Annotated in this window: 56 protein-coding genes (2 of these 56 running past the window's edge); 33 read left to right on the top strand and 23 right to left on the bottom strand. The window is 58.6% G+C overall.

Annotated elements, in window-relative coordinates; genetic code table 11:
• The 3 genes from OHL21_RS09635 to mutM form a co-directional block, all read right to left on the bottom strand.
• Positions 1–1,018, bottom strand: the 5' portion of a protein-coding gene (locus OHL21_RS09635) for a GGDEF domain-containing protein (RefSeq protein ID WP_263417047.1). 134 nt of this gene lie to the left of the window's left edge; 1,018 of the gene's 1,152 nt are visible here — the first part of the coding sequence; it begins with the start codon at positions 1,016–1,018; its stop codon lies beyond the left edge, outside the window.
• Positions 1,019–1,347: 329 nt separating this feature from the next.
• A complete protein-coding gene (locus OHL21_RS09630; RefSeq protein WP_263417046.1) occupies positions 1,348–2,385 on the bottom strand; it encodes a response regulator in 1,038 nt (345 codons plus the stop codon).
• A 718-nt stretch (positions 2,386–3,103) separates the two neighbouring features.
• On the bottom strand, positions 3,104–3,898 hold the full coding sequence (gene mutM, locus OHL21_RS09625) for a bifunctional DNA-formamidopyrimidine glycosylase/DNA-(apurinic or apyrimidinic site) lyase (RefSeq protein WP_263417074.1): 795 nt from the start codon (positions 3,896–3,898) through the stop codon (positions 3,104–3,106).
• Between the two features lie 104 nt (positions 3,899–4,002).
• On the opposite strand from mutM, the gene OHL21_RS09620 reads away from it, so the two are divergent.
• The 3 genes from OHL21_RS09620 (at position 4,003) to OHL21_RS09610 (ending at position 6,292) form a co-directional block, all read left to right on the top strand.
• A complete protein-coding gene (locus OHL21_RS09620; protein WP_263417045.1) occupies positions 4,003–4,386 on the top strand; it encodes a hypothetical protein in 384 nt (127 codons plus the stop codon).
• A 12-nt stretch (positions 4,387–4,398) separates the two neighbouring features.
• Positions 4,399–4,833, top strand: coding sequence for a hypothetical protein (locus tag OHL21_RS09615; RefSeq protein WP_263417044.1), 435 nt, complete (start codon positions 4,399–4,401; stop codon positions 4,831–4,833).
• 478 nt (positions 4,834–5,311) lie between these two features.
• A complete protein-coding gene (locus OHL21_RS09610) occupies positions 5,312–6,292 on the top strand; it encodes a hypothetical protein (RefSeq protein ID WP_263417043.1) in 981 nt (326 codons plus the stop codon).
• Between the two features lie 359 nt (positions 6,293–6,651).
• Here OHL21_RS09610 and dnaA read toward each other — a convergent pair whose 3' ends face one another.
• The gene (gene dnaA, locus OHL21_RS09605; RefSeq protein ID WP_263417042.1) at positions 6,652–8,067 is read right to left on the bottom strand and encodes a chromosomal replication initiator protein DnaA; all 1,416 of its coding nucleotides are present in this window, start codon (positions 8,065–8,067) and stop codon (positions 6,652–6,654) included.
• A gap of 435 nt (positions 8,068–8,502) precedes the next feature.
• Between dnaA and rpmH the strand changes: the two genes are divergently transcribed.
• The 7 genes from rpmH to OHL21_RS09570 all read left to right on the top strand — a co-directional run bounded on the left by rpmH (position 8,503) and on the right by OHL21_RS09570 (position 13,780).
• A complete protein-coding gene (gene rpmH / locus OHL21_RS09600; protein WP_263417041.1) occupies positions 8,503–8,658 on the top strand; it encodes a 50S ribosomal protein L34 in 156 nt (51 codons plus the stop codon).
• A gap of 18 nt (positions 8,659–8,676) precedes the next feature.
• On the top strand, positions 8,677–9,060 hold the full coding sequence (locus OHL21_RS09595; RefSeq protein ID WP_263417040.1) for a cupin domain-containing protein: 384 nt from the start codon (positions 8,677–8,679) through the stop codon (positions 9,058–9,060).
• 129 nt (positions 9,061–9,189) lie between these two features.
• Positions 9,190–9,546 (top strand): ribonuclease P protein component, encoded by a 357-nt coding sequence (gene rnpA, locus OHL21_RS09590; protein ID WP_263417073.1) that lies wholly within the window; start codon positions 9,190–9,192, stop codon positions 9,544–9,546.
• Complete coding sequence (gene yidD, locus OHL21_RS09585; RefSeq protein ID WP_263417039.1) at positions 9,543–9,782, top strand: membrane protein insertion efficiency factor YidD; 240 nt, start codon at positions 9,543–9,545, stop codon at positions 9,780–9,782. Before rnpA ends, yidD begins: the two co-directional genes overlap by 4 nt.
• Before the next feature lie 161 nt (positions 9,783–9,943).
• A complete protein-coding gene (yidC, locus tag OHL21_RS09580; protein WP_263417038.1) occupies positions 9,944–11,680 on the top strand; it encodes a membrane protein insertase YidC in 1,737 nt (578 codons plus the stop codon).
• Between the two features lie 24 nt (positions 11,681–11,704).
• On the top strand, positions 11,705–12,316 hold the full coding sequence (locus OHL21_RS09575; protein ID WP_263417037.1) for a Jag family protein: 612 nt from the start codon (positions 11,705–11,707) through the stop codon (positions 12,314–12,316).
• Positions 12,317–12,736: 420 nt separating this feature from the next.
• Positions 12,737–13,780 (top strand): metallophosphoesterase, encoded by a 1,044-nt coding sequence (locus OHL21_RS09570; RefSeq protein ID WP_263417036.1) that lies wholly within the window; start codon positions 12,737–12,739, stop codon positions 13,778–13,780.
• A 12-nt stretch (positions 13,781–13,792) separates the two neighbouring features.
• Here OHL21_RS09570 and OHL21_RS09565 read toward each other — a convergent pair whose 3' ends face one another.
• Both OHL21_RS09565 and thrS read right to left on the bottom strand, forming a co-directional pair.
• Positions 13,793–14,491, bottom strand: a complete 699-nt coding sequence (locus OHL21_RS09565; protein WP_263417072.1) for a phytanoyl-CoA dioxygenase family protein — start codon at positions 14,489–14,491, stop codon at positions 13,793–13,795.
• Entirely contained in the window at positions 14,491–16,521 is a 2,031-nt protein-coding gene (thrS, locus tag OHL21_RS09560; protein ID WP_263417035.1) for a threonine--tRNA ligase, read from the bottom strand. Before thrS ends, OHL21_RS09565 begins: the two co-directional genes overlap by 1 nt.
• 678 nt (positions 16,522–17,199) lie before the next feature.
• On the opposite strand from thrS, the gene OHL21_RS09555 reads away from it, so the two are divergent.
• On the top strand, positions 17,200–17,475 hold the full coding sequence (locus OHL21_RS09555) for a hypothetical protein (RefSeq protein ID WP_263417034.1): 276 nt from the start codon (positions 17,200–17,202) through the stop codon (positions 17,473–17,475).
• A gap of 107 nt (positions 17,476–17,582) precedes the next feature.
• On the opposite strand, the gene OHL21_RS09550 is transcribed toward OHL21_RS09555, so the two are convergent.
• Positions 17,583–19,355 (bottom strand): M20/M25/M40 family metallo-hydrolase, encoded by a 1,773-nt coding sequence (locus OHL21_RS09550; RefSeq protein ID WP_263417033.1) that lies wholly within the window; start codon positions 19,353–19,355, stop codon positions 17,583–17,585.
• 379 nt (positions 19,356–19,734) lie between these two features.
• On the bottom strand, positions 19,735–20,037 hold the full coding sequence (locus OHL21_RS09545; RefSeq protein ID WP_263417032.1) for a hypothetical protein: 303 nt from the start codon (positions 20,035–20,037) through the stop codon (positions 19,735–19,737).
• A 22-nt stretch (positions 20,038–20,059) separates the two neighbouring features.
• Here OHL21_RS09545 and OHL21_RS09540 point away from each other — a divergent pair, with 22 nt between their 5' ends.
• The 5 genes from OHL21_RS09540 (at position 20,060) to OHL21_RS09520 (ending at position 25,009) form a co-directional block, all read left to right on the top strand.
• The gene (locus OHL21_RS09540) at positions 20,060–20,821 is read left to right on the top strand and encodes a hypothetical protein (protein ID WP_263417031.1); all 762 of its coding nucleotides are present in this window, start codon (positions 20,060–20,062) and stop codon (positions 20,819–20,821) included.
• A gap of 5 nt (positions 20,822–20,826) precedes the next feature.
• Positions 20,827–21,099: a DUF4407 domain-containing protein gene (locus OHL21_RS09535; RefSeq protein WP_263417030.1), complete on the top strand. Its 273-nt coding sequence runs from the start codon at positions 20,827–20,829 to the stop codon at positions 21,097–21,099.
• A gap of 22 nt (positions 21,100–21,121) precedes the next feature.
• Positions 21,122–21,718: a Holliday junction branch migration protein RuvA gene (gene ruvA / locus OHL21_RS09530; RefSeq protein WP_263417029.1), complete on the top strand. Its 597-nt coding sequence runs from the start codon at positions 21,122–21,124 to the stop codon at positions 21,716–21,718.
• A 278-nt stretch (positions 21,719–21,996) separates the two neighbouring features.
• Entirely contained in the window at positions 21,997–22,362 is a 366-nt protein-coding gene (locus tag OHL21_RS09525; protein ID WP_263417028.1) for a PadR family transcriptional regulator, read from the top strand.
• A gap of 1 nt (position 22,363) precedes the next feature.
• Positions 22,364–25,009, top strand: coding sequence for an ABC transporter permease (locus OHL21_RS09520; protein ID WP_263417027.1), 2,646 nt, complete (start codon positions 22,364–22,366; stop codon positions 25,007–25,009).
• A 208-nt stretch (positions 25,010–25,217) separates the two neighbouring features.
• Here OHL21_RS09520 and OHL21_RS09515 read toward each other — a convergent pair whose 3' ends face one another.
• Together OHL21_RS09515 and OHL21_RS09510 are read right to left on the bottom strand one after the other, a co-directional pair.
• Positions 25,218–26,609 carry an ATP-binding protein gene (locus OHL21_RS09515; protein WP_263417026.1) on the bottom strand — a complete coding sequence of 464 codons (1,392 nt, stop codon included), beginning with the start codon at positions 26,607–26,609 and terminating at the stop codon, positions 25,218–25,220.
• Complete coding sequence (locus tag OHL21_RS09510; RefSeq protein ID WP_263417025.1) at positions 26,581–27,306, bottom strand: response regulator transcription factor; 726 nt, start codon at positions 27,304–27,306, stop codon at positions 26,581–26,583. The genes OHL21_RS09515 and OHL21_RS09510 overlap by 29 nt, the downstream gene beginning before the upstream one ends.
• Positions 27,307–27,484: 178 nt before the next feature.
• On the opposite strand from OHL21_RS09510, the gene OHL21_RS09505 reads away from it, so the two are divergent.
• Together OHL21_RS09505 and OHL21_RS09500 are read left to right on the top strand one after the other, a co-directional pair.
• Positions 27,485–27,916, top strand: a complete 432-nt coding sequence (locus tag OHL21_RS09505; RefSeq protein ID WP_263417024.1) for a hypothetical protein — start codon at positions 27,485–27,487, stop codon at positions 27,914–27,916.
• Positions 27,917–28,103: 187 nt separating this feature from the next.
• Positions 28,104–28,592 carry a Spy/CpxP family protein refolding chaperone gene (locus OHL21_RS09500; protein ID WP_263417023.1) on the top strand — a complete coding sequence of 163 codons (489 nt, stop codon included), beginning with the start codon at positions 28,104–28,106 and terminating at the stop codon, positions 28,590–28,592.
• A 572-nt stretch (positions 28,593–29,164) separates the two neighbouring features.
• Here the strand turns inward: OHL21_RS09500 and mnmE are convergent.
• From mnmE to trxC, 4 genes are all read right to left on the bottom strand, one after another.
• Positions 29,165–30,493 (bottom strand): tRNA uridine-5-carboxymethylaminomethyl(34) synthesis GTPase MnmE, encoded by a 1,329-nt coding sequence (gene mnmE, locus OHL21_RS09495; RefSeq protein ID WP_263417022.1) that lies wholly within the window; start codon positions 30,491–30,493, stop codon positions 29,165–29,167.
• Positions 30,494–30,500: 7 nt separating this feature from the next.
• Positions 30,501–31,448 (bottom strand): SPFH domain-containing protein, encoded by a 948-nt coding sequence (locus OHL21_RS09490; protein WP_263417021.1) that lies wholly within the window; start codon positions 31,446–31,448, stop codon positions 30,501–30,503.
• A gap of 156 nt (positions 31,449–31,604) precedes the next feature.
• Positions 31,605–32,093 (bottom strand): hypothetical protein, encoded by a 489-nt coding sequence (locus tag OHL21_RS09485; protein WP_263417020.1) that lies wholly within the window; start codon positions 32,091–32,093, stop codon positions 31,605–31,607.
• A 160-nt stretch (positions 32,094–32,253) separates the two neighbouring features.
• The gene (gene trxC / locus OHL21_RS09480) at positions 32,254–32,685 is read right to left on the bottom strand and encodes a thioredoxin TrxC (protein WP_263417019.1); all 432 of its coding nucleotides are present in this window, start codon (positions 32,683–32,685) and stop codon (positions 32,254–32,256) included.
• 68 nt (positions 32,686–32,753) lie between these two features.
• Here trxC and OHL21_RS09475 point away from each other — a divergent pair, with 68 nt between their 5' ends.
• Both OHL21_RS09475 and OHL21_RS09470 read left to right on the top strand, forming a co-directional pair.
• Entirely contained in the window at positions 32,754–33,755 is a 1,002-nt protein-coding gene (locus OHL21_RS09475) for a zinc-binding alcohol dehydrogenase family protein (RefSeq protein WP_263417018.1), read from the top strand.
• 15 nt (positions 33,756–33,770) lie between these two features.
• Positions 33,771–34,469, top strand: coding sequence for a DUF2461 domain-containing protein (locus OHL21_RS09470; RefSeq protein ID WP_263417017.1), 699 nt, complete (start codon positions 33,771–33,773; stop codon positions 34,467–34,469).
• A gap of 146 nt (positions 34,470–34,615) precedes the next feature.
• Here the strand turns inward: OHL21_RS09470 and OHL21_RS09465 are convergent, their stop codons facing one another.
• Both OHL21_RS09465 and OHL21_RS09460 read right to left on the bottom strand, forming a co-directional pair.
• A complete protein-coding gene (locus tag OHL21_RS09465) occupies positions 34,616–35,380 on the bottom strand; it encodes a heme-binding domain-containing protein (protein ID WP_263417016.1) in 765 nt (254 codons plus the stop codon).
• A complete protein-coding gene (locus tag OHL21_RS09460; RefSeq protein ID WP_263417015.1) occupies positions 35,377–36,339 on the bottom strand; it encodes a metallophosphoesterase family protein in 963 nt (320 codons plus the stop codon). The genes OHL21_RS09465 and OHL21_RS09460 overlap by 4 nt, the downstream gene beginning before the upstream one ends.
• Positions 36,340–36,435: 96 nt before the next feature.
• Between OHL21_RS09460 and OHL21_RS09455 the strand changes: the two genes are divergently transcribed.
• The 3 genes from OHL21_RS09455 to OHL21_RS09445 all read left to right on the top strand — a co-directional run bounded on the left by OHL21_RS09455 (position 36,436) and on the right by OHL21_RS09445 (position 38,438).
• Positions 36,436–37,071, top strand: a complete 636-nt coding sequence (locus OHL21_RS09455; protein WP_263417014.1) for a sigma-70 family RNA polymerase sigma factor — start codon at positions 36,436–36,438, stop codon at positions 37,069–37,071.
• Positions 37,068–37,829, top strand: coding sequence for an anti-sigma factor (locus OHL21_RS09450; RefSeq protein WP_263417013.1), 762 nt, complete (start codon positions 37,068–37,070; stop codon positions 37,827–37,829). Before OHL21_RS09455 ends, OHL21_RS09450 begins: the two co-directional genes overlap by 4 nt.
• A 312-nt stretch (positions 37,830–38,141) precedes the next feature.
• On the top strand, positions 38,142–38,438 hold the full coding sequence (locus tag OHL21_RS09445) for an HU family DNA-binding protein (RefSeq protein WP_263417012.1): 297 nt from the start codon (positions 38,142–38,144) through the stop codon (positions 38,436–38,438).
• Between the two features lie 645 nt (positions 38,439–39,083).
• Here the strand turns inward: OHL21_RS09445 and OHL21_RS09440 are convergent.
• A complete protein-coding gene (locus tag OHL21_RS09440) occupies positions 39,084–40,001 on the bottom strand; it encodes a LysR family transcriptional regulator (RefSeq protein ID WP_263417011.1) in 918 nt (305 codons plus the stop codon).
• 90 nt (positions 40,002–40,091) lie between these two features.
• Here OHL21_RS09440 and OHL21_RS09435 point away from each other — a divergent pair, with 90 nt between their 5' ends.
• The 3 genes from OHL21_RS09435 (at position 40,092) to OHL21_RS09425 (ending at position 44,178) form a co-directional block, all read left to right on the top strand.
• Entirely contained in the window at positions 40,092–40,949 is an 858-nt protein-coding gene (locus tag OHL21_RS09435) for an NmrA family NAD(P)-binding protein (RefSeq protein WP_263417010.1), read from the top strand.
• Positions 40,950–41,189: 240 nt separating this feature from the next.
• Complete coding sequence (locus OHL21_RS09430) at positions 41,190–42,128, top strand: hypothetical protein (protein WP_263417009.1); 939 nt, start codon at positions 41,190–41,192, stop codon at positions 42,126–42,128.
• Positions 42,129–42,411: 283 nt separating this feature from the next.
• A complete protein-coding gene (locus tag OHL21_RS09425; protein WP_263417071.1) occupies positions 42,412–44,178 on the top strand; it encodes an LssY C-terminal domain-containing protein in 1,767 nt (588 codons plus the stop codon).
• Positions 44,179–44,281: 103 nt separating this feature from the next.
• On the opposite strand, the gene OHL21_RS09420 is transcribed toward OHL21_RS09425, so the two are convergent.
• Positions 44,282–45,100, bottom strand: coding sequence for an SDR family NAD(P)-dependent oxidoreductase (locus OHL21_RS09420; protein WP_263417008.1), 819 nt, complete (start codon positions 45,098–45,100; stop codon positions 44,282–44,284).
• A gap of 138 nt (positions 45,101–45,238) precedes the next feature.
• Positions 45,239–45,754: a trimeric intracellular cation channel family protein gene (locus OHL21_RS09415; RefSeq protein ID WP_263417007.1), complete on the bottom strand. Its 516-nt coding sequence runs from the start codon at positions 45,752–45,754 to the stop codon at positions 45,239–45,241.
• A 99-nt stretch (positions 45,755–45,853) separates the two neighbouring features.
• Between OHL21_RS09415 and OHL21_RS09410 the strand changes: the two genes are divergently transcribed.
• The gene (locus OHL21_RS09410) at positions 45,854–46,102 is read left to right on the top strand and encodes a hypothetical protein (protein ID WP_263417006.1); all 249 of its coding nucleotides are present in this window, start codon (positions 45,854–45,856) and stop codon (positions 46,100–46,102) included.
• Positions 46,103–46,390: 288 nt separating this feature from the next.
• Here the strand turns inward: OHL21_RS09410 and OHL21_RS09405 are convergent, their stop codons facing one another.
• The 4 genes from OHL21_RS09405 to rsmG form a co-directional block, all read right to left on the bottom strand.
• Positions 46,391–47,113 (bottom strand): methyltransferase family protein, encoded by a 723-nt coding sequence (locus tag OHL21_RS09405; protein WP_263417005.1) that lies wholly within the window; start codon positions 47,111–47,113, stop codon positions 46,391–46,393.
• Entirely contained in the window at positions 47,110–48,024 is a 915-nt protein-coding gene (locus OHL21_RS09400; RefSeq protein WP_263417004.1) for a ParB/RepB/Spo0J family partition protein, read from the bottom strand. Before OHL21_RS09400 ends, OHL21_RS09405 begins: the two co-directional genes overlap by 4 nt.
• Before the next feature lie 80 nt (positions 48,025–48,104).
• Positions 48,105–48,947, bottom strand: a complete 843-nt coding sequence (locus OHL21_RS09395; protein WP_263417003.1) for a ParA family protein — start codon at positions 48,945–48,947, stop codon at positions 48,105–48,107.
• Positions 48,948–49,896: 949 nt separating this feature from the next.
• Positions 49,897–50,511: a 16S rRNA (guanine(527)-N(7))-methyltransferase RsmG gene (gene rsmG, locus OHL21_RS09390; protein WP_263417002.1), complete on the bottom strand. Its 615-nt coding sequence runs from the start codon at positions 50,509–50,511 to the stop codon at positions 49,897–49,899.
• A 346-nt stretch (positions 50,512–50,857) separates the two neighbouring features.
• On the opposite strand from rsmG, the gene lpxC reads away from it, so the two are divergent.
• The 6 genes from lpxC to secD form a co-directional block, all read left to right on the top strand.
• The gene (gene lpxC / locus OHL21_RS09385) at positions 50,858–51,772 is read left to right on the top strand and encodes a UDP-3-O-acyl-N-acetylglucosamine deacetylase (RefSeq protein ID WP_263417001.1); all 915 of its coding nucleotides are present in this window, start codon (positions 50,858–50,860) and stop codon (positions 51,770–51,772) included.
• Entirely contained in the window at positions 51,765–52,223 is a 459-nt protein-coding gene (gene folK / locus OHL21_RS09380; protein WP_263417000.1) for a 2-amino-4-hydroxy-6-hydroxymethyldihydropteridine diphosphokinase, read from the top strand. Before lpxC ends, folK begins: the two co-directional genes overlap by 8 nt.
• A 53-nt stretch (positions 52,224–52,276) precedes the next feature.
• Positions 52,277–53,392: a tRNA guanosine(34) transglycosylase Tgt gene (gene tgt / locus OHL21_RS09375; protein WP_263416999.1), complete on the top strand. Its 1,116-nt coding sequence runs from the start codon at positions 52,277–52,279 to the stop codon at positions 53,390–53,392.
• A 315-nt stretch (positions 53,393–53,707) separates the two neighbouring features.
• Positions 53,708–54,919, top strand: a complete 1,212-nt coding sequence (locus OHL21_RS09370; protein WP_263416998.1) for an EAL domain-containing protein — start codon at positions 53,708–53,710, stop codon at positions 54,917–54,919.
• A 248-nt stretch (positions 54,920–55,167) separates the two neighbouring features.
• Complete coding sequence (gene yajC, locus OHL21_RS09365; RefSeq protein ID WP_317889967.1) at positions 55,168–55,491, top strand: preprotein translocase subunit YajC; 324 nt, start codon at positions 55,168–55,170, stop codon at positions 55,489–55,491.
• A 2-nt stretch (positions 55,492–55,493) separates the two neighbouring features.
• A protein-coding gene (gene secD, locus OHL21_RS09360; protein ID WP_263416997.1) for a protein translocase subunit SecD crosses the window boundary here: on the top strand, positions 55,494–56,523 show its 5' portion. Its footprint extends 584 nt past the window's final position; 1,030 of the gene's 1,614 nt are visible here — the first part of the coding sequence; the start codon lies at positions 55,494–55,496; its stop codon lies beyond the right edge, outside the window.

Raw genomic sequence — 56,523 nt, 5'->3', positions numbered from 1 at the left:
TGATCGCCTCTTCGGCAAATGGAATACTCCTGGTTTCGAGCGCCGCGCGCAGCCGCTCCGCAATCTCATGCGCGCCGTTCTGTGGACAGTTCGGCAGCAGAATCACGAACTCATCGCCGCCCATCCTCGCTATGGCGTCCGCCTCTCTCAGCCCTTCGCGGAGGCATTGCGCCGCAGCCATCAATGCCTTGTCGCCGGCACGATGTCCGAAGGTATCGTTGATTCCCTTGAAATCGTCCAGGTCCATCATCACTACAGACAATGGCTGGCGGGTCTCGCGGCTGCGGATCACCGCATTGGTCAAAGCCTCTTCAAAGGCACGACGATTCATCACTCCTGTCAGCGGATCCGTCATCGCCTGCATTTGCAGCTCATCGCGCAGCGAGGTTGCCATCATCCAGAGAAACGCAAGATCGATCGACACGAAGATCGTCGTGTTCAACATTACGGTCGTTGTCTGGATCTCGTCAGCCTTCAGGTAAGTCTGCGTAGTTCCCCACACCAGCGTCAGCAGAATGCGCAGCAGGTTCAGCGCCGCGGAGAAGAACAGGACCGCGCTCATCGTGAGGGCCGGAGCGCGCATGCGCGTATACCAGCCATGCGCTGCTACCAGTCCGGCAAAGGCGAACTGAAAACCTGTCGCCAGGCCGATACCCGCCAGCCGCAGCCGTATATTCGGATATCCATAGGTAAACGTCAGGCACAACAGCAGTGAGAGTGCTGCTATGACGCACTGCCCTCGCCAGTACCAGCGCCGTTCTCCAAAGAACGCCGCCAGACAACGGTGCAGCAATACATATCCCATGCTGTATAGGAAGTTCGAAAGCACGACCGCTGCCCATACCGGCAGATGCTCACGGCTTGCAATCAGGATTCCGCCGACCAGATACCCAACATTGCTCGCCGCAAATGCAAGCAGGCCGCGCATGGCGCGATGCTGACGCAGATTAACCAGAACCAGCAGCGTGCAGAAGCTCAGCAGGCAAACCCGCTCCAGCAGCAGCGTCCGCATATCCATCCCGGTCTGGACCTCCCCGTCTGCTTCCGAAAGACACGTAGCAACATAAGGCAGACCGGGGGAAGGGCTTGCGTCATACTCTCATCGACACGTCCCGACTGCCAATCTTTTTTATTGTCCCCTGGTGACGAAAGAAACCATCGTCCCTCTCTATGAGGAAGAAAAAAGGGGACGGCATCAGGCCGTCCCCTTTTCAGCATGTCCACCACCTGGACGTTAGAGCACTTTCCCTGTTGCTGGTACCCCGGAAGGGGCGTGAAGCGGCGTTTTCATTGCGGAAAACGCCCATAATCCGAATGCTCTGGACTACACCTACAGGGAAAATGCTTCTACTGATTGAAGTTTGGTTCTTCCTCGTCCTCTGCGCCGTAGCGGCGTAGCAGGTTCGGTAGATTCTGGCTGAACGCCGCCTTCGGCATGACCGTATCACATCCCGCCTCAGTGGCTTTGGCCTTAAGGTCACCCTGCAGCACCGACAGGAAGCCAAGAATCGAGACCGTACGCTTGAGCTTGGTGCGGATCTTCGGCACCAGCGTCAGCGGCTTCACACTCGTGCTATTCAAGTCGAAGACGATCAGCGATGGCTTGGTGCGCTCCTCGCCGGAGAACAATTGCGCCAACTGCTCGGGATCGTTCTTCAGGAAGCAGACCTTCACGCCCAGCTTGCGCGCGGCCTCGTTGATCTTCGCCGTCAGGAACAGGTCGTCCACGAAGAAGTAGATGTGTGTGGGAGCATCTTCGCGGATCACCGCGTTACTGACCGGGGCACGCAGCTCGGGCGGCAGACGATCGACATTGCCACCTTCGAAGTCATAGTTACGGCGCTGCTTGCTGTGTCCGCCATGCCCGCCGCGGACGTTGCCGTTCATCTCCATCGTCGACGGCGAGACTTCGGCGTAGTTACCGTTTGCCTCGCGATAGCTGTGGTCCATCGGTCCCACAAAGCTGCGCGGACCCTTTGTCTTCTGCTTGCGGCGGCCGAATCCGCCACCGTTGACGCTGTTTCCGGGCTCGATCTGGTTACCGGGGCTGTAGCCACCACCGTCGGTACGCTGGCGTTCGCGGCGACGTTGCTTCTTCTTCCAGCGTTTGGCGCTGGCACTATTCTGTTGTCCCTGCTGTGGCTGGGTGCCGGCCTGCTGCGTCTTGGGCTGGGGCACAAAGTCGCTGTCTTCCCCGCTCTGGATCACAATCTGACCCTCAGGGGAAGCCGCGGCATCGGTAGGCTTGTTTTTACGGCGGCGGCGGCGGCGACGGCTGCTACGCGATGTGCCCTGACCCGGTGCAGTGGCTTGTCCGTTTTCGGAACTTACAGGTGGAGGGCCCTGAGGCGTCGTTGCCTCGGGCAGGTTCTGCTCTGAATTCATGCTTCCACTTCCTGGTTCACTTACATTTCTTCGGATCGAAAAGCCCTTCGGCTGCCCTCAGGCGCAGCCGCATCGCAGCCGCGTCCTGCGCAACCTTGGCTTCTAAAACCGGAATATCTTTCTCGGAGAAAACAGTCTCAAGTTCTACTCGAAAGGAACTTCGTCTCGTCTTATCTCGGCTGCGTTCGCCGGCAGTTCATGCAGGCGCTTCCCCACAACCCTTTGGCACACCAGTGTCTTGGTGAAACCTTTGTCTATCTGCCTGTAAGAATTTGGAACCTGGCGGGCCGTTCAAATCGCTCCCCTAGGAGTAAAGAGTCGATCACGGCCTCAGCCTTCTCAGCCTTCCGATAGGCAACACCATACTACCCGAGGGGGAGGTGCTTGGCAAGTCACTCCCCTTAACGACGAAAGGCTACCGCCCCGGTAGCCTTTCGTAATGGCCATCACTGGCCTCCCATAAAGTGGTTCCTAACCAGGAACCAGAACCGATCCGGGGTTCACAAAGCCTCTTTGGGCTGTGATATCTCTCCGGCTCGTTCGGTGCGTGCGTCTCGCGCATCTGCGAACCACCCTTCCTATAAGCACGGCCCGTGCCAAACTGTTATTCCTTATAAATTCAATAACTTAGAGATAATCCTGGGAACCCGTTCTATTTGCTTTGGAATGTCATAGATGCTATTTCTACGGTTTTCCATAGAACTACCCTCGGAGTGAGCTATTTCTGACACAGCGGACAGTAATGGGTTCCCCGTCCCGCCAACAACAGACGCTTGATCGGCGTCTTGCACGTCCGGCAAGGTTCGCCGGTACGAAGGTACACCCGGTGCTCCAACTGGAAGAATCCCCGCATCCCGTCCGCGTCCACGTAGTCTGAAACAGACGATCCGCCCAGCTTGATCGCATGCTGCAGTACCGCCTTCACAGCCTTGTGCAGGCGCTCCAACTCTACCCGCTTCAGCCGCCCTGCCTGACGAGTCGGCCGAATCCCGGCACGGTGCAGGCTTTCATCGGCATAGATATTCCCGACGCCGTGCAGCAGCTTCTGGTTCAACAACGCACTCTTGATCGGCGTCTTGCGGCCTTTGAAGAGCTCTACAAACTCGTCGATGCCGATCTTCAACGGTTCCTTGCCAGGCCCGGTATAGCCGCGCGTCACGCTCATGCGGCCAAACCGCCGCGGATCGATAAAGCGAATCTCACGGCCCGATTTCAGGTGCAGCACACCATGCGTATGCGGAGGTAACGGAACATCGCTGTCATTCACCAGCAGCCGGCCTGTCATCCCCAGGTGCACCAGGAACTGGGCTCCTCCGGCAAGCTCGAAGACCACAGTCTTACCGATCCGGTGAACCTGCTCGATCTTCTTTCCCTTCAGGGTCTCCGCGATCTCGTCGGCCGGCGACTTGAGAGGCTCCGGCTTCTCTCCCAGCCACACGCTGACTACCGTGTCTCCAGAGACACGTTCGTGTAGCCCATTCGCAACAGTTTCGACTTCGGGAAGCTCAGGCACCTCTCGATTAGACAGCATTTCTCCCTGACGTGGCATCTCACGCTCTCTGAACCGGGGACGACCAGATCTTCTGGCGCCCTCACGGTTCAAAAGGAGAGAAAGCGATGCGCAGACTCGCAACCCTGATACTTTGCTCGGCGATGTTGGCCCCTGTGGCCGCACCGGCATTTTCCCAGCAGTACGACCGCCACGGCCGCTTCTATGACGGAGCACGCCGCAGTTACTCCCGCAACGGCTACGACGACCGCTACGACCGCCGCTACTATGAGCAGCGCAAAGATCACGGCATCGGCCCCGGAAAGGGCGCTTTGATCGGGGGAGCCGGTGGGGCTGCTCTTGGAGCTGTCTTCGGCGGCGGCATGAAAGGTGCACTCATCGGCGGTGCCGCCGGTGCGGGTGTCGGCGCCCTTGCCGGCAAAGCCGCCCAGAACAAGCGCCGCAGCGACCGTTCCCGCGACTATCGCGACTACCGCTACGGCTACCGGTAAAGGAGACCCACGATGAAGACGATGGTGTTGGCAGCATTCCTGATGACGATTCCTGCGGCCGTAGTAGCCCAAGGAGTCAGCGGAACGCAGCGGATGAACGGCGAGGAGCCGAAGCCCTCCGTAACCTCTCAAAACCCGAATATGAGCCATCCCGGGGAATACACCACCGGATTGACCAACGAACAGTTGCTCCCCTTGACCGTGCACGAGGCCTGGGTGCAGAGCGGACGCAACGAAGACCGCTTCTTCGACATGGTCAAACAGCTCGCAGAGCTAAGCGCACAGAAGCGCGGACTCACTCTGCCGGAAAACGAAGCCGCCGGTCAGAAAGCAGGCGAGTGGATCAAGAAGGAAGCCAGAAAGGATCCAGACCAGTTGCTCTACGTGGTTGTCGATCGCGCCGTGATGAAGGTGGGAACAAAAGGTCCCGCAGTCGCCAGCCGATAGGCGGTGTCTTTTGTCATCCTGAGCCGTAGGCGAAGGACCTGATTTTCTTCCACTGAGCTTCCAGGTAAGGATGCCTTTAAGAACTGTAGTTGAAAGATAAGAGTTATTCCGTAGTCTTAACCGTTTGTCGCGGAAAAGTGGATAACAGGCTGAAGCGACTTAGTTTCAGTTACTTCAGTCTGTGTCCCGATTTAGAAAACGTGTCCTCGTTATACGAAAGTTGCGGACGTTTACCCCCTCAGAGCTATGGGAACGACCATTAAATCCCCGTTCTCCACACCACCAGGCGATCCACAGTGCGAAAGACAGGATGTGTTTAACGGAAATCACGGTCCAGCCCGCGTGATTGCTGGGATTCGTTAATGGCCCGTGTTCCACAAGGGTGTAGGAAAAAGCGTATTATCCTCGGTTTCCACAGGTTTTTCCTTAATGAGGAAACTGAAGCTTAATTGACAACCAGGACGTCACCTGTTAATCCATGCGATTCGCTTTCCAAGTTCTGGCTGTCGGCCTGTTTACCGTGTTGCCTGCTCCTGCGCAGACCAGTGGCCAGGCGCAGATGGCCAGCGATCGGATACACCAGCAGGTGATCGAGATCTACGGGCAGGCGCAGCCGTATCTCGATCTGCCGATCAAAAAGGTGCAGCATCAGATCGATGATCTGGATGGCTTGAAGATCGACGACGATCAGACCGGACTCAGTTCTCTGCTGCAACGCATGGGTGAGTCCGTCTCCGCGCAACTGCCTCGCATTCCGAATCTCGTAGCTCGTGAGGATATTGCTCTCGAGGAAGAAAGCATGCAGGTTCAAAGCCGTGGACGGCTGGCCGCTACCTCATCTCAAATGGTGCTTAAAGCGGAACGGCGCTACGAGTTCGTCATCCTCAGAAAACCCTCCGATGATCTCCAGATCTTCGAAGAATCGCGCAAAGAGATGGGTACCTCGAAAGACCCGATCCTGCCGCCACAGGCTACCGGCTTCAGCGGTCTTTGGATCCTCTTTACTCCTGGCATCCTCGAAGAGCAGAGATTCCGCTATCTCGGCACGCAGAAGATCCACGGGCGGCAAGCAGCAGTAATTGCGTTTGCGCAGGTGCCGGAGCGCGTGAAGATCCCGGGCCTCATCCGCAGTGTGGACGGCGACGTTCCGATGCTGCACCAGGGCATTGTCTGGGTCGACGAAGAGACATCACGGATTCTCCGCATCCGCACCGACCTTCTGACACCTCTGCCGCAGATCAGTACTACCCGTCTTACGTCCACCGTGGAATATTCCGAGATCCATCTGCCCCGCCTGGAGGAAAGGCTATGGCTTCCCCGCCGCGTAGAACTTCTGTGGACCATGAACGCCCATAACGGCGGAGAGATCCACCGCTACTCCAACTACCGCCTCTATAAGGCAAACGTGAGGATCATTACGGACCCTATAGGTACTGCTCCAATCGACGATGCTCCATAACGCATTACACTGGGTGCCCCATCCATTGCATCGCAATGGGTGGGAAATTCAAGCGAAGCTTATGTCGAAGATATCGAGCGTAGCTCGAACAGGTGGGAGCCGAGGGCTTCAGCCCTCGGTCTATTGGCTCAATATAAAAAATGGGCTTTAGCCCCGGGCCTTTTCCTGTCAGACAAAGAAGACCCAGGGCTAAAGCCCATCTACTTTTACGCCTTTATCAGCGGGTTGAAGCCCGCTGCTCCCACCGATTTCTGCCATGCTCTGGCGGTCTCAGATCAATCGAATTCGTCGCGCCCTATCTAGCAACCAGGAACCAGCAACTAGCAACTGAAACGAGCCACCTTTTGGTGGCTCGTTTCTCAGTTCAGCGTCTCCATCAGTTTGTTGATCGTGCGGTTCAGATCTTTATCCGTCCGGCGCTGCTCGTCGATCTTCGCAATCGAGTGCATTACGGTGGTGTGATGTTTGCCACCGAACTGGCGGCCGATCTCAGGAAGCGAAGCCTCGGTCATCTGCTTTGCGAGATACATCGCAATCTGGCGCGGAACTACGATCTGGCGTGAGTTGTTCTTCTGCTTCAGCTCCGCCACGCGCATACCGAACTGCTCCGCAACCGCGCGCTGAATCGCCTCGATCGTAATCTTGCGCACCTGCGTATCGATGAACTGCTTCAGGCACTGCTGCGCTGTCGGCAGTGTGATCTCTACGCCATGCAGCGAGCACCATGCGATCAAGCGTACGAGTGCGCCTTCCAACTCACGCACGTTAGTGCGCACATTCGATGCAATGAACAATGCCACATCGGTCGGCAGCGGCGTGTGCTCGCTCTCGGCCTTCTTCTGCAGAATGGCAACCTTGGTCTCGAGATCGGGCGGCTGAATGTCGGCAATCAATCCCCACTCGAAGCGCGAACGCAGACGGTCTTCAAAATCGGCAAGCTCTTTGGGCGGACGATCCGATGCGATGACGATCTGCTTCATCGACTCGTGCAATGCATTGAAAGTATGGAAAAACTCTTCCTGCGTACGCTCCTTGCCGGCCAGGAACTGGATATCGTCGATCAACAGCACGTCGACGTTGCGATACTTGTCGCGGAAGCTGGTCATCTTGTCATAGCGCACCGAGTTGATCATCTCGTTGGTGAACTTCTCACCCGAGACGTAGCTGATGGCTGCATGGGGATTGCGGCGCTTCACCTCGTGACCGATCGCCTGCATCAGGTGGGTCTTGCCCATACCCACGCCGCCGTACAGGAAGAGGGGGTTGTATGCCTTGGAAGGACGCTCCGCCACCGCGAGCGCGGCTGCGTGGGCGAACTGGTTGCCGCTGCCGATAACGAAGCCGTCGAAGATGTAACGCGGGTTCAGCTGCGCTGCCGTGTTCCAGTCAAAGCGAGACTGCTCCGGAAGATTCGTACTCTGCCGGGCATTGTTGTTGCGTGCATTGGTCAGCGAGCGGTCAGGCTGTGGCGCAAATCCGCCGTCCTCGCGCACCTTGGGCAGCGAGGGGTCTTCCTGGGGTGTCACGAAGAGCACCTTCTCAACCTCGAGGCCGAGGTTGTCGATTGCCTCCATGATCAGATTTTCATAACGATCCCCTACATGTTGAAACTCAGTCGAGGGGATGCGGACGTACAGGGTCGTGCCGTTGATATGGGAGAAGCGTGTGGGCTTGAACCAGGTGTCGTACGATTGCCGGTTCACCTTCTTCTGCAACGCTTCAAGAATACGGACCCAGTGATTCAAAACAACGGTAGCAGTCGGTGCAAAGGACATGTCTTTCCTATCGGTCCGAACGGCTGTCTGGCACAACGAGACCCTGAAAGAGCAAGAAACAGCAAACGACCATCCTTGCCTGCTTGAGGAAATCTCATGCGGGTGAGGGGGGAGAACGTTTGCCTGGAAGCTCCGCGCTGCGCTGCGCGAGAGGTTGTTTCGTTGAGGGTCCTGCGTGGTGAAAAAGACAGCCGATGAACTGTCGTGTCTCTATCGAACAGTGCCGATAGTAGCACGCTGAACCGGGACCAATTCAAGCGGCATTCACCAATTAATTTTCAGTTGCACCATGCATTGTGAAACTTCCGCCAGGTGCTCAAAAAGTGTGAACGAATCTGAGTCCAAAAGGCAGACTTAGCTTGGCCGAAAGTGGAAATCAGGGTAGAATAAAAAGCTGTTGCAACTTCAAGGATTTGATGTAGGAGAGGCTATCCCATGCCCAAGCGTACCTTTCAACCCAACCGCCGCCGCCGCTCGAAGGTTCATGGTTTCCTGACCCGTATGGCCAGCAAGGCCGGACGCGCCGTTCTGAGCCGCCGCCGCGCCAAGGGCCGTCATAAGATCGCCGTCAGCGCCGGTTACCGCGACTAGTTTTACCCCGTTCTTCCCATGCAGCCCGGCCCCATCTCGCTGGAGCAGGCATGCGCGAAGCTGACCGAGCTTTGGTCGCCGCGTATCGTAGGCCGGGTCAATGACCAGTACATCAAGGTAGCGAAGATCCAGGGAGAGTTTCCCTGGCACGCGCATGAACGTGAGGACGAGATGTTTCTCGTCCTCCGCGGACGCCTGCGTATCGGCCGTGAAGCCGCCGACGGCGGCCCGGTCTTCGTCGGTCCCGGCGAGTTCTTCGTGGTGCCCCGTGGCATCCGCCACAACACCGCCGCCGAAGAAGAGACCTGGATCGTGCTCATCGAGACCGTCACCACCGCGCATGCCGGTGGCGAGAAGACCGACCGGGCACGCACCCTGGAAGAACAGCTCCGTCCGCTCTGAGGAACCGAACCCTAAAGCAATTCTCCCAATGATGTCGAGCGGAGTCCTGTCTGTTTGCGCCGTTTCCCTCGAAGAAAACGGCATTCGCCGACTTTATCGAGAGCTACAGTATTAGGAGAATTGCTTTTTATGTACGCCGATCTCCGCCTTCGCAAACACGCCGACTTTCTGAGCGTGTACGGCCGCAGCCGCAAGCAGCACGCCCGGCAGATGGCTTACTTCTTCGCTCCCCGCGAGGACGAGGGCACAGGTCCGCGCGTCGGCCTGACCGTCGGCAAGGTTATGGGCAAGGCGCACGACCGCAACCGCATCAAGCGCCGGCTCCGTGCCGCCATACGAGCCAATGCCGCCCTGCTCACCTCCCCGGTCGACGTGATCCTGCATCCCCGGCGCACCGTACTCGAGGTCGAGTTCGAAAAGCTGAAGGCTGATGTCGCCGACGTCTTCCGTGCCGTCCAGCGCGCCACCTCCAGGGTCCGGTCATGAGCTGGCTGCTCCGCGGTCTCTTTACGCTCTACCGCTGGACGCTCTCTCCCCTGCTGCACAGCTTCGGCCTCGGCAACTGCAAATATCAGCCCACCTGCTCCGAATATGCGGAGGTCGCCCTTTATCGCCACGGTGTCTTCAAAGGCACTGCGCTTGCGGTCTGGCGGATTCTCCGCTGCAACCCCTTCAGTAAAGGCGGTCTGGACCCGGTTCCAAAGACAAAGCACGCACGATAAAAACAATCACTGCCCCATGAATGGTGCGTTTCGTAGTGTGTATTCAGGCACCGTATGCGAGCAAACAATTCCCTTCCCCAATACAATGGAAATGAGCGATTTTGCGCCTAAAATCACGCGCCCGCTCGCAGGATCTACTCAGGAAGAGAGTCGAAGTCTCCTTGGCAGAAATCAAGAATCCCAATCAGCAGGCAAACGCCGGCAGCTCCACCACAATGCTGGTGATGATGGTGGTCTTTCTCGGCGTATTCTTTGGCCTTCGCTACTTCGGCCCGAAGAAGCAGCCTACGCCGGCCACCCCCGCGCAGCAGCAACAGGCCCAGCAACACCAGGAGGCCCTGCAGCAGGCGACCACGCCTGCTGTAACCAGTCCCACTGCGGCATCGGTTGCCGCTGAAGGTGAGCAGACGACGACGATCGAGAATGCCGTCTACCGCATCACCTTCACCAATCGAGGAGCCCAGGTGACCCACTGGATCCTCAAGGACTACAAGGACTCCCACGGCGCACCTTTGGACCTGGTCCACAAGACCGCCGCCGCGAAGTACGGCTATCCGCTGTCGCTCTACTCCTATGACACCGGCGCGATGGCGAAGCTCAACAGCGGTCTCTACGTAGCCTCCGCCACTGGCAACATCACCGCTCCGGCGACCCTGACCTTCACCTACGCCGCCGGCGGACTCGAAGTGAAGAAGACCTTCACTTTCGACAACACCTATGTCCTCGGTTCACGCATAGAGGTGAAGCAGAACGGCTCTCCGGTTCGCGCCCTGCTCTCCTGGCCTGCGGGCTTCGGTGATCAGGAAAACGCATCGCACCACACCTACGACCAGTTGGACAGCTCCCAGAACGGCAGCGAGACGCACGTCGCTGCCAAGAAGGTAAGCGGCGGCAACACGCTGAATGGCCCATTTGACTGGGCAGGTGTGAGTGACCTCCACTTCGCCGCCATCTTTCTTCCGGACAACCCTGCTACGGCAAGCGTGGTGACGCTGAATCATCCGATCGATGTCTCCAAAGACGGCGACGGCAAGAACATCCTTTCTCTTCCGTCGCTGGGCGCCGGCATGGGTGATGTGAGTGGAGCCTCATCGCTGCGCATCTTCGCCGGCCCCAAGGCCGTCAGTGTGCTGAAGAACATCAAGGCTGCCGATGGTAAGACGACGCTTGAGCCGTTACTCGACTTCGGTTTCTTCGGATTCTTCGGCAAGTATCTCTTCCTCGCGCTGCAGGCCGTACACAAGTACGTTCCCAACTGGGGCTGGTCGATCATTGTTCTCACGGTGATCATCAACCTGATTCTGCTGCCGCTGCGCTACAAGACCATGCAGTCGGCGCTGAAGATGCAGCGTATCCAGCCGCAGATGGACGCCATCAAGGCCAAGTACGCCAAGTACAAGGTCACCGATCCGAAGCGCGCGGAGATGAACGCCGAGATTATGGACCTGCAGAAGCGCGAGGGCGTGAATGTCTTCGGCGGCTGCCTGCCCACACTGATTCAGCTCCCGTTACTCTTCGCCTTCCTGGGGATGCTGCCCAAAGTCGTTGAGCTTCGCGGGGCGCACTGGTACTGGCTGCATGACCTCACAGCAGCCGATCCGTATCACATTCTGCCCATCATCATGATCGTCTCGCAGTTCCTGATGCAGTTCTATACGCCCTCACCGGGTATGGATCCTGCACAGCAGAAGATGATGGCCTTCATGATGCCGGCCTTCTCTGGCTACATTACCTGGAACTATGCCTCCGGCCTGGCCCTCTACTGGTCAATCGGTAACCTTATCGGAATCATCCAGCAGCAGGTGATGAACCGCACCAGCCTTGGCCGCGAGATGAAACAGCTGGCAGCCAAGCGTGCGCGCCGTCGCCAGCCGGCAACCATTCAGGGCCGTCGCTAGAGCGGCCGCTCGAGGAACAGAACCATGGAAGATCTTTCTCAGGCTGCAAAGAAGGTAGCTGCGTTTGTGCAGACGCTGACCACCACCGGTGGCATGCGTCTGAAGTACCGCATCACCGCCGGCGCCGGAGCCTCTGACCCGGACGGTCTCGAACGGCGCGACATCTATGTCGAGCTTGCCGGTCCCGACGCTCCACAATTGACGGAGCGTAATGGCGAGGGGCTGCGTGCGCTCGAGCACATCGCCGCGAAGATCCTGCGCCTTGAACCCGAGGAGCACGACCGCATCTCCTTCGATGCCAATGGCTTCAAGGCCGAACGGGCACGTGACCTGCGCGAGAGCGCCGAAGACGCCGCCGAACGCGTCCGCGAGACCAACCGCCCCTACAGCTTCCCTCCCATGAGCAGCCGCGAACGCCGTATGCTGCACATGGCGTTGAGCGAACAGACCGATCTGCGCACGGAGTCCAGCGGCGAAGGCCGCGATCGCTTCGTTGTGCTGTATCCAGCCGACTACCAGGGCACCGTTCGCGCTCCACGCCGCGATGACCGTGCCGGCTTTGGCCGCGGCCGCGGTGGACGAGGTGGTGGTGGACGCAGCGGCGGTGGGCGAGGCGGCTACGGCCGTCGCTACTAAACAGAACAAACACGCATCTAAAAAACAGGCGGCCATCATAGCCGCCTGTTTTCGTTTCTAGACTGTTTGCTGCGACCCCGGCCCTTCAGCGCTCGGAGCCATTGCACTTTTGTTTGTCATTTCGCAGCGTAGCGAGAAATCTGCTTTTCTCCCAGGGCACCCCGGTCCACAACGAATTTGTCGATACCGGCGAACGGGTTTCATTGCGAGCTCCGGACATGGATATCTGTTGCATGGGTTATCGCGGATACGCCGGTAGGTCCTATCGATACGGCAGCGAGCAGGTGATGGCGCCGCGCTGAAAACACAAGCTTACGGCCACCTGAAAACAATAGACGGCATCTATTTACAGCAGTAACCGGAGCGGGGCAACATACCTCTCTCGTACGCTACCGAGGTCCTGCTTTCCGGGTGGGTTCTATGGCTGTGCGGGACCATCCCGACATACCCGTCGTAAGCAGACGGCGTTTCCTCAAGCAGACATTTGCATTCAGTGCCCTTGCGGCAGTTACGAGTCCACTGCTGAGATGCGGTTCCGGCTCGCATCCGGAAGACCAGCATCCGGGCAATGCCGCGACCGCGGACTTCCTTGTCATCGGCGATTGGGGAACCGGCGATGCCAATCAGGCCCTGGTTGCTACTGCGATGCAGCACTATGTCACACAACAGAACATCACCGCAAGCGCCATGCTGATGATCGGCGATAACTTTTATACGCCGATGGAGGACGGCGCGAACGACAAACGCTGGCAGACCCAGTTTGAACAGATGTATCCCGCCGGCGTCTTCAATTGTCCCGTGTATGCGATCCCGGGAAATCACGACTATGAATACCTGCCCATCCCCAAATACCCGGCCGAGTTGGAATACGCCCGAAAGGCAGGCACTCGCTGGACGATGCCGTCACAGTGGTATCGCGTCGCCTGGCCGGCGGCCAACCCGCTCGTGACCTTCCTTGCCCTGGACAGCAATATGCCATTCGGCAACGACGTTACCCGTAAGGGTACGTTCTATTGCATGACGGAACAGCAACGTCTCGACGAACTGGCCTGGCTCAAAGATGAGCTGGCGAAGCCGCTCACCACACCTTTTCTGGTGGCCTTAGGACATCACCCGATCTATTCCAACGGCATGTATGGCGATTCGCCGATCCTGATGCAGGATTGGGATCCGCTGCTCCGCTCCTCCGGCGCGCATGTCTATCTGTGTGGACACGATCATGACCTGCAGCACCTGGAGTTTGCCGGCCACCCCACATCCTTCGTTCTCTCCGGCGGCGGCGGTGCTCCGCTATATCGCATCATGATCGATGAGTCAGTGCGCGGCCCCTACGCTGTACAGATCAACGGCTTCACCCATGTGACGGTGACACCTTCCCTGATGACACTACGACACGTCGATCTCAACGGGAATGTCGTACATGCATTTACGAAGACCACCGATCACAAGGTCACGATTCTCTGACCAGCGATCCATCTAAAGCGAGAGTGTTTGCGTTTCACGCCATTCGAGTCCGCATGGCAATTTCACGGCCGCGTAATCCAGATGAATCACGCGCCTGTGATGCGGAGAGGCTGATGGAGATGATGCGTGCAGTAGCAATGGCCGCATTAACAGTGCACTTCCCTGCGAAGCTTCGCAGATAACAGCCTGTTGCATCGTCAGTTTTTCTGTCTCCGCCACACTGAGTTTTCCGCTACGATGCGAGCCAGGAATAACCTTCAGCGCTCCATTGATTGCCGGGCAAGGATCAAGATGTAGCCGCACCGAGATCATCTGTTCCAGAATCTCCGCGGGTGGCTGTACTTGCAGCACATCTGCCTTTACAGACCATGGTCCATACCCCTCACACTCAATCCGTTCGCGTACCGCAATGGTGACATCTTGATGCCACGGCACCTTCCAGTTTGCATCTGGCGTCTTATCAAAGAGGATCGCCCTCACCATCGTGAAACGATCGCCTAGAACAGGCGCCACCAGCGCACGCATTGCCTCAGACTCTGTCAGTGTGCGGACCTCGGGAACGATGTCCATGAGGTTGCGAACACCGCCGCGCAATGCCTCTGGTATGGCCTCCGTGGAGACTGAGTCAATCAACGCTTTCACCTGAAATGGCAAGAGCACGTCTTCGACAATCGCGAAGCCGTGCTCTCGAACCTGTTCCACCATCTGCATCACAGCGTCGGCGACTTCGACTCCAGCAGCCCCTGCGCACGCGTGATGAACTCTGCCAGAGATACACTGCCCTGGTCGCCCACGCCGCGTGTACGCACGCTTACCGCCTCACTGGCGGCTTCCTTGTCACCCATCACCAGCACGAACGGAAACTTCTGCAACGTAAAGTCGCGGATCTTTGCATTCATCTTTTCGTTGCGCACATCCAGCTCCACACGCAATCCAGCGGCCTCAAGCTTCTGCTTTACCTGCTCGGCATACTCGTGATGCTTTTCGCTGATTGGCACCAGACCAATCTGCACCGGCGACAGCCACAGCGGGAACGCTCCGGCATAGTGCTCGATCAACACACCGAAGAAACGTTCCACGCTTCCAAACAGAGCGCGGTGCACCATCACCGGTTGATGGCGCTCGCCATCTTCACCGACATACTCCAGCTCGAAGCGGCGGGGCAGGTTGAAATCGAACTGTACCGTCGAGAGCTGCCACAGACGGCCCAGTACATCGACGAGCTTCACATCGATCTTCGGTCCATAGAATGCGGCCTCTCCGGGGAAGGTCTGGAAGCTCAATCCGCGGCCAACCAGCACCTCCTGCAGAGCTCCCTCGGCGTGTGCCCAATCATCTGCAGTTCCGAAGAACTCACCAGGCTTGTTGGGATCGCGGGTCGACAGCTCCACGCGATACTCCGAGAAGCCAAAGGTCTTCAGCACCGACTCGGCAAAATCAAGGCACGCCTCAATCTCGCCCTTGACCTGATCGGGCGTGCAGAAGATATGCGCATCATCCTGCGTAAAGCCGCGCACGCGCAGCAGGCCATGCATGGTTCCACTGCGCTCGAAGCGGTACACGTTGCCCAGCTCCGCATAACGAGCGGGTAGATCGCGATAGCTCTTAGGCGTGGATTTGTAGATCAGGATGTGGCCGGGGCAGTTCATCGGCTTTACCCGATACTCTGCGTCATCCAGCTCCATCGGCGGGAACATGTCCTTGGAGTACACGCCGTCGTGGCCTGAGATCTTCCAGAGCTCGCGCTTCATGATGTGCGGCGTAAAGACCAGGTTGTAGCCGCGACGGAGGCACTCTTCACGCATCCAGTCTTCCATCGTCTTGCGGATGATGCCGCCCTTCGGATGCCAGAAGATCAGGCCCGATCCAGCGACCTCCTGGATCGAATACAGGTCGAGCTGCTTGCCCAGCACACGGTGATCGCGCGCCTTGATCTCCTCCAGGTGCTTGAAGTGCGCGTCCAGGTCTTTCTTGTTGTAGAAGGCTGTGCCGTAGACGCGCTGCAACTGCGGATTCTTCTCATCGCCCAGCCAGTAGGCTCCGGCCAGGTTCGTCACTTTGAACGCTTTGACGCGCCCCGTTGAAGGTACATGCGGTCCGCGGCAGAAGTCGATGAAGCTCCCGTTCTTATACAGCGAGACCTGCTCGCCATCTTTGGTGAACTTCTCCACGAAGTGCTGCTTCATGAAATCGCCGTTTGCCTTGAACTCGCGGAGCGCCTGTTCACGCGGCTCGTACTCCCGTACAAACTTCTCATCGCGCGCCACCACCTCGGCCATGCGCTGCTCGATCTTCTCCAGATCATCGGGAGTGAAGGGCTTTTCGCGATAGAAGTCGTAGAAGAAGCCGGTATCCGTGGCGGGGCCATGGCCCAGCTTGGTCTCCGGAAACAGCTCCAGCACTGCCGTCGCCATTACGTGCGCAGCCGAGTGGCGGACGACCTTCAGCGCCTCCGGTGCATCTTCCTTCAGCAGCCACAGGGCGACATCCTCGTTCAGCGGGGCCGAGAGATCCACTAACCGCTCGCCGCTCTCGTGTGCGGCATACATGGCGTCTTCGCTGCCAGTCTCGGTGGCCGTGGTCTCCGCGTTGGGGTTCGTCAGTGGGCGAATCTTTGCCACGACCACGGCGGCGGCAAGGCGCGGAGAGATGCCGTTAGCGACATCAAGCGGTGTGGTGCCTTTGGGCACCTCGCGCACGGAACCATCAGGAAGCTGGATGCGGATATTCTCAGGACTCACGTTTAACAGGATATTGGTTCGACTCCCATAGCGTCGAGATTGGGGTGCCGGAACGCGTCCGCGCCCAAAAATTCCCCAAAAATTACAGTTGCAGCCACTCTGGCCCCGGGTGTATTGTCAGGTCACTTCGCAAGGCATACCCGCTAGGAGTAGACGGGCCGCTTTCCGCCTGCCTGGACGGCTTTGAACCATCTCGCGAAGACTGCGTCTTTTGCATGAGAGCCGGAATACCGGCGCGAAGGATGACAGAAACACGCCGATGAGCGCTCTGCACTAAGGCCTTACCCTCCCGGGAGGTACGCGATGCTCTGAAGCCTGGTGATGCCATACGGCTTTTTGTGCGAGAGCCGACTTTCGCAGCACCATTTTGGGGCATACCCGTTACCAATGGCACTTGCAGCACTGCAGGATCCCGTTTCCCGCGGGAGCGGTAATGCGATAAGAATTCAGACAATTAATTAACCGTTTGGAGGCAACAAAAAAGCGGGAGTTGGCGTTTTATATAGTGGTAGAGACGCGGTTAGACCACCCGCAGCTCAAAACTCCCCCAAACGATGTATCGCCGAACGCGCAAAGTGGCATGGAGCGAGGCCATCTCACGGCGTACATTCAACGTTGTCAATCAGAACAGATCGAAGGAACGAGAACGTCGTTCAAGGATTTTTTAAGGAGCGGACAATGCAGGTACTTTGCAAAGCATCCACGATGGCAACCGATATTCAGTGCAGCGTGTGCGGACAATACTTCCAGGTTTTCTGGGAGCGCACCAATCCGACTGAGCGGGAAGCTGCCCGCGAGGAGATCCTCGCCGCTCTGAAGGCGCAGCACACCACGAATCGCGGGACGGATGCCCATGGTGCATGTTTCAACCTGCCGGAATGGAATGGCTCGCCGAAGTACTCCGGCGCTGCCCTTTTGGGCAACGCCCCGGCAACCACCTTCCAGGCTGCGTAGCTATCACCGCTTCTCCCAGGAAGTGGCGGGCGGAGGCTTTGTGCTTCCGCCCGTTTTCTCTTAAACAAGACCCACGCCCTCAGGCGTGGGTCTTGTTGTTTCAGAAGCTACTTCTTCTCGATGGCGTTTGGGAAGAGTCCCGGAATCGGCGCATCCTTCTGCTTGGTCAGCTCCGGATGTGGGAAGGCCTTGCGTGGCAGCATCGCCTCACGCTCGCTGGTGTTGTACAGGAAGATCGCCTCAATGATCGCGGCCTGTTCCAGGTCGGCCTGGTGCAGACGCTCGTAGGTATCCATGTTGGAGTGGTGGGTACGGGTGTCGTAGTCCATCGGGTCCTGGATGAACTGGAAGCCCGGCAGCCCCACGGCATCGAAGGACAGGTGGTCCGTTCCGCCCGTATTGCGGTAGCTGATAGTGGAGATGCCCAGATCCTTCAGCGGAGCAATCCACTGCGCAAAGACGTTGCCGATGGCATAGTTCTCCTGCGTGTAGACGCCACGAAGTTTACCCGTGCCGTTATCGACGTTGAAGTAGCCGTCCAGCGTCTCCCACTCCTTGGTGGTCTTGATGGGCGGTTGCTGCTCCGCACGCGACTGAGGGCCGCCGCCGCCCGCGCCGCAGGCAGGTGCAGGACCCTCCGGTCCGCCGAAGTGCGTGCGCACATAGCCGCGCGAGCCGCAGAGACCCTGCTCCTCACCCGTCCACAGAGCGATGCGGATGGTGCGCTTCGGCTTGTAGCCGATCGCCTTCAGGATACGGAGGGCCTCCATGGCGACAACCGATCCGGCGGCATTATCCGTTGCTCCGGTAGCGCTTATCCAGCTATCCAGATGTCCGCCCACCATGACGACCTGATCCTTCAGCTTGGGATCGTTCCCTGGAATCTCGGCAACCGTATTGAAGCCGTGCTCGTGATCACCGGTGAACTTCGCTTCGATATTTACCTCGAGCTCGATGGGCACATTCGCCGCCAGCAGACGCGACAAGCGGCCATAGTTCTCAATGGTCATCACGGCATTGGGAATCTTCACGGCGTTGGCCGCCGTCTGTGCTCCACGCACCAGGTTGGCCCCGTTGTCGTCGAAGATGATGCCGGTGCCACCGCCCAGAGCTCCATCGCGGCTCGGCGTGATAATCACGGCTACGCCCTCGTCGGTCATCATCTTCAACGCCTCGGCGCGCAGACGGGCACGCTCTGCCAATGCTGCTGGATTGAAGGCCGGACTGCCGGCGCGAGGCGCCGGATAGGTCTCCATCTCCTTCAGTTCGTCATCGGTGTAGCGGCGGAAGAGAGGCTTGTCCAGATCAGGCACGGCTCGCGGAGCTCCGAAGAGCACGATCTTACCTCCCAGCTTGCCTTTGTACTTCTCGATGTCCTTTGTTTCCTGAATGTCGACCAGGACAGCCTCACAGCTCACGGGGCCTTTGGTCGCCGGCGACCAGGGAGCGGCCTGGATCCAGAGCGGCTCCGGATCGGGAGAGATCATCCGCGCCCAGCTATTGATCTGCTGCCAGCCCATGCCGAACTCGCCCCAGTCCTCCAGGTGCGCATTCTCCAGGCCGATCTTGGTAAGGGTCTCCTTGGTCCACTCATTGGCCTTGGCCATGTTGGGCGAACCGGTCAGGCGGGGTCCAATGCCGTCTACCAGGGCCGAGGCGAACTGCATCACCCGTCCGTGCTGCATACCCTCCTCGCGGATACGCATGTAGGCATCGAGATCGATCTTCTCAACGGTGGGCTGCTCGGCCTCCCAGGCCTTGGCGGTAGCGGCAGCAGGCGCAGCCACAGGCTTTTTGTCCGCCGCGACAGACGGCAGCGCAAAGACGCTGAGAGCGGCTACAGGCAAGCTCCAGCGCACGACAGAACGTACAAAATGCATGACTCAACCTCCAGAAAGAAACGCCAGATGTAGGGGATGCGGTGATGTGTACGGATGCTAACAGGACGGACCACTGCCGGAAAGTGTTTCAGCAAAACGTTTGTCCCAAGGCAGCCCCGAATTCGGGTGCCCCATATGTCTCTCAGGGACATGGGTATTCGGGCTACGCGCGAACCGCCTTTTAGAACTTTCGAGATTGTCGAGGAAATTACCGCATTCCGTCTTGCCAGAGGGAACGGCTAGAGTATTTCCCTGTTGCTGGGTATCCCGGAAGGGTGTGTGTTGGCGTTTTCATGCGCCAAGGCACAAGTCGAGAGGAGGCAAGGTCCTTACCCCACCCCATACCGTACGTCTTCAACTTTCAACTTGGAACTTTCAACTAGCTTTTGCGTGCGATTCGCTTCACCCACAGGGTACCGAGGAAGCCGCCAGCCACCACCAGGGCCACCGCGCCGGCTGGAATCCCGATCTTCATATACGCCACGGTGTAGTTCACCGTTTTGTGCGTAAAGGCGCCGTAGAACAGCAGGCTGAAGATGCCCACGAAGGTCGCTGCGAAGAAGACCAGAAAGCCGGAGGCCAGCGTCATCAACAGGCTGGCAAACCAGCCCAGATCGCCGAACGGAACGCCGAAGATCCGGCCGTGTGAACTCCCTGGGATTTGCTGTGCCCGCGTCATCATTGCTCCTTTAGAATAAACCGTGATGTCGGAACGTGTGCAGTCGCAACTGATTACAGCCTCGCAGGTGGCACGGGAGGCTTCCGTGCGCCAGGGAAGCAACGGCGTCTGCTACGCGGTCTACGGAGAAGCCAAGCTCGCCGGCGCCGATCTGGAACAGATCATCAATGCCGTTCCCGCCGCCATGGCTGACGCGCTGAAGCGCAAGGCTTACTACTTCGTTCCCCTGGCGATCGCCGAGATGCGGGGCGATGTCGCCACCCGCGCCAATACCCCCGAAGACATTCTTATCTCCTCCGACTTCACGACCGAGCTCGGCGACCGCGCCAGTTGCCACCGCAACGTGGATTTTGGCACCTCCGAGGGTGTCTTCATCTCAGCGCGCCTGATGCACGACCGCTTTGCCCTGGCTTTCGAGTTCTTCATCAATGTCGGCCACGCCTTTGTAGATCAGGCCGGTGTGCCCGAGAGCTTCTCAGAGCTTGTCTGGAAGCAGGCCCAGGCCGATGTCCGGGGTGAGACCAGCCAGGACGCCTTCGACAGCCGCAAGCAGGCCCGCACCAATAACGACGAAAAGGCCAGGAGTGACTTTGCGGCGCTGGCCTTCGCCGATTCCATCGCCATCTATCTGCTTTCGCTGGCCATCGACTTCGACTACGCCGAGCTCCGCGAGCGTGAGTACCCGCTGCTGGCTCCCACGGCGCTGGCCGAGCGCCTGAAGCTCGTCGCCCAGCTCTTCCCGCCTAACCCTGGCTACGAGTTCGCCATCAAGTACCGCCGCCGCTAACCCCCATGCGTACGAAGATCATCACAGCGGTCTTCGCCTTCCTCGGCCTCTTCGCAGGCGCCTTCAGCCTGTGGACCGCAGGTAACAGCATCCGCTACGGCATTCCTCTCGGCGGCTTCTGGACCCTGGTGACCACCATCACCTGTCCACCCGCGCACTGGCTGCCGTACGCAACCAGACTCTGGCCCCTGTTGCTTCTGGCCAACATCGTCCTTTACGCCATTCTCGGTTTCGTGATCGGACGGCTTTTGCCTCCAGACAGAACCACCAGCAACTAGCAACCAGGAACTAGCAACCAGCATGATTGCTCACCTTCGCGGAATGCTCCTCGCCAAACATCCCAACCAGGCCATCGTCGAGGCCTCAGGTGTGGGCTACGACGTCACCATCTCGATTGAGACCTTCACTCACCTTCCCGAGGAAGGCCGTGAGGTGAAGCTGCACATCCATACCCATGTGCGCGAGGACGCGATTGCTCTTTTCGGCTTTCTCGAGCGTGACGAAAAGAAGCTCTTCGAAAAGCTGATTACTGTCAGCGGCATTGGCCCAAAGCTGGCCGTGACGGTTCTCTCCGGCCTTCCCTCACAGCGCCTTGTCGCCGCCATTCGCGCGCAGGACCACGCCACGCTGACCAGGGTACCGGGCATCGGCAAAAAGACCGCCGAGCGCGTCGTGTTGGAGCTGAAGGACAAGCTGGAAGAGTTCGCCCTGCCCACATCGCAGATCCCCACTCTGCCGGCTGGCGCAGCAACGGAAGACGTCCTCTCCGCCCTTACCAACCTGGGTTACCAGAAACCGGCAGCCGAAAAGGCGATGGAAGCGGCACTGAAGAAAGAACCCAACATCGCCGACGACTTCGAGCAACTCTTCCGCGCCACCTTGGCCGCCATCCGCTAGCCGGACAGCTAGCGTTTTTTACGTGTCATCCTGAGCGTAGCGAAGGACCCGCTTTCTCGCCGTGGCACAGCGTTCGAACCGATCACGCTGTGCGCGACGTCTTTTCGTTTGTCATCCCGTACGGATCTGCTTTTTGAGAAGTGTCGTGAGGCGCGGGTATCCAACAAACCACACCGTACGTCTTCAACTTTCAACTTTTAACTTTCGACGAGCGCCGCAGGCGCTCCCTTGACACTTTGACAGTCGGATATCTACCATCGCCAATCATCGAGGGTCGAATGTCTTCCATCAAGGACCAAACAAAGCAACGCAGTGCAGTTCTACAGGGAACGCTGGACATGCTGATCCTCCGAACTCTGCTCTATGGCCCAGCCCACGGCCACCATATCGGGAAGCACATCCAGCAAACGACAAACGATTTCCTGCAGATGCAGCATGGTTCGCTCTATCCAGCGCTGCATCGCCTGGAACGGCGAGGCTGGGTGACTTCGAAATGGGAGACAGCTCCTGACCGCAACCGCGAGTTCAAGTACTACCGGCTGACCGAAAAAGGCAGGAAACAGCTCCAGGTGGAAGAGTCGCAGTGGAAGCAGATGATGGAAGCCGTTGCCCGCGTGATGTGGCCTACCAGTGAGGAGAGCTGAGATGCGATGGTGGCAGATCAAAAAACGCAATGATGACCTGGAGCGAGAGCTGCTCTCTGACCTTGAACTCGAAGAAGAAGAGCAACGCGACCGCGGAGTGCCACCGGAGAAAGCGGCAGACGCTGCCCGCCGTGCCTTCGGGAATATTGCGCTCATTCGCGATCAGACACATGAAGCCTGGGGTCTGGCGCCCCTAGAACGCTTCTGGGAAGATCTTCGCTATGCCCTGCGCTCCGTGCGGCGAGCGCCTCTGCTCTTCGTCGTCGCCATTCTCGCACTGGCGTTTGGCATCGGGCTCAACGCAGGCGTTTTCACGCTATTGAACTCGATCTTTCTGCAGCCGCCTACCTTCAAAGATCCAGGCAGCTTCGTTCAGGTCTATGCGCGTTACACGGGATGGTCTACGCGGGAGAATCAGTATTCCCCGTTCACCACGGAAGATTATGACGCTATTCGTGATCGCTCAAAGGTGCTTGAAGACGTGGCCGCATCGCAGGGATCGTCCGTGGTGCTCGAAGAGGGGAACAGACCGAATGCCGCGCAGACGGTCACCTGTAATTACTTTCGTGTCTTCGGCGTCGATCGCCCGCTTATCGGGCGATTTTTTGTCTCCGGAGACTGTAGCCGCGGCTCCGCTGCGCAGGTAGCGGTGCTCAGCGAAGCGACCTGGACGACCGACTTCGGCAGCGACTCCCACATCATCGGAAAGACGATCCACCTGAACGGAGCACCCTTCCAGGTCATCGGCATCGTTTCCTCGGATGCGGCCAATTACCTGCCCGGCGGTATTTTTGTTCCCTACACGATGGAGCCGCTGCTCGATCGGGGCAAAGATCTGCTCAATAGTCCAGATGCGCCCTGGCTTGGCGTGGCAGGCCGACTACGCTCAGGATTCTCGCGAGCCGATGCACAGGCTGAGCTATCGACCATCATGAGCCAGCAGGATCGCGCCTACGTGAAGCGCCATACCTCTGCCTTCAATCGCAAGACGAATCTCGTTCTTACAAATGGATCGTTTATTGAAGACCCGGCCATTCGCGACCGTGTGGTTGCGATGATGGCGTTGATTCTGGGGCCGCTGACACTCATCCTGCTGCTGGCATGCTGCAACGTGACGATGCTTTTCCTGTCACGCACAGTCACACGCCGCGGTGAGATTGCAACGCGTCTCGCGCTGGGAGCCGGTCGCGGGCAGCTCGCTCGTATGCTGCTAGCGGAGAGCCTGCTTACATCTACCATCGGCGGAGCTCTCAGCATCCTGCTCGTTTACCGGGTGCCGTTGTTGATCATGAATGCCATCGGTTCACATCAGTCCAGATTTGTATTGCTCATTCACCCCGATTGGCGTGTCTTTGGCTATCTTGCTGCTCTCGTCGCAGCGGCAACCATCCTCTCTTCGCTCATGCCGATTCGCGCCGCATGGAAACTTGACCTGCTGACTGCATTGAAGGGGCGGGAGAGCGCCGCTACCGTGCGTTCTCGAACCACGAGTGGACTAATCGTCGTGCAGGTCGCCCTGGGGTTTGTACTTGTGTGTGTGGCTGTGATGTTCGGCCGTCTGCCCAGCCTGATTACCGGCGTGAATGCGGGCTTCGACACCCACCACACGATATATGTGCCACTGGCAGTTGATACACCCGCTGCAAACCGTACCGGCGCGCTCACGTTTTACCGCACCCTCGAGTCGCGAATCCTTGCTCTGCCGGGCGTGCAGTCGTTGGCCTATGCCAGTCTTGGACAATTCCGCCCGGTTCCTCCGCAGGAGGTTCGCCTTCCAGGGCAGACAGCGGGACACGGCAAGCCTGTCTCGGTTGACGATATTTCGAGTAACTTCTTTTCAACCTTTGATATTCCTTTGTTGAGAGGGCGTCCCTTCAACTCCGCTGATCCAACCTCGCCGACTGCCGATTCGGTCGCAATCGTCTCCCAGGCATTCGCAAAGGAGTTCTGGCCTGACGGCGATCCATTGGGTAAGTCGATCGTTACCCCCGATAACCGCCGCCTCATCGTCGTTGGAGTTGCAGCGGATACCCGGTCCGAAAGCTTCGACGTCCTCGACGGTCCGCGTCTCTATACGCTTCGCGATGCGTCCGCGCCGGGAGGTAGGATGTATGTGCGTTTTTACGGCGACCCGAAGCCCATTGAAAACGCGATAAGAGATACGGTGAAGGCTCTCGATCGCACACAGATCATTGCCCCGGAGACCATCTGGGAATCTCTCGAAGCCAACGCGGAGCAGATAAGTTCGCTGGCCGGGATCATTCTCTTTATGGCTTCCGTGGGGTTACTTATGGCGGTCGTAGGCGTCTACGGCGTTCTTTCGTTTGCCGTCAACCATCGCTCCCGCGAGTTCGGAATCAAGATGGTGCTCGGCGCAAGTCGCCGGACGATCTTCCGTTCCGTGACGCTCCAGGCCGTTCGCAATACCATCCTCGGGCTTCTCTGCGGCGCCGCAATCGCAGAACCCGGGATGTGGGCACTGGCCCGATTTGTTCAGAGGGGGTCTCCGCTCCTTTTGCGTGGCCTCGCCCCATTTGTCTTAGGAGTATCCGCCGTCCTGCTCGTAGTGGTCTCGTTGGCGGCTACCTGGTTGCCCGCGCTACGCGCCACGCGCTCTGATCCCATGCAGGCATTGCGAGCGGAATGATTTAAGCAAAAAGGACGGAAACTGCGTTGAAGCAGGTATCCACCATCGCCGACCGAGAACAACTCTTTCCGCATCATCTGGCCGCTATTCGCTAAAGCAACCACAACTCTGGGTGCCCCATTCATGCGAAGCATGAGTGGGATGTTCGAGCTACGCTCGAATGGTTTTTGGAACGAACGGTAACATCGTTTCTATTGCGGTATTGACATCATTCCTTCGCAGGTTGCGGCAAGACCATCTCAATCTGCAGACCATGCGGTGAGGCGTTCTCGGCGCGTATCGTTCCACCGTGAATCCGGATCACGCGCTCGGCGATCGCCAGCCCGAGCCCTGCGCCGCCGGATTGGCGGTCACGGGCGTCTTTCACGCGATAGAACGGCTCGAAGATACGCGACAGCTCGGTTTCCGGAACTCCAGGCCCATGGTCACTGACCGTCAGGCGAGTAAACGATCCATCGCATGTCAGAGAGACCTCCACGGAGGTACCGGGCTCGGAGTAGCGGATTGCATTCCGGACGACATTCTCGATGGCGCTCTGCAATAGCTCCGCGTTGCCATGAACGAAGCATTGCCCCTCTACTAGCATTCGGACACCACCGGTCGCTTCGCGCGATTCGAACTCTGCATTCCGGACGACCTGCCGGACAAGTGCAGTGACATCGACGCTTGTCATCGGAACCTGCGGGGCCGACATATCTAATTTCGCAATGGTCAGCAAGCGGCCGATCATCTCGTCGAGGAGACCGAGGTCTTCTTCCATGTGATCGAAAGCAGGATCACTGCCTTTTCGTTCGCGCCCAAGATCAAGCGCGACATTCAGGCGTGCGAGCGGCGAGCGCAGCTCATGGGAAACATCAGAGATAAGCTGGCGTTGCCGCGAGATCAACTCTTCGAGACGCATAGCCATGGAATTGAAGTCGCGTACCAGGTCTCCAAGTTCATCTTTTCTGAGGCTTATGGCGGGCGCCGCGCGTGTGCTCAGATTTCCGCCCGCGAGCTGTTGCGATGCCTCGCGTAGCTGAAGGATCGGGGCTGTCAGGTATCGCGCCAGCAGATAACAGATAAGACCCGAAACACAAAGAGCGACACTCCACTGCAGAATCGCCGCTCCCCGATGGATACCCACAACTGCTCTTGGACCGGCAGGGAGTTCGGTGGCAAAGATGTAATCGCGGCCGCTCTGTCCCTTTACCACCAGGGCAACGCGGGCGATGCCGTACTTCATATTGAAGCTTGAGGCCCGTGACGTGGCCAGGGTCGCGATCACTCGCGTTGTCATATCACGGAATGACGCACAATCTTTTCCCGCGATAGCGTTCGCCGTTGCATCAAGAAGGCATGCCTTCAGATGTGTCTCCTGTGCAATGCGTTCGATATATGCCGACGCTGAAGGTTTGCCGCCCTGCTCATACATCGCCGCGGCAATCATTCCCGAAGATTGTGCCGTATCTGTCAGGGTCGCATGCCACTGCGAAGGAACACTGCGTGGTTCGACAATGAAGGTGATAACGACCGCGACGGCGGTAGCGATGACGGTGAGCCAGAAGCAGAGAAAGATCTTGAGAAAGAGGTTAGGGCGTGTCATGGTCACCTCTTTCATCGGGGTCGTTTCTTTCCTCGCGGCGCGAGATAAAGAGATATCCGCTGCCCCGGACTGCCTTAATGCGCTGGCCGTGCTGTGCCACCCCGAGTTTCTTACGCAGATTGCTGACATGGACATCGATGACGCGGTCGAATGGTCCGAGCTTCCGCCCCAGTACAGCTTCGGTGAGCTGTTCCCGCGAGAGAATCTGTCCGGCCCCGCGAATCAATACCTCGAGCAGCGTAAACTCCACGCTGGTCAGGTTGAGAGGCGAGCCATCTAACCATGCTTCACGGATTGTGGGTTCCATGCGGATATCTCCCACCACCAATGGTCCAGAGGGTGTTACAGTTCTCGCCGTTCGGCGCAGGATTGCACGAATGCGGGCGATAAGTTCCCGTGGGTTGAAAGGTTTGGGAACGTAGTCGTCCGCACCGATCTCCAGTCCCTGTATCCGATCGGAGTCTTCACCGCGCGCCGTAAGCAGTAGTACCGGTACAGTCGAGGACCTGCGCAGCCGGCGCAGTACATCGAGCCCTCCCATGCCGGGCAGCATAACGTCGAGAACAACGAGCGCATGTTCTTTCGAGAGAGCCCGCTCAAGTCCGCGAGGCCCATCATGTACAGCCTCGATGGTGAAGCCTTCCGTCCCTAAACGCTCGGCCAGAAGACTACATAGCTGAACATCATCATCGACGATGAGAACTCGATCCATTCTCCAACGCCAGCGGCCTCCAGCTTGATGCTAGACCATAAAAGCGCAGCCCCGCTCTGTCTTTACACAACTTAACTTTGCTTTACCAACCTTTATCGCACTGGCCTCGGTGCGGCGCTGAAATCGAGATGTGGCAAGAGAAAGTCATTTCACTCTCGCCGCTGAATCGAGGAAAACCATGAGGCGAATCACATCGATTGCATATCAAGCGCTGCTGCTGCTTCTGATTGGCAGCGTCGCATCAATCACGCTGGAAGCGCAGTACAACTCCGGCATCACCGTTCATATCCCATTCGCGTTCACCGCCGGAGGGCAGGACATGGCAGCCGGCGTCTATACCGTCGAGCAGGCCTCCGGAACTTTCTCGTTGTTGCTTGTGGATGTGAAGACCGGCCACCGCAGCCTGCTGGCGATGCGTCCCGGCCGGCAACAACTCGGCGAAGCTCATGGACAACTCGTCTTTTTAGAATGCGGCGGTCGCAGCGTCTTAAGCGAAGTGCGGATTCCGGGAACAGGTATGTCCAGCGAACTGGTTCAAGGACATGAGCACGGACGTTCCGACGCCAGAGCTTGTGGGACAAGCAGTACAACGTCGATAGCTCTGCGCTAGAGCATTTTCCCTGTAGGTGTAGTCCAGAGCATCCGCATCTATGGGCGTTTTCCGCAATGAAAACGCCGCTGCACGGCCCTTACGGGATACCCAGCAACAGGGAAAATGCTCTGATTGGTGGTGGCGCTGCTTGTCACGTTACAGAGGCGCCATGAAACTCAAAAGTGAAATGAAGAGAGGTCTTCCTATGAGAATTGTGGTTTGGTCGAGCCTGGTGTTCCTGGTGCTGCTGTCGATCTTCGGTATCGCCCGCGCCGATAGTTGGAGACATCACGGATGGCGCGGAAGAGAGTGGGGCTTTCATGGCCCTTTGGGCTATCTCAGCCATGAGCTGCATTTGAGTGACCCGCAGAAAGCCCAGATCCAGACACTCTGGCAATCGGAGAGGCCAACTGTTGCATCGTTGGTCAAAGAGCTGGCTTCAGAGAGCAAAGAGATGGACGCGGCAACAACACGAAGCGCGGACGATGCCCAGATTCAGGCGATTGCTTCTCGTCAGGGCACGACGATAACCAAGCTCCTGTTGGAGAAGCAGCATTTCAAATCCAGGGTCTATTCTGAGATTCTCACTCCGGAACAGCGCATCAAAGCGGAAGAACTCGAGAAGAAGTGGAGCGCACATCTGGATCGTTTTGCCGACAGGATCGGCAGCAGCGACGATAGACCGTATCGATAGATACAGGTGCACGAATGAATTGCTCTCTAGTTCGCGCCTTTGGCGCGAATGCCTTGGTTAAGGGGACGGCTTCAGCCGTCCCGTACTGAGCTCAGAAGATATGCGGCTTTAGCCGCTGAGGTACCGAACCATGACCTCAGCGGCTAAAGCCGCGTGTCTTGCCAACTTTATATGGCACGGCTGAAGCCGTGCCCTTAAGCAAAACAGAAGCGGACTTTGGTGTAGCACGAAAACCTGGGCTTTTGCCGCAGGCTGGTATAGAACGCGTCTCCACCGGCTTCAGAGCGGTTTTCTTGGGGCATAGAGCTTGTTTCTTTTGCAAGAACCCAGATCCTCCCTTCCATCACACCAAATGACAAACTGCTTGGTTCAGACTCCCTTTGGCTGCTCTATAGATGATGGAGAACAGCTCTAGGAGAATTTGTCATCCCGCAACGGAATCCCCGACCAGCTTTGCTGTTTGTGGCAAGTAGGGATCTGCTTTTAAGAAGTGTAGCGAGGCACAGCATTCAATCGACCAATGCCGTACGTCTTCAACTTTCAACTTTCAACGAGCGCCGCAGGCGCTCCCCTCACTTGCCAATACAGAAGCTCGAAAAGATCAAATTCAACACATCATCCGCTGTCGTGGCTCCGGTTAGCTCGTCCAGCCCACGCAACGCGCCATAGATATCCAGCAGCACCATCTCATGCGGAATCCCGGCGTCTACAGCGGTGATTGCAGCATCCAGGCCATCAATCGCCTGTTGCACCGCCTGCTGCTGCCGCAGATTGGTGAGCATCGCAGTCTCACTGGTGACCGCGCCGGCCTTCAGTTTCGCCAGTAATAGATCGCGCAGATCTCCAATGCCCTCGCCGGTCAGGGCTGAGACTTCGATCCCTTCTCCCGCCGTCGTGGCAATATCGATCTTGTTCCACACCACCACCGCCTCGCGCTGCTGCAGCTCTTCCATCCAGGCACGTTCTTCGTCGCTGATCGCCTGTGTCGCATCGAGAACCAGAAGCACCAGATCGGCATCGGCCATCGCCTCGCGTGTCTTGCGAATGCCGATGCTTTCGGCCTCGTCTCTGCTCTCGCGAATGCCTGCTGTATCTACCAATTCGACTGGAATGCCGCCCAGAGAGACGCGCTCCGTCACCAGGTCGCGCGTCGTTCCCTCGGCCGCCGTTACGATGGCACGCTCGCGCTCTACCAGGCGATTGAAGAGCGAACTCTTCCCCGCGTTGGGCCTGCCTACAATCGCCATGGTTACACCTTCGCGCACCAGGCGTCCCTGCGTATAGCTTGCCGCCAACTCGACCAGAGGCGCGCGTACGTCCTTCAGCGCATCGAGGATTGCCTGCTGCGGCATGACATCGACATCGTCTTCGGCGAAGTCGATGCCCGCCTCCAGCGTGGCGATCAGTTTCACCAGAGCATCCTTCACCGGACGCACCTGTTCCGCCAGCGCTCCACCAAGCTGCTGTGCGGCGACACGCGCCTGGTGCAGCGTCTGTGCTTCGATCAGGTCACGCACTGCCTCGGCCTGCGTAAGGTCCAGACGTCCTGAAAGGAAGGCTCGCTCGGTAAACTCTCCGGGCCGCGCCAGCCGTGCACCGGCTGCGGTCGCTCTACGGAGGATCATCTCCAGCACCAGCGGCGACCCATGCGCCGCAATCTCCACCACATCATCGCTGGTGTACGAGTGAGGGCCTGCAAAGTAGGTTGTGACTACCTCGTCGAGTTTGCTGCCATCCTCGTCCAGCAGATCGCCAAAGCGGGCGCGTCCCGCTTCCATCGGCGCACGCAGATGCAGCATCGGCTCGGCGATGCTGCGTGCTTGGGGGCCGCTGATGCGTACGACGCCGATGCCGCCGCGTCCCGGCGGTGTGGCGATAGCGACAATTGTCTCCTGTTCCACGAAATCCCTACTTGGTCGGTTGTGCCGCGTTGGTCGCGCCGCTGATGTCCGGGGTACGGCCCGCGCGCAGTCCCGCAACGATCTGCTGCAGGAAGTCGTTGGCCGCACCGGGATTGTTCGGCAGGAACAGCGTATTCGTTCCGCTGCGCAGGCCAATATCCTTCAGCGTGTCGAAATATTGTGTCACCAGTACCAGCGCCATGACGTCTTCGGCGGTTGTCCCCGGAACCGCTTCACGGAAGTGTTCAATGGAGCTGCGCAGACCGTCAATAATCGCCTGCCGCTCAGCCGCAATGCCCTGGCCCTGCAGGGCCTTCGACTGCGCCTCTGCCTCGGCCTGCTTCACCTTCAGCACCTTCTCCGCCTCGCCGCGAGCCTGTGCCGCCACCTGGGAACGCTGTGCGGCGTTGATATCGTTCATCGCCGTCTTTACCTTCACATCCGGAACGATATCGGTGACTAGCGCAGTCAGAATGTTGAAGCCAAACTCTTTCATGATCGAGTCGAGCTCGCTCTTTACCGCCACCGAGATACCGCTCTGCTGCTCGAAGGTCTCATCTAACGTGAGCTTAGGCACGTGTCCGAGGATGGAGTTAAAGACGAATGACTCGATCTGCTTCTGTGGTTTGCTGAGCTTGTAAAAGGCGTCAAAGATGCGCTCTTCCAGCACCTGGTACTGCACGCTTACCGGAATCTGCACGAAGACGTTATCGCGTGTCTTGGTCTCAACCGAGAACTGCGCCTGCTGTACCTGCAGGTCCACAAAGAAGACCCGCTCGGCATATGGAATCAGGAGATGCAGGCCGGGCTTGGTAATGCGATGAAACTTACCAAAGCGTTCCACCACACCCGCGGAATAGGTGCGGACCGTGTACAGCGTTTTGAGAATCGTGACCAGCAGCACAATGCCAATCACAAAGGCGAGAAAGAGCAGAAAGGTGGCAGCAGTGTCCATAGGAGAACCTCAGCGGTCTTGAGAATACCTCAGATTTTTTGTTTGTCATTTCGTAGCTCCCCGGGGTCCCCAGCGAGCTTGCTCGTTGAGGCGGTCGACCGAAAGGGAGCGAGAAATCTGCTTCTCTACCGACACTTGTCGAAGGACGGTCTCTTTCTATTTTCCGCCGCAGGCTGCCACCGTCGTCGGTCCACCGTTATTGATGGTGATGACATGGAATGGAAGCAGCCGCACGAACTCCTCATCGGCCAGCTTGACCTTCGGTGTCCCCTTCGGCGCCCGCTTGTCCCACCAGATGCGGCCGTCAGCGATCATGTACCCCTGCCAGTTGTGGAAGAGGTCCTTATCCTCCGACTTCAGAATGGCGCACCGCGTCACCGGATCGAAGATCTCGTCAAAGTGTTCCAGCAATCCCTGCCGCGAGACCAGCTTCGACTTACCCTTCACAGTCGCCCGCACCGGGTAGTCCAGCATCAAGGCAACCGCCACTTTATCGTTCTTTTCCAGCGCCGCCCGGAACTCATGCAGAAAGGCAATGGAATCGCGGCAATCGTCGGCGCCAATCTGCCGGCACACATCCTGCGCCCAGGCACAGGCAGAAAGAAGACAGGCGACCAAACCAACCAGCGCAGAACGCATGCCCATATTCTTACTCCGTCAACCCTCCAAATTTCCAACAACCTTCCAGATAACCTCCAGCTCCACCGCCAGGGCCAACTTAACGGCAACTGGCAACTGGCAAATAGGGCAGGCAAGACTCCCTTGCCAACCCATGCCGTACGTCTTCACTTTCAACTTTTAACTTTCAACTGTTCTTCGCTGTTCTGATCCACTGCATCATCTGCTCTGCCGGCACTACACCGGCCTGCTGCGCTACGACCCGTCCATTGCGGAAGACGATAAAGTTTGGAATCCCGCGCACCTGGTAACGCGCACTCAACTGCGGATTGGCCTCGGTATCGACTTTCAGCACCACAGCCTCTCCCGCCATGGCGCTGGCCACCTCAGCCACATATGGCGCTGCCATGCGGCACGGACCGCACCAGTCTGCCCAGAAGTCCACCAGCACGGGTACTGGAGACTGCTGCACGATGTCATCGAATTCCGTCGCATCCACATTGATCGGCTTCGACACCGGCGGCAGCGGAGCCTTGCACTTGCCACATCGGCCAATGTCTGCCAGATGCCTGACCGGAATCCGATTCTTCTGCCCGCAATGGTGGCATGTGTGAATCATGATCTAACCTCGATCTATAAATCAGATGCTTCAGACCCCTTATCGGCATCTGAGTCTCAAAGGATACGATGCGCGCCATTGGATATACCCAGCCCGGACCTCCCGACGTTCTGCAGGACATCACCCTCCCAGACCCGGTCGCTGCCGGCCGCGACCTCCTGGTTGAGGTCAAAGCCATCTCAATCAACCCGGTCGACATGAAGGTCCGACAGAATGCCGGTCCCGTTGACGGTCAGCCTTACCGCGTTCTTGGCTACGACGCCGCCGGCGTGGTGAAGGCGGTCGGTCCCGAGGTCAAAGGCTTCCGTCCTGGGGACGAGGTTTTTTACTCGGGCACGTTGCTGCGTCAGGGCACCAACGCCCAGCTCCACCTCGTCGACGAGCGTATCGCCGCCGGGAAGCCGAACTCGCTGGATTTTGCCCATGCCGCCGCCCTTCCGCTTACCGCTATCACCGCCTGGGAGCTGCTCTTCGACCGGCTAGGTGTCATTCCCGGACGCAAGGACGACACACGCTCACTTTTGATTGTGGGCGCCGCAGGCGGAGTCGGCTCGATTCTGGTTCAGCTCGCCCGCCAGTTAACCGGTCTGCACATCATCGGTACCGCCTCCCGCCCCGAGACGAAGGCATGGGTCGAGCAACTGGGAGCGCACCAGGTCATCGACCACTCCCAACCGCTGTCACCCCAACTCAACGGCCGCCAGCCAGACCTCATCGCCAGCCTCACCAATACGCAGGATCACTTTCCGCAGCTCGCCGAGGTGCTCGCTCCGCAGGGTCATCTGGGGCTTATCGACGATCCCGCATCCATCGACGTCAAGCTGCTGAAGCGCAAAGCGGCCTCGCTCCACTGGGAGTACATGTTCGCCCGCTCCATGTTCCAGACGGCGGACATCGAGCAGCAGGGCGAGCTTCTCAAGCAGGTCGCTACCATGGTCGACTCCGGCGCCATCCGCACCACCGCCGGCGATCATCTCGGCATCATCAATTCCGCGAATCTGCGCTCTGCACACGAACGCATCGCTACCGGCAAGGTGCGCGGTAAGCTGGTGCTCAGTGGATGGGAGTAACCCTTACAGCACGCCATGGCAACACACTTTACCCCTGCAGCCCTGAAGTTCCTGCGCGACCTGAAACGCAACAACGATCGTGACTGGTTCCAACCACGCAAAGAGATCTTTGAGCGCGAGCTGAAGACTCCCATGCTGGCGCTGATCTCTGAGATCACGCACGCCATGGAAGACTTCGCTCCCGATCACGTGCGTCCTCCGCAGAAGATCCTCTTCCGCATTTATCGCGATACCCGCTTCTCCAACGACAAGCGACCCTACAAAGAGCACATCGGCGCATGGTGGGTACGCACCGGCCTGGAAAAGACCTCGGGCGCAGGCTTCTACTTCCACATCTCCGGTAAAGAACTACTCATCGCCGCCGGCTGCTATATGCCGCAACCAGAGCAATTGCTTGCTGTGCGCCGATACCTGCTCGACCATCATGCAGAGATGCGCAAGCTCTACACGGCGAAGCCGCTGGTAAAGCTCTTTCCCCACGATGAAGCCACCTCGCTTACTCGCCCTCCGAAAGGCTTTCCAGCCGATCACCCGGCGATCGATCTCATTCGTAACAAGCAGTGGGGCCGCTCCGTCACGCTGCCGGTGGATACGGCGCTCACACCCGCCATCGGCAAAGAGATCATCAAGCGCTTCAAAGCCATCGCACCTCTGGTGACGCTGATCAACACTCCCCTGCTACCCCAGAAGCGCAAACCAATCTTCGGCCTCTAACGCTGCACAAACCCGGGTGCCCCAGGTCCCCTAGGGACGTGGGGTATTCGCGCTACGCGCGAGCTGTCTTCACTCGGTGAAGGCACGAGACCCAGCTTACCCATACAGTACGTCTTCAACTTTCAACTTTTAACTTTCAACGTACTTCACTTCAGTGAGGCCAAAAACGCCACAATATCCGCTCTCTCCTGACTCTTCGGCACACTGAAATCCATATTGTTTCCAGACACCAATTCGTCCGGATCGCGCAGCCACCGCTCCAGTCCCGCACTGTCCCACGCGACATGCCGTTCGCGCAACGCTGATGAATAGACAAACCCCGCAGCACTCCCCGCCTGGCGCCCAAAGACACCCCGCAACCTCGGCCCCTCACGATTGCTGTCCAACGCATGACATCCCGTGCATCGCCGTTCGAAGAGCGCTTTACCACGCATTGCATCTCCCGCACCGCTTCCACCCGCGTCCGCCGGCAGCAGACTCGTCAACGCTGCAATCTCATCCTTCGTCAGCGCCGCGCCCGGATGCAGCCAGCGATACTGCATCGGCGGCATCGATCCTCGCTTTGCCTGTTGCGCAATCTCCTGCTTCAGTACCTCCTGACGCTCGGCCGAGAGCTGCTGCCATTGGGAGAGATCGAGGTGACGCCGCCCTTCCGCGACGTCACGCTCAATCAGCCAGCTCCCCGGAGCAAACCGTGCATAGGCAGGCCACGCCGTCGTCTCCGAGTGACAGTCGGCGCACTTGGTGACAAGCGCTTCACGTGCCTGTACCCGGAGGCCCGCCGCTTGCAGCAAGGTGCTGCGGTCTGAGGGAGGGACAGTATGCAGATCGCCCCAGGGATGCCAGCTTCCTGCCGCGATCGAGACCGCGCTGCCCAGCAGCACGCCCACGGCAAGCTTCATCGCGTTCATACTTGCTCCGTCAGCGCGTGATCCACGACTGCGAGATGGTTCTGCCCGCGCGTGACCTTGACGTGCGTCACGCCAAGAGCAGAGCGGAGCTTGCCTGCGGGCACTACCATCGGTCCGGGATTCGGCGCTGATCCCGGCGCTGGTTGAGGAAAGGCCGTTGCGCGTGCTGTATGGAAGGTCACATTGCCTTCCACCTTCTGCACCACCTGGTGGATATGTCCGTTCAGCACGGTCACCGATCCGAAGCGCTTCAACAGAGCGAGCGCCTGCTCGCCGTCTTTCGTGCCCCAGCCCCATTGCTCGTACACCATCCATAACGGGATATGAGCGAAGACGACGATCGGCGTCGATGCACTCAGTCCGCTCAGCTCTGCCTTCATCCACGCAAGCTGCTCGGCGCCAAGGTTGCCCATCGCATCGACCTGAACGCAGTTGTTCAGCCCAAGGAAGCGAACGCCTTTGTGATCAAAGCTGTACCAGCCGGTGCCATGTGTCCCTTTGCCGAAGCGCTGCTTGTACTGTTCACCGTCGTCGATGAAGTCATGCTCTCCCGGAACGTAAAAGACCTCCTTCCCGAAGCCCTTCACGATCTGAGCGGCAGTGTCGAACTCCGCCGGCTTTGAGTTCTGTGTGATATCGCCGGTGTGCAGCAAAAACTCCGGCGCAGCTCCACTCGGCATCTTTGCCCGCTCGATCGCAGTTTGCAGCGTGCCCGTAACATCTGGATTCGCCCCCTTGTTGAAGCCGATATGCGAATCGCTGATCTGTACGAACGAGAAGGCTTCGTGCCCTGTTATCCGTTGTTTTGTTCCCTGTGCCAGCAGCTTCGCCGTCGGCACGCCTCCGGCGATCGTCCATAGTAGTCCTGTTCCTGCCCATGCCATGCACTCCAGAAATCGACGACGGTCGATCCCGTCACCGGCTCCCTTGTTCTCATCCTGCGTTTTGTTCTCTGCCATTGCTCTTCCCTCCGTGGCAAAGAACCGCGCAGTGCCTGGATTATTCCGCGAAAGACACTGATGGAATAAAAAAGCGGTTCACCGGTTTAACAGGCGATGGCGTCTGCGACCTTCCTTCTTCGTGGATCCCCTCCACCTTCCTCCACGAAGGGCGGGAACTCGTCGGCGAATGCGGGATCGTCTAACATCGTCGCCATGGACTTCGGCAGGCGCTCGCGTGTGGGATTTGAGGATCTCGCACTGCCGCAGCTTGCCGCTCTCTACAACCATGCCCGCTGGCTCTGTCGCGATGAGGCCGAAGCTGAAGACCTTGTGCAGGAGACACTGTCCAAGGCGTTGCGCGCCTTCGACAGCTTTCAGCCCGGAACTAACTTCAAGGCATGGGTCTTCCGCATTCAGCGCAATGCTTTTCTGAACTCTCGTACAGCGATCGCGGAATCACGTACGGTATTTCTTGAAGATCAGGAAGATGCCTTCGACCCGCCAAGCGCGGGCCTTACGCCGGAGCAGGAGCTTATCCGTCTCGACAACATTGCACTGGTGCAGGATGCGTTAGCACAACTCTCAACGCCGCAGCGGGAGGTGTTGCTGCTCTGCGACCTGGAAGAGCTCTCGTACAAGGAGATCGCCGACGTCCTCGATATCCCCATCGGCACCGTCATGTCGCGTCTCGCCCGCGCCCGGCAGGCACTACGCAAACTTTTGCAGCCGCGATTTGGAGGTTCTCGATGAACACCGATCACCTCACTCCCACGACCATTGCCGCGCTGGTCGATCATGAGCTCGCGGCACAGGAGGTTGCCGCCGCACAGGAACATCTTGCTGCGTGTCACACCTGCGCGCTCGCTGTTCTCTCGGCCACACAGCTCAAAACCGCAACGGCGCGCGCAGCGCAGCGCTACACGCTCTCGCCGGAGATGCGAGACCGTCTCATAGCTACAACGCGGGGACGCACGTCCGGCGCCCGCATCGTTCCCATGCGCGCATATACCTGGGCCGCGCTTGCGGCGCTGGTCTTGCTTACCGTCTCTCTGATCTCATGGCGGGGGCTCCATCCTGCCATTCCCTCTGCTCTATCGCCCGTAGTCGCCGAGCTCTTTGACCAGCATCTGGCTGTGCTGCCGGAAAGTTCTGTCCCACAGGTTCTCTCCTCAGACAAGCACACCGTGAAACCCTGGTTTCAGGGCAAGCTGCCATATTCTTTCAATCTCCCGGAACCTGCGGAGCTGCCGGCGGAGACGACGCTTCAAGGCGCGGATCTCACCTACATCGGCGGCGAGCCTGCAGCGCAGCTTCTTTTTCTGACGCGGAAGCACCACGTCTCTGTCTTCTTCATGCGACGAGATGTCCTCGCACCGCTGTCGATCGAGCGACATGGCTATCGCCTCCGTTCGACGACTACAAATGGACTCACGATGACAGCCGTTGGTGATGTAGGCGATGGTGATCTCGGTGCTCTGCTGACTGTATTGGCGCGTGTTCAGTCCTGACGCACGCTCGTTCTCACCATAGATCTCTGGCCGGAGCAGACCGCTGACGGTGAACCAAATCCGCTGGTAAATCGCCGTTTTTTGGCCCTTTGGTACCCAAAAAGCGACAAAAACCGAAAAAACACGGAAAAAACCTGTGGAAACTGAAGTTTGGGCCTTGACTTTCGTTCGCCAAAGCCTCAGTGTGAGTTGCGGTAGGTTCTTTCCACCCGCGTAAACACTGGCGATTTAGCGATTGCCAAAAGGTGCGTGGGATCGGGCAAGCATCCTGACAACCAGAATTCTGTAGAACGCACTAAGGAGATACACACAATGGCAAAGGGACTGACCAAGACCGCCCTCATCCGCACGCTGGCCGAGAAGCTTGAGTTGACGAACAAGCAGGTCGGCGCTTTCTTTGACCTCCTGGCTGAGACCGCGGTCAAGGAGACCAAGAAGAATGGCGAGTTCACGATCCCCGGCATCGGTAAGCTGGTGAAGGCTGAGCGCAAGGCTCGTCTGGGCCGCAACCCCCAGACCGGCGAGACCATCAAGATCAAGGCCAAGACCGTGGTTAAGTTCCGCGTCGCTAAGGCCGCTAAGGACGTCATCGCTCCGTCCAAGAAGTAGTTTTGGCAACTCGCCCTTCGGCTGGCAGTCCAATTTCTTGCAGCCGACGTGCAGGCCACGACTGGGAACGCGGACCAACGTTCTTCGCGGAGAGGAGAACGCCGCGCAAACGGGCGGGAGAGCACCGGCGGCGGGACCTAACAGAAACACGAAGGCCAGGACGCAAGTCCTGGCCTTCGGCTTTTAACTGCAGTTGCTGGTTGCTAAGACGTATCGACAAATTCCAGATAGCCCATACTCTGGGCGCCCCATCCATCGCAACGCGATGGGTGGGATGTTCGAACGAAGCTCGAATCGGTGGGAGCCGTGGGCTTTTAGCCCACGGTCTATCGGCCCATATAGAAATGGGCTTCAGCCCTGGGCTTTTTCCTCACGGACGGAGAAGGCCCAGGGCTAAAGCTCGTCTACTTTTAAGCCTTTATCAGCGGGCTGAAGCCCGCTGAACACCCCATCCAGCAAGGCTGGATGGGGACCCCGCTGCTCCCACCAGTTTCAGTCATGCTGTGTCAGATCAACTGAATTTGTCGATACACCCTGGTTGCTGGTTGGTTGGCCGCATTGGATGTCATCTGTTTTCTTCCCTCGATGAGTGGCAATCTTTCTCCTCACCCATGTCGTACGTCTTCAACTTTCAACTTTTAACTTTCAACTGTTTCCAGCAACTGCTTCTACAAATTCCAAAAACACTCTCGTCCTCTGCGGCAAGTGCTTCCTCGATGGATACAGCGCAAACAACGGGAATCTCTCCTCCGGCCAATCCGGAAACAGCTCCACTAATCGCCCCGAATGCAGATGTTTTTCCATTCCGAGCTCCAGCACCTGCGCGATGCCATATCCCGAAAGACAGGCCGCGTGCATGGTTACTACGTCATTCACCATCAGGCGTCCGCGTGTCTCAATGCTGATCTGCCGCCGCCCTCGTTGAAAGATCCATTCGAATGGTTGTCCGCTCTCGGGATCGCGATAGTCGATCAGCATGTGTCCCTCGCGCAGTTCTTCCGGACTCTTCGGATGTCCATGACGTTTCAGATAAGCCGGAGAGGCAACCGTCAGAACACGTGTGTCCAACAATCGGCGGGCGATCATGCTCGACTCCGGCGGATCGCCGAAGCGGATTGCGAGATCGTATCCCTCTCCTGCCAAGTCTCTTGCACGTGCGCCGGTATCCAGCTCCAGCGTCAGTCGTGGATACCGTTCCAGAAACTCTCGCAGCCGCGGACCCAGCAGTAACTGTGTAAACAGCGCATCTGCATTCACCCGTAATCTGCCGGAGATCTCCGCGCCATCGCTCTGGATCGACGCAGCGGCTTCCTCCAGGCCCGCAAGCAGCGGAAGAATCTGCTCATGCAAACGGCGGCCCTCTGCCGTGAGTGTCACAGATCGGCTAGTGCGCTCCAGCAGCCGAATCCCGACCCGCTGCTCCAGTCGCGAGATTGCACGGCTCACTCCAGATTGCGAGATACCCAGCGTCTTTCCCGCCGCCGCGAAGCTTCCGCTGCGTACTACCGCAGCCAGGACGCCCACTCCGTTTAATGTCCGTTCATCGAAGTTCATTGGATGCATGACAGTATGTCATGACTACCATGCATGGATATCAGGATCACCCCTGGGCACTGCCGCGTCCTATCTGCAGATCAGAGAAGGAGAAAAGAAATGATTGCAGTCATGGGAGTCACGGGACAGGTAGGTGGAGCGATTGCCCGCAAGCTGTTAGCTGAAGGCAAACAGGTGCGCGTTATCGTTCGCAGCGCGGAAAAAGGTGAAGTTTGGAAACACGCCGGTGCGGAGGTCACTATCGCATCCACGGACGATACCGCAGCACTAGCGCGCGCATTTGCCGATACCGAAGCTGCCTTCGTGATGCTTCCACCAGTCTTCGATCCGGCGCCCGGATATCCAGAATCAACTGCGGCCACAAAGTCCATCCGCACCGCGTTGGAAGCTGCAAAGCCCGGGAGGGTCGTCGCACTCTCAACCATCGGCGGCCAGGTCAATCGCGATAACCTCCTCATCCAGCTTCATCAGTGGGAACAAGAGCTTCGCGCCCTTAACCGCCCTATTATCTTCCTGCGTCCCACCTGGTTCATCGAGAACACGCAGTGGCTTCTTGCGGAAGCCCGCGAAAAAGGCATCCTCGCCTCACACCTGCATCCTCTCGACAGGCCTGTCCCCATGGTTGCAGTCGCCGATATCGCCGCTACCGCCGCTAACCTGCTTACCGGGAGAGACGGCACAACCGGGACCGTCGAACTCACCGGACCAGCCGACGTCACACCGAACGAGATCGCATCCACGCTCGGTCGCCTCTTCAACCGCGAGGTCCGCGCCCAAGCTATTCCCCGCGACACATGGGAGGCAGAGTTCCGCGCCGCCGGCATGCAATATCCCGAGCCTCGCATGCGCATGCTCGACGGCTTCAATGAAGGCTGGATCCGCTTCGAAGGCACACCCCGCCGCGGCACAACCTCTCTTGAAACCGCTCTGCGCGAGCTCATTCAGAAGAAAGCCTGAAGTGGCGATGCTCTCGTTGTCCCATTCTTTCGCGTAGCGAAAGGGTGGGGCCCCGGGCGAACTTGTTCGCTGGGCTAGCGTGGGGTATCGCGCTTCGCGTGAATCGTACTTATGCAAAAGCCCGGCATACTTCTCAACCCCGTCTCAGTCTTAACGCTTGAACTTTTAACTTTCAACTTTTAACTCTGCCCAAACTGTCGCCCTGCAAACATAAGTCGGGTTACATTGGTACCACCCCCGATGATCCGTCCCAATGCAGCTCTTATTCTTTCTGCCTTTGCCTGCTCACTTACCGCGCAACAGCCGACGGCAAGCTCCGTCGACGTCCTCATCAAGCCCGGCCATAGCTTCGGAAGCGCGGTAGCGCACATCAACGGCAAACCCAAGCCACAGCTCATCACCCGACGCGCCACACATGCCTGGCTGGCCGAGCAGGCGCATTCGGTCATCGTCGTCGCGCCGCCCGAGAAAGGGCATCCGCAGCTACAGCTCCGTATCTTCGATCTCGATTCGGGCGAACGCCACACGCTTGGCGATCTTTCCCTCGACAGCCCCGAGTTCCTCGAAGTGCAGAACGGTGGCGAGCCCTCTGTCTTCCTGCTCAAAGGCATTCAGAACGGTCAACCGGCGGTCTACCTCGCAGACGCCACTGCGATTCACATGCGTCTGATTGGGGCAACGCGTCCTACCCTGACTGGCGACACCTTCCGCTACATTCCTGCGGGTAGCAGTACCGTGAAGGAGATTCCGCGGCGCATCGCTCTTGGTGAAGATCTGTTTCACCGGATCTTCCTCACAAGTAGCGAGACCCTGCAGCTTCTTCCTGATGGACGCGCTGTAGTAGTTCGCAACGGCAAGCCCGAGTCAGCCACATGGCTTCAAGCCCGAGTCAGCCACATGGCTTACGGATGGCGAAGATCTCTTTGTTCACTCCGGTTCGCGCACCGACACCATCCTGCGTTCCTCACTTCAGCAACAGAGCGGCGTCCCTGCCGAGACGCGACTCACGCTTCGCCTGCTGCAGCCTTTGAACTCGCGCACAGACAAAGCTGGAAAGCCGGTAGAGGCTGCTCTCATTCTTCCCGCCGTCGTCGACGGCCACATCTATCTTCCTCAGAACACCCGCTTCACTGGACATATTGTGAAAGTGCGCGGCGTGCACTACGGCTTCGGACATGAGTCTGCCGCCGTCACACTCCACTTCGAGCAGGCGCAGGTTCCCAGCGGTCCCACTCTTCCCGTCGATGTGCGCGTCGTGCAGGTAGAGAACGCACGCGAAACCGTCGATACCGCCGGAACCATCAAGGGGCAGCGAGCCACCGCCACGCTCGGTCACTCTGCCGAAGGCCAGATCACCGGTCTCGCACAGGTGGACCCGATTGCTTACGTCGCTCTCACTGCCGACTCCATCGCTGTGCTTGGCTTTGCCGAAAGCGAGATCCTCTACCCTTCCGGCACCGAGATGATCGGCGCACTCAACCTGCCGCTGCTTACCGCGACAACCTATCCCCGCACCACAGCACGCGAGGTCACCTCGCTTCAGGCAGAGCTCCCGTCCTTCCTGCAGACGCTTCCCTTCCGTACGACAACTCAGGTTGGCGATCATCCCTCGGATCTCACCAGCATCGTCTTTCTCGGTTCGCCGGATGCTCTCAAGCGCGCCTTTGCAGCCTCCGGGTGGGTCACGGCCGACTCGCTCACCGCCGCCTCGACCTTCTCCACACTGCGCAGCATCAGTGGCACCCAGACCTACAACGAAGCTCCCATGTCGACACTGCTGCTCGATCATCAAGAGCCCCTCACCACGCTGACCAAGACCACCAATACCTTCAACGCACGGCATCACCTGCGTGTCTTCACGACCGGTAAGACCTTTGATGGAAAGGCTGTGCTCACCGCCTCGGCAACGCAAGACACCGGCATCGCGTTTTCGCGCAAGAAGCGTACCTTCATTCACGTCATCGATCAGTACATCGACAATGAACGCGATAAGGTGGTCAACGATCTCATCTTTACCCGCTGTGTTGATGCGCTGCAGATGGTGCCCCGTCCCTGGGTTCCGCGTGATGCCTACAACTCCACCGGCGACCGTCTGCGTACCGATGGTGAGGTTGCCGTGCTTCGTCTGAACGATTGCACCGCACCGGTCATCACGGCGCCAACATCTGCTCCGCGACCTAACAAGTTCGAGCGCAGTGTGCGCAACACCATGCTTACGCTGCGGAGCCAGCTCTACCGCAGCAATCTCATCTACCAGGGCATCGACTACAGCCGCAAAGGGTTCACTCTCTTCTCAGAGCACGATGCCCCCGCGAACCTCGGAACCTGGTATCGGACGGAGGCCTCCGATGTGAGCGATGAAGAGAGCTCCGACAACATCGGTCGCCCGCAAAGCCATCCTGCAAAACAGATCATGGAGCGCGACACCTCGCTTCTCCGCAACCGCTGGGCTCCGCCAAAGTATGAGATCGCGTTCCACGGAGGCTACACCCGCTTCCGGAATGAAAGCCTGGAAGCCGATATTGTGCTTCTGGTTCCCGGCAAAGACACCGATCCGCTTTACATCGCAGGCCTTGCCGATGAGGTTGGTGATGGCTGGACAGCAGGTTTCTCGGTCACGGTGAACACCTGGAAATGGGTCTCAAACGAGTTCAGCTACTTCCGTCAGCAGGGCAAATACCGTCTAGGCGCCTTCGCGATCACCATCCCCGCGGGAGACACACCGATCAGTGATTCGGATTTCAACCAGGCCACCGCAACCGTAGGCCTGACAACACGTCAGTTCGAGTACAACTCGCTGGTGCATTTCCGTCCGCCGAGCTCACGCTGGCGTCCTTATGTTGCTGCCGGTCCTGTGCTGCAGTTGATCGCACTGGCGGATGCTCCGTTGAAGCGACCGTCTTCGTACTACACGCTGGGCCTTAAGAACCTCGGACTGTTCAAAGCCGCCTTCGACTTCGGCAACACCCCTCCACTCGACGGCGGCGGCATCTTTCAGCCCGGACTTCAGTACGGCGCCGGCATCAAGTACCGCGTGACGCCTCGCTTTACCATGCGCATGGACTGGCGCGAGACCTGGTCCCGCAATCCCCGCATCATCCGCGACTCCTACGAAAGCTTCCTTCCCGATACCCTTCCGGACGGTTACGAAGTCCTCGTCCTCAACGGCCCACCCGACAGCATGTTCTTCCAACAGCGCGCCACCATGGGCTTCGCCTTCACGTTCTAGAGGGTGATGCACTCGCTCATCGGGAGCGGAGTGCATAAGATCTCGCGGACATGGCGCAACCCATGCTGTACGTTTTCAACTTTCAACTTTTAACTTTTAACTTTTAACTTTTTTCCGGTTTCATGATTCTCTTCGCAATCCTCGCCACCAACCTTCTTGGTGCAAACCGGACCCCAAAGACCATCCACCAGTTCATCCGTCCGGAGATAACGACACGCTCGCCGCGCATCATGCCGGCATAGCCAATCTCAGCAACTTCTTTCGCGGACATAGCCCCGCTGCGGAAGGCGATCGTCTTCGTCATGCCGGCAGTCTCCGCGAACTCCGTCTTCGTGGTTCCCGGACAAAAAGCAGTGACGGTGATACCGGTACCCTCCAGCTCCTCTGCCAGCCCTTCGCTGAAGCTCAGCACAAAGGCCTTTGTCGCCGCATACACGGTTGCAAACGGAGTTGGCGTAAAGCCTACAACAGAACTCACATTCAGAATGCGTCCGCGGTGACGCGCCATCATGGATGGCGCGATCAATCGCGTCAGCTCCATCAGCGCTATGATGTTGACCTGCACGATCGCATGCAGCTGCTCGACCCGAAGCTGTGTGACCGGTCCGTGCTGACTGAAGCCCGCATTATTTACCAGCACATCGATCTCCGCCTCGCGCACCGTGAGCTCTGCTTCGATCTGTGCGGCTGCTCCCGGCTGCGAGAGATCGATGGCCAGCACCTGTGTGGCGGCGCCGTATTTCCGCGCCAGCGTTTCTGCGAGTTCCCCAAGCCGTTCTTCGCGCCGGGCTACCAGGACCAGATCGTAGCCATGCGTGGCGAGTACTTGCGCCAGCTCCCATCCAATGCCGCTACTGGCGCCAGTCACCAGCGCCAGCGGTTTCTTCTGTTCCTGGTTTTTCATCTTCGGATTCGATGACATGGCAGTAGTATCACGCTCCACTCTTGGGAAGGCTCCATCCCTGACACACGCTCAGCATGCGCAGGACGAAGCAGGAGATGCCGCCGGTCAGCGCTGCCAGACTTGGATGCACTCGCAGCGTTCTCACTGAAATCACCCTTACCGCGCACCCAGTAGCGCCGCCGAGGCATAGATATCGGCTCGTAGCACCCCGGAATCGTATTTAGAAAGAATGTCGCGGATGGTTGCCACGCCGCAGCCGGTAATCGTGCCCAACAGCACGGCCATGATCGGATGCATGCCGAATTCCAGCGCTTTGGTCGCTCCCGCGATGGCAAACAATGAGAGCCCGGCCGCATCCAAGGCCCTCATCAGGAGGGAACCGGCTTGCTGCGCCATGGCTCCATGAAAGAGGAACGCCAGCATGCCGCCGGTAAAAGCGATGGCTCCATACCGCCAGTCTTTGATTGATGTCGGCGGTGTCGCTCCGATCAGCAGGTCGCAGACGATGCCTCCGCCAACAGCAGTAATAAAGGCGAGCACCAAAATGCCGGAAAGATCCATAGCACCGCGAATGCCCGCCAGGGCGCGCTCCATGGCAAACAGGAGTGTGCCGGCGAAGTCAGCGGTCATCAACACGAGGTCGAGGCCGCGGCGTAGCTTAGGAGCTTCCATCTCGCTTCCCCCAAAGGTAACGGTACCTTGGGCACGTACGCGCGTAAATTGCTATCAAGTTCCCTTAACCAGCGCCGATGAGCGGATTGAGCCATCATTATGACTACTTTCGCCTTCGCCTATTTCGCTGTGAATACGCTGCTCGCTCTGGGCATGCACGCCACCACGATGCGCTCCACCCTGGAGCGCCCACGCGTTCTTGAGTTTCTTGCCTTCTTCGTCTTCTTTCTCATCGCCGGTCTGCCGCTGATGCTTGGCGCTATCGTCATCGGAGCAATCAGCTACAAGCGCGCCGGCCGCCGCCCGTCCATGCCGACCGCTGTTCCGCAGCTCCGCATCGTCCGCTAAGCCGTAGTTCGCAGTCTGAAGGCGGAAATGCTCTCGTTGCCCCACCCTTCGCGGCTTTACCGCGAAGGGTGGGGCTTAGCGTGAGGCATCGCACTTCGCGCGATTTATTTTTGGTTTGTCATTTCGTAGCGACCGGAGGCGGAGAAATCTGCTTTTCTACCCCTACTTTTCGGGCCGTGATCAACCTAAGAAAAGGGTCCGTACACGAGAAATCCCACATTGCGTTGCAATGGATGGGGCACCCAGTTCTGTGGTTAATCGAGCGGGTACGCCCCGGCCACCAGCAAACTAATTCGTGAACGCCCGCGCCACCAACGCCGCACCCCAAGAGATGAGGATGCCGCGCAGAATCAGCCACGCGTCCCATTGCCAGCCCAGCAGAAGAAAACTAGCCGCAACCCCAAGGAAATAAATCTCACCCAGAATCGCCTGTCCCCACGCAGGCTTCGCTCCGCCTGCGGGAACCCGCGGCTGAAGACTAGGAAACAGCCGGGGCACGGCTGCCTTATAGTTCAGATACGCGGGGCCACGCTGTTCTTCGAGGAACAGTTCTTCCCGCAGAATCAGGCGGAACTGGAACGCTGTAATCAACACCACGGCCAGCAATGCTGCCAGCGGCTGCATCAGGATGGCAATTCCCAGGGTGTGCAGAATGGTGCCCAGGTAAAGCGGATTGCGTGTATAGCGATACGGGCCATCTGCGAGGACACGTTCGCCGCGCATGCTGGCGTCCTGGACGATTCCGGTGCCGATGTAGGCCGCAGCCCAGATTCGCAGCCAGGCTCCCGCGCAGGCCAGCAGAGCAGCCAGCACCAGCACTGTCTCGGTCGCCGCGGCGAAGCCGAGTCCGGCGCCTTTCATCATGCCGCCGGAGAGCTCGACCCATACCGACTGGCGGCCGACATTCATCCAGCCCTTGTTCCACGGTGCGGTAAATCCAACGATGAAGATGACAGCGTGAATCAGATACCGCAGACGATACTCAAGCGCGGTCGCGCGCAGCCACTTCATGCCAGCGCCTCAAGCAGGCGATCGAAGTCATCGACATTGGCGTACTCTATGACGACTTTGCCCTTGCCGTTCTTATCCTCGATCCGCACCTTCAACCCAAGCGTCCTCTGCAGTTTCGTCTGGGCTTCTTTTACGTTGGGGTCCATCGGCGGATCTTCCACCGCCTCGACCTTGCCCAGCTTCCGCTCCGGGTTGAGCTGGTTTTGTACAAACGTCTCAGTCGCGCGGACGGACATGCCCATTTGTACAACCTTAAGTGCAGCCTTTTCAATGAGTTGCACGTCTTCAAGGGCCAGCAGCGAACGTGCATGCCCAAAGCTGATCTCTCCCACTTCCACACGGGCCTGGACCGATTCCGGTAACTTCAACAACCGAAGGAAGTTAGCGACACTGGCGCGATCTTTGCCGGTGCGCTTGGCCATCTGTTCCTGGGTAAGGCCGAACTCGCTTGAGAGCCTTTGATAGGCCTTGGCCTGCTCCATTGGGTTCAGGTCGGCGCGCTGCAGGTTCTCAACGATGGTGATCTCCATCGCCTGCTCGTTCGAGACCTCTTTGATGATGGCGGGAACGGTCGTCTTACCTGCGCGTTGCGAAGCCAGCCAGCGGCGCTCGCCGGCGATGAGCTGGAACTTGCCGCCCGGCAGCGGACGCACCAGGATCGGCTGCGCCACACCGAGCTCCGCGATCGACGCACTCAGTTCTGCCAGCGCCGTCTCATCGAACCGGGTGCGCGTCTGATAGGGGTTGCGCTCGATCGCCTCGACGGGGATCTCTTTCGGTTTGCCCTCGATGACGGTGACAGGGGCGGCTGCGGCGGGCGGTGGGGCGACGGGTTCAGCGGCCGGCTTTTTGGAGGGAAGCAGCGCTTCCAGACCTTTCCCCAGTGCGGCGCGTTTGGCTCCAGTGCTCATGGTTGAACGACTCCTGAGATGAGAAAACAGAGATCAGAGAAAAAACTTCATCGGCCGCTCTGCGGCCCATCGTGCAGTTATTACTTGTTATAGGGCCAGAATTTGAACTCCTGCCCCGTCTTCGCTGCCCTGGCGCGTTCTTTCGCTTTCGGGCTTTCGATCTTGTTGCGCTTCAGCAACTCGAGCGCCAGGTCGCGATAGGCGTCCGATCCCCGCGACCGCGGATCGTAGACCATGACCGGCTTTCCATGACTGGGAGCTTCTGCCAGACGTACATTGCGGGGAATGGTGGTCTTCAACAGCTTGTCCCCGAAGAACTCCTGCAGATTCGCCGTGACCTGCTGCGCCAGATTGGTGCGCTCGTCATACATGGTCATCAGAACGCCTTCCAGAGCCAGGCCGGGATTGAAGGCCTGGGAGACACGATCCAGCGTGCTCATGAGCTCGCTGATGCCCTCCAGGGCGAAGTACTCGGCCTGCATCGGGACCAGCAGGCCATCAGAGGCAACTAGGGCGTTCAGGGTCAGCAGATCGAGGGCTGGAGGGCAGTCCAGCAGGATAAAGGGAAAACGCTCCCGCAGCGGGGCTAAGGCATCCCGCAGACGGAACTCGCGGCGATCCTGCTGAATAAGCTCGATGGTCGCGCCGATCAGGTTCTTGCTCGACGGGACGAGTTTCAAGGTGCCGATCTCCGTCGTGAGCATGGCTGCATCCGGCGTGACAGCGGTCATCAGCACATCATAGGTGGATGCGCGCTCGTCATCCCGGCCGAAGCCGAGGCCGCCAGTGGAGTTCGCCTGGGGATCGATATCAATCAGCAGGGTATCCAGACCTTCAAGGGCGATTGCGGCAGAGAGGTTGATGGCAGTCGTCGTCTTACCGACGCCGCCCTTCTGATTCACTATGGCGAGAACCTTGCTCATGGGAACAGAATTGAGCCTACGGGAGCGGTGATACGAGGTTCAATATGCAGGTCTCGGATACCTGTGGAACGAAGGTGGAAAAGTGTTGTTCCACGTGGAACCTCCCGCACGAAAACCCGCGCCAGTACTCTACGGGACGCATTTCAGGACTTTTCCACTGGGAAAGAAGAGGAAGGTGAAAAAGGTTGAAGTTGCAGGCTGAAGTTGAAGACGCACGGCATGGGGAGGGAGGATCGTGCTTGCCCAGAAATTCAGCATGTTCCACGTGGAACAAGAAGGTTGAAAGTTGCAAGTTGAAGGTTGAAGACGTACGGCAGGGGCTGGTCGGGGAATCCTACTTTGTTCTGAAATTCAACATGTTCCACGTGGAACAGCTTCGGGATACATGGATTAGGGTGCCCCGGACTTCGGGGTCCCCGATGAACTTAGTTCGTTGGGGTGAAATTCCCGTTTCTGGGGCCTGGGTATTCGAGCGAAGCTCGAACCGCTTTATCGCCTGAAACCACATCATTGGCCATTTCACGCGCGGAACGCGGACTTCCTATGTTGTCATTCTGAACGGAGTGGAGAACCTGCTTTACCGGGAGGTTGTCCGGCGGGTCGGTCAACGGGATCGCTTAGGTTTTGTCATTTCGCAGCGCTCGGGGTCCACAGTTAGCTCGCTAGTTGGGGTGAAGAGTAGCGGAGAAATCTCCTTCTCTTCCCTTTCTCGGAAGAAGTTTCCCAAAAGGTTCGGAAGAACAACGGTTCGAGCTGGCGCTCGAACACCCAGGACCCAGGGGCGGGAATTCACCCCAACGAACTAAGTTCGTCGGGGACCCCGAAGATCTGGGCACCCAGATACGACCATCCCACCACCTATGTTCCACGTGGAACATGCCTCGAACGCTGGGCAGGCGACTTCCCATCTCACCCATGCCGTATGTCTTCAACCTTCAACTTGCAACTTTCAACCATTCTGTTCCACGTGGAACAAAGCCACTACCCCGTCCAGCGATCCCGGCAGAGGCTGCACAGTAGTCGCGGCTCTGTTCAGTACTTCGAGCTGAATACGGGTGGTCAGCAACATGAGATGGCCTCCGGGACCGACGAGCGCTTCTGCCACCGGGATCATCTCCCCCATCTTGTCCACAGCGCGCATCGCGACCACATCAAATCTGCCAGCCAATTTTTCTCCCCGGTCTGCCCAGACTTCAGTCTTCAGTCCCAGGGTCCGTACCGCTTCCCGTAGAAAGGCCGCCTTCTTCCCTTGAGACTCCGCCAGGGTCACCGCTATCTCCGGCCGTAGAATCTGGATCGGAATCCCGGGAAATCCACCTCCCGATCCCAGGTCGAGCAATGTCCCTGTTTCCTCCGGTACTAGCCCACCGGCAAAGAGACTCTCCCCAAAGTGCCGGCGCACCATCTCCTCCGGTTGCCGGATAGCGGTAAGGTTCGTCCTGGCATTCCACTTCAGCAATAGTTCCAGATACGCCGAAAGTTTCTCCACGACACCGGCTGGAATGCCAGCGGGCAGGTACGGTTGCAATAGGGACTCCAGGGTTTCCAGCGAAAGCGTAGCCATCGCCAGAAGTCTAGAGCATTTCTCCTAAAACCCGTTTTCTCTGAAGGAAAACGGCGCAAGCCACCGAGGCTTCCCCTTATTCCCCAATAACGGCTAGAGCATTTTCCCCGTAGGTCTAGCGTAGGGATTCCGTATCCCTGGCGCTTCCGTAATGAAAACGCCGCTGCGCTCTCTATCGGGATCCAGCAGCAGGGATGCTCTAGTACCGGCGAAGGGAAGATCCGCCGGACTCACAGGAATGTGGATAAGCCAAACGATTAACTGTGTCATTTTTGCCACATCCACACTTGTTTGAATCGGGGCTACTCTGACTCTCGTCACATTTGCGGGACGGTGATCGGAACGAGTGTCAGGTAAGCCCCATTACGAACGCACCATCGCCTCGGAGATCAGCTTCTCCGGTATCGGCCTTCACTCCGGAGCTCCTGTCACCATGCGCCTCATCCCTGCTGCCGCAGGGTCAGGCATTGTGTTTCGCCGTACCGACCTGGACGGCTTCGAGATTCCCGCCAACAACCGCAATATCGCTAAAGTCAGCTACGCCACCAGCCTGATGCGTCAGGGTGTCCTCATCTCCACGACCGAGCACCTGCTCTCTGCCTTTATTGGCTACGGTATCGACAACGTCATCGTCGAGATCGACAACCTCGAACTCCCAATCCTCGACGGCTCCGCCGGACCGTATGTCACGGAATTCGATCGCGTCGGTAGCCGACAGCAGCGCCGCAAACGGGAGTACATTCGCATCCTCAAAGAGGTTGAGGTCCGCGAAGGCGATAAGTTCATTGGCGTCTACCCCGGCACCGGCTACCAGATCGACTACCTCATCGACTTTCCTAATCCCATCGGTCGGGAACGTTTTCTCGCCGACCTTGAGACCGGCGCCTACACCGACCTCATCGCTCCCGCTCGCACCTTCGGATGGAAGGAAGACGAGGCCAAGCTTCGGGATATGGGTCTCATCCGCGGCGTCTCCGAGCAGTCGGCCATCATCCTTACCCGGACCGGTGTCCAAAACGGCCCTCTCCGTTTTCCGGACGAGTTCGTCCGCCACAAGGTCCTCGACCTGATCGGTGATCTCGCGCTGGCAGGCCGCCGGATTCAGGGCCGCGTCGTCGCCGAGCGAGCAGGGCACGCCATGCATACCGCCCTCGTCTCTCAGCTCATGAAAGACCGTTCCACCTGGGAGCTGGCGTACGCCTACGACGACGAGCCTGCCGAAGCCGATGCCTTTGCCGGGCTGCAGCCTGCCCATGCCTAAAGCGGCAATTGCACTCGGCTCCAATCTCGGTGACCGGCAACAGCACTTATCCCAAGCAATTCAGCAACTTAGCAATTTTGGCCAGATTCTGGCCGTCTCCAGCTTCCGCGATACCGCTCCGGTCGGCTACGTGGACCAGCCTCGTTTCCTCAACGGCGCATGCCTGCTGGAGACGGAGTTAACTCCTTTGGTTCTCCTGGGGGAAATGCTGGAAATTGAGCGCAAAACGGGTCGAAATCGCGCTCTTGTGCCGCAAAAAGGCCCTCGTGTGCTGGATCTCGATCTTCTGCTCTACGACGATCTCATTCTCCACGAGCATGGTCTTACTCTCCCCCACCCGGCGATGCATGAGCGGCTGTTTGTGCTGGAGCCATTAGCAGAGATCGCTCCGGAGTGGGTTCACCCCGTGTTGCATCGCACCATCGCCGAACTCCGCGATTCTCTTGGCTAGTGATATCGTCCGGAGCCCATTGGTTTCATCAACCAGCTTCGTAAAATAATTCCGTGTCCCTTAGCTTTGAGCTCCTGAAAGAATCCGGCCCCGCCCGCCGGGCTACCCTGACCCTGCCTCACGGCAAGGTAGAAACCCCGGTGTTCATGCCGGTCGGCACGGCAGCCTCCGTGAAAGCCGTCCCACAGGATGTCATGGAGACCAACGGAGCCGAGGGCAAGGGTGCGGCCATCATTCTGGCCAACACGTATCATCTCTATCTCCGTCCGGGACACGAGCTGATCCGCCGCGCCGGCGGTGTGCACAAATTCATGAGCTGGAACCGCTCCATGCTCACCGACTCGGGCGGCTTTCAGGTCTTCAGCCTGAGCGAGCTGCGCAAGGTCACTCCCGATGGCGTCGAATTTCGCTCGCATCATGATGGATCAAAGCACTTCTTCTCACCCGAGCACTCCATGGAGGTCCAGATCGCGCTCGGCGCCGACATCATGATGGCCTTCGACGAATGCGTCGAAACGCCCGCCACGTGGGAACGTACCAAAGAGTCGATGGGGCTGACGCATGCCTGGGCACAGCGATCGCTGGACTACTGGAAAGAACATCGCCATGAAGTCCCGTGGCACAACGAGCTCGACGGCAGCCATCAGGCGCTCTTCGGCATTGTGCAGGGAGGCATGTTTAAGGATCTCCGTACCGAATCAGCCGAGCGGCTCGTCGAGATGGATTTCCCCGGCTATGCCATCGGTGGCCTCGCCGTCGGTGAAGCGCGTGAGGTCACGCGCGAGATGATCGCGCACACGCTCGAATATCTTCCCAAAGACAAACCGCGTTATGTGATGGGCGTCGGCTATCCCGATGAGATCGTCGAATACGCCCGCATGGGTGTCGACATGATGGACTGCGTGCTGCCCACGCGCGCCGGCCGGCACGGTCTTCTCTTCACCAGCCAGGGTCGCCTGAATATCAAGAACAAGCAGTATGCCGAAGACCAGAACCCTCCCGATCCGGCATGTAGCTGTATGGTCTGCCGCCGCTATACGCGTGCGTATCTGCGCCATCTGATGCATAGCGCCGAGCCGTTAGCGCTTACCTTGGCGAGTGAACACAATCTGGCCTTCTATCTCGACCAGATGCAGGCGCTTCGCAATGAGTTCGATCAAGCAGAGTGATCGATTCTTTGGACGAAACAACCAGGTAGTCAAGCAGGAACTGAGTAGCCGTAAATGCAATTGTGCGATGGGTGTGTTCCGTGACACAGTTGAGGCATACAAGACGGGCCTGAAGCGCACCCGGAGCAGCAAGTACGGTAACGGCCAAGCAAGAAGGATTGCTCTATGAAGCGATTTGCCTGTGGTCGCGTGGTCTCTGGGCCCTCGACTGTATTTTCCGCACACCATCCGGACGGAACTCTGACGGGGGCAACGAAGCACGCTCCTTTGCACTACGGCTCCGCTGTACCTTCGGTGAACGGATAAGCGCCGGCCATGTACATCAACCTCGCCAAGCGCGAGCAACAGCGGCGCACGATTTCAGGTCTGTTGGATGGCGATATTCCCTTCGGCTTCCACTACCAGCCGATCGTCGACCTCGAACGTGGTCTTATTACCGGCTATGAAGCGCTCGCGCGTTTTCCTGCAGAGATCGCCTCGTCGCCGGACCAGGTCTTTCGGGCGGCCGGTGATCTGGGAAGGCGTGCGGACCTGGAGTGCGTGGTACTGCGAAGCGCCCTCTGGGAGAGGTCAAAGCTTCCTCCGAAATGCTTTCTCACGATCAATGTGGGCCCGTCGCTTTTGCTCTCACGGCAGTGGCAACAGCTATTAAGAGAGACCGGGCACTTCGGTGGAACCGTCTTTGAGATCACGGAAGACGAGCCCATTCACGACTACACCATCTTCCGCTCGCGTCTCGATCAGATCCGTGAGGCCGGCGGTCACATCGCGGTCGACGACACCGGAGCCGGATACGCCAGCCTGAAGCATGTGATGGAGCTGCGTCCGAACTTTATCAAGCTCGACCGGTTCTTCGTCGGCGGCTGCCATAAAGAACCTGCTCGTTCTTCGCTGATTGAGATGATGAGCACCATGGCCGGCCGCATCGATGCCACCATCATCGCCGAAGGTGTGGAGACCGCGAGTGAACTGGAAGAGCTTATCCATCTTGGTGTGTCGCTGGCTCAGGGATACTATCTCGGCAAACCCTCCGCGGAGATGCACCCTTTGCCCGCCCTGCAGGCTGAAGCCATCCGCTCGCGGGCACAGGCCAGGCAGCAGGGCAATCTGTGGGGGGTTATTGAGAGCTGCTTCACCTGTTTCGATGCCGGCGCAGCTGCAACCTACCTCGATGCGAACGCCGAAGCGCATGTCGTTCTGCTGGTGGACGAGGGAAATCGGCCCTCTGGCATCATCGAGCGGCACGCCCTGATCGGTATCCGCCACCTCCCCCAGCCAATGAAGGTTCAGCGGGAGAGCGATCTGCGCGAAGTGCTCCAACGTTGCCTCAGCAGGCCATCGGCTCACCGTTTCGATCCGGTCGCGGTCATTCGAGCCGACGGACAGATGGCCGGAGTGGCGACCGTGGACCGGATGGTGAAGTTCGTTCTGGAAAACGGTCCCCTGCTCGATATGCGCGCGGCGGAGGTTCGGGCGCTGATGGGCTCGGCAGACAGGGATATGAGGGCAGGTACCTCCGGGTGTTAACAGTCGGTCTGCCGGGAGGCGATTCCTTGACATGTCGGAGCGGCCTCGGCGATGCTGGTGCCTAGCACCCTTCCATCCGGGCAGGCAGATCTGCGTCCGTTTACGGACGTAGCCATCGACCGGCATGACGCGGGCAGCGTCCATCCAGGACGGGCCCGACTTCTAAAAGGACATCGGGTGATCATTTTCGATCCGGTTGGTTCGCGTCCTCAGGCCGCGCCCGCCCGGTGTGTTGAAGGACGCTCGCGTTGACCGTATCCGCACCTGTCTCAGCCATGATCCTGCAGAATGCCCAGGGATCTTCTCTGGTTACGATGCTGCCTATCGTTCTTATGATTGCTGTCTTCTACTTCCTGCTGATTCTTCCGAATCAGCGTAAGCAGAAGAAGTGGCAGCAGATGCTGGGTGATCTCAAAGCCGGCGACCGCGTCACAACCTCAGGCGGCATCAAGGGTGTCATCCTGTCGGTAAAAGACGATTCGCTGATCCTGCGCGTCGCTCCCGACAATCTGAAGCTCGAGTTTGCCAAGAGCGCCATTGCCAGCGTTACGACCGGCGAGGAAGAAAAGTAGCCATGCAGAAGAAGCTCGCCGGTCGGACCGGCATTATTGTTGCGACTCTGGTCATCTTTACCTATTTCATCTTCTTCGGCTCCGGCCTGCCGAAGAAGGGCAGCGTGAAGCAACTGCTGACCAACAGCATTCACCTCGGCCTCGATCTTAAGGGCGGCACCCATCTGGTGCTGCAGGTGCACGTCGCTGAAGCCGTTGCCGCGCAGACCGACTCGGATGTCGCGCGCCTTCAGGCTGACCTGGCCAAAGCTGGAGTCGCCGGTGCGCAGGTCGCCAAGCTCGACCCCACCAAGGTCGACATTATTAATGTTGCGAACGTCACCGCGGCCGACACCTCCAAGGTGCGCGGCGTCCTGAACGGTACCTCCTACTCCTCGACTTACGATGTGGCGTCGGTACCGAACGGCTACACCCTGACCATGAAGCAGCAGTCGCGCAAAGAGATGGAGAGCACCGTTCTCCAGACCTCGATCGAGACCATCCGTCAGCGCGTCGACAGCCTCGGTGTTGCCGAGCCTGTCATTCAGCAGTATGGCCTGGGCGATAACCAGATCCTGATCGAGCTGCCCGGCATCTCCAACGCCGACGAAGTGCACAACGCTATCCAGTCGACCGCTCGCCTCGAGATCCATGAGGTGGTTGCCGGACCCGCGTCGACGGAAGCCGACGCGTTGCAGACTCTCGGCGGATCCCTTCCTCCGGACGACATGATCGTGAAGGGCGCAAGCTCGGTCACTGCCGCCGGCAACAGCGATATGTTCTACGTGCTCAAGCGCGTGGCCATCGTCTCCGGTACCGACTTCCGCGGAGCCCAGCCGGTTCGTGACCCCAACACCGGCCAGTCGCAGACCAGCTTCAATCTGACCAGCGGCGCCGGCGAGCGCTTCTATGAGTTCACCAGCGCGAATGTCGGCAAGGGCATCGCCGTGGTGCTCGAGAACCGCGTCCGCAGTGTGGCCAGCATCAAGAGCGCCATCCACGACTCAGGCGTGATCGAAGGCCTCTCCGAGGATGAGGCGAAGAACCTCTCGC

Source organism: Terriglobus albidus (assembly GCF_025685425.1).
GTDB lineage: Bacteria > Acidobacteriota > Terriglobia > Terriglobales > Acidobacteriaceae > Terriglobus > Terriglobus albidus.
This window is presented reverse-complemented; position numbering and strand designations above follow the sequence as displayed.

Coding starts and splice junctions, on each gene's coding strand:
- OHL21_RS09370 (WP_263416998.1), top strand. CDS start 53,708: ATGTACATCAACCTCGCCAAGCGCGAGCAACAGCGGCGCACGATTTCA.
- dnaA (WP_263417042.1), bottom strand. CDS start 8,067: ATGTCCTTTGCACCGACTGCTACCGTTGTTTTGAATCACTGGGTCCGT.
- OHL21_RS09430 (WP_263417009.1), top strand. CDS start 41,190: ATGATCCGTCCCAATGCAGCTCTTATTCTTTCTGCCTTTGCCTGCTCA.
- OHL21_RS09400 (WP_263417004.1), bottom strand. CDS start 48,024: ATGAGCACTGGAGCCAAACGCGCCGCACTGGGGAAAGGTCTGGAAGCG.
- OHL21_RS09595 (WP_263417040.1), top strand. CDS start 8,677: ATGCAGCCCGGCCCCATCTCGCTGGAGCAGGCATGCGCGAAGCTGACC.
- OHL21_RS09425 (WP_263417071.1), top strand. CDS start 42,412: ATGATCGGCGCACTCAACCTGCCGCTGCTTACCGCGACAACCTATCCC.
- rpmH (WP_263417041.1), top strand. CDS start 8,503: ATGCCCAAGCGTACCTTTCAACCCAACCGCCGCCGCCGCTCGAAGGTT.
- OHL21_RS09460 (WP_263417015.1), bottom strand. CDS start 36,339: ATGGCAGAGAACAAAACGCAGGATGAGAACAAGGGAGCCGGTGACGGG.
- rsmG (WP_263417002.1), bottom strand. CDS start 50,511: ATGGCTACGCTTTCGCTGGAAACCCTGGAGTCCCTATTGCAACCGTAC.
- OHL21_RS09575 (WP_263417037.1), top strand. CDS start 11,705: ATGGAAGATCTTTCTCAGGCTGCAAAGAAGGTAGCTGCGTTTGTGCAG.
- OHL21_RS09620 (WP_263417045.1), top strand. CDS start 4,003: ATGCGCAGACTCGCAACCCTGATACTTTGCTCGGCGATGTTGGCCCCT.
- OHL21_RS09520 (WP_263417027.1), top strand. CDS start 22,364: ATGCGATGGTGGCAGATCAAAAAACGCAATGATGACCTGGAGCGAGAG.
- OHL21_RS09415 (WP_263417007.1), bottom strand. CDS start 45,754: ATGGAAGCTCCTAAGCTACGCCGCGGCCTCGACCTCGTGTTGATGACC.
- yidD (WP_263417039.1), top strand. CDS start 9,543: ATGAGCTGGCTGCTCCGCGGTCTCTTTACGCTCTACCGCTGGACGCTC.
- OHL21_RS09525 (WP_263417028.1), top strand. CDS start 21,997: ATGTCTTCCATCAAGGACCAAACAAAGCAACGCAGTGCAGTTCTACAG.
- OHL21_RS09440 (WP_263417011.1), bottom strand. CDS start 40,001: ATGCATCCAATGAACTTCGATGAACGGACATTAAACGGAGTGGGCGTC.
- OHL21_RS09615 (WP_263417044.1), top strand. CDS start 4,399: ATGAAGACGATGGTGTTGGCAGCATTCCTGATGACGATTCCTGCGGCC.
- OHL21_RS09550 (WP_263417033.1), bottom strand. CDS start 19,355: ATGCATTTTGTACGTTCTGTCGTGCGCTGGAGCTTGCCTGTAGCCGCT.
- folK (WP_263417000.1), top strand. CDS start 51,765: ATGCCTAAAGCGGCAATTGCACTCGGCTCCAATCTCGGTGACCGGCAA.
- OHL21_RS09505 (WP_263417024.1), top strand. CDS start 27,485: ATGAGGCGAATCACATCGATTGCATATCAAGCGCTGCTGCTGCTTCTG.
- OHL21_RS09630 (WP_263417046.1), bottom strand. CDS start 2,385: ATGAATTCAGAGCAGAACCTGCCCGAGGCAACGACGCCTCAGGGCCCT.
- OHL21_RS09410 (WP_263417006.1), top strand. CDS start 45,854: ATGACTACTTTCGCCTTCGCCTATTTCGCTGTGAATACGCTGCTCGCT.
- OHL21_RS09535 (WP_263417030.1), top strand. CDS start 20,827: ATGCGTACGAAGATCATCACAGCGGTCTTCGCCTTCCTCGGCCTCTTC.
- OHL21_RS09405 (WP_263417005.1), bottom strand. CDS start 47,113: ATGAAGTGGCTGCGCGCGACCGCGCTTGAGTATCGTCTGCGGTATCTG.
- OHL21_RS09475 (WP_263417018.1), top strand. CDS start 32,754: ATGCGCGCCATTGGATATACCCAGCCCGGACCTCCCGACGTTCTGCAG.
- OHL21_RS09420 (WP_263417008.1), bottom strand. CDS start 45,100: ATGTCATCGAATCCGAAGATGAAAAACCAGGAACAGAAGAAACCGCTG.
- OHL21_RS09555 (WP_263417034.1), top strand. CDS start 17,200: ATGCAGGTACTTTGCAAAGCATCCACGATGGCAACCGATATTCAGTGC.
- OHL21_RS09450 (WP_263417013.1), top strand. CDS start 37,068: ATGAACACCGATCACCTCACTCCCACGACCATTGCCGCGCTGGTCGAT.
- OHL21_RS09565 (WP_263417072.1), bottom strand. CDS start 14,491: ATGCAGATGGTGGAACAGGTTCGAGAGCACGGCTTCGCGATTGTCGAA.
- OHL21_RS09515 (WP_263417026.1), bottom strand. CDS start 26,609: ATGAAAGAGGTGACCATGACACGCCCTAACCTCTTTCTCAAGATCTTT.
- OHL21_RS09485 (WP_263417020.1), bottom strand. CDS start 32,093: ATGGGCATGCGTTCTGCGCTGGTTGGTTTGGTCGCCTGTCTTCTTTCT.
- OHL21_RS09545 (WP_263417032.1), bottom strand. CDS start 20,037: ATGATGACGCGGGCACAGCAAATCCCAGGGAGTTCACACGGCCGGATC.
- rnpA (WP_263417073.1), top strand. CDS start 9,190: ATGTACGCCGATCTCCGCCTTCGCAAACACGCCGACTTTCTGAGCGTG.
- OHL21_RS09610 (WP_263417043.1), top strand. CDS start 5,312: ATGCGATTCGCTTTCCAAGTTCTGGCTGTCGGCCTGTTTACCGTGTTG.
- OHL21_RS09500 (WP_263417023.1), top strand. CDS start 28,104: ATGAGAATTGTGGTTTGGTCGAGCCTGGTGTTCCTGGTGCTGCTGTCG.
- OHL21_RS09445 (WP_263417012.1), top strand. CDS start 38,142: ATGGCAAAGGGACTGACCAAGACCGCCCTCATCCGCACGCTGGCCGAG.
- OHL21_RS09395 (WP_263417003.1), bottom strand. CDS start 48,947: ATGAGCAAGGTTCTCGCCATAGTGAATCAGAAGGGCGGCGTCGGTAAG.
- OHL21_RS09470 (WP_263417017.1), top strand. CDS start 33,771: ATGGCAACACACTTTACCCCTGCAGCCCTGAAGTTCCTGCGCGACCTG.
- OHL21_RS09465 (WP_263417016.1), bottom strand. CDS start 35,380: ATGAACGCGATGAAGCTTGCCGTGGGCGTGCTGCTGGGCAGCGCGGTC.
- trxC (WP_263417019.1), bottom strand. CDS start 32,685: ATGATTCACACATGCCACCATTGCGGGCAGAAGAATCGGATTCCGGTC.
- ruvA (WP_263417029.1), top strand. CDS start 21,122: ATGATTGCTCACCTTCGCGGAATGCTCCTCGCCAAACATCCCAACCAG.
- OHL21_RS09510 (WP_263417025.1), bottom strand. CDS start 27,306: ATGGATCGAGTTCTCATCGTCGATGATGATGTTCAGCTATGTAGTCTT.
- OHL21_RS09435 (WP_263417010.1), top strand. CDS start 40,092: ATGATTGCAGTCATGGGAGTCACGGGACAGGTAGGTGGAGCGATTGCC.
- OHL21_RS09540 (WP_263417031.1), top strand. CDS start 20,060: ATGTCGGAACGTGTGCAGTCGCAACTGATTACAGCCTCGCAGGTGGCA.
- OHL21_RS09490 (WP_263417021.1), bottom strand. CDS start 31,448: ATGGACACTGCTGCCACCTTTCTGCTCTTTCTCGCCTTTGTGATTGGC.
- OHL21_RS09570 (WP_263417036.1), top strand. CDS start 12,737: ATGGCTGTGCGGGACCATCCCGACATACCCGTCGTAAGCAGACGGCGT.
- OHL21_RS09455 (WP_263417014.1), top strand. CDS start 36,436: ATGGCGTCTGCGACCTTCCTTCTTCGTGGATCCCCTCCACCTTCCTCC.